This is a genomic window from Streptomyces sp. NPDC038200 (genome assembly GCF_055600785.1).
This window is the reverse complement of record NZ_JBVJYH010000014.1, coordinates 1-57,671: the sequence shown is the minus strand read 5'-3', so window position 1 is coordinate 57,671 and position 57,671 is coordinate 1. Positions and strand designations below refer to the sequence as shown.

Below are 57,671 nucleotides of genomic sequence, written 5' to 3'. Positions count from 1 at the left end.
CACCGGCACCGAGACGTACGCGTTCGCCGACGACCGGCTGCCCGCGGCGATCCGCGAGGGCGTCCTGGCGCTGCTCCCGGAGCGCTCGCGCGAGCGGGCCGCGGACGCCCTGGCGGAGTACTTCGAAACCGCCGGCCTCGCCGACGCCCTGCGCCAGGCCGTCGGCGACCGGGTCACGGTGGTGCTCGGGCTCCCCGGCGGCCCGGTGGCCGTCACCGTACGGCTGCGGCTGGGCGACTGGACCCAGCTCACCGACCCGCGCGGCGCACCGCTCGCCGAGGACGCCGGCACCACCCGCTGGGAGACCCGCGACCGGCGCGCCCCCCAGGTGCTGGACTGGCGGGAGACCGCGTCGGCCAACCGCACGGTCAACCACGGTCTCGACACGGCCGCCGCCCTGCCGTTCTCGCAGGCGCTCGCGCTCGTACCGCCCCTGGCCACCGCCGGCGCCGCGCTGCGGACGCTGCTCACCGGGTTCGGCAAGACCACCGACTTCACGTCCTCCACCACCCTCGGCACCACCCGGATCCTCCGGCCGTCCTCGGACCGGGCCGTGGACTTCCGCCACGACGTGGGCGTCGACCTCGTGGTGCAGCGCCGCGGACAGGCCCCGCGGCGGTGGCGGACGGTCGTCGAGAACTCCCTCGTCGCCCGCCACCCCCGCGAGACCGTACGTGAGCTGCCGCGCCCCGACGGCGTGCGGCACGCCACCGCGCCGCTGTGGCAGCAGTGGTCCGGCGCGCCCGAGGCCGGCACCGCCGGACTGCGCCGCGCCCTGGACGCCGCCCGGGACAGCGGCGCCCTGACCGCCGACGCGCACCACCTCGGGGTCCCGGCCGGCCGGGCGCCCCGCCCCGCCGTCGTCGGCGCACCGATTGCCCTTCCGGAGGTCTCGTGGCTGGAGTCGATCACCGGCGCGGCCGACTACCGGGCCGCCGTGTTCGCCGCCGTGAACCCGGCCCTGGCCGACCCGTTCTCCGCGGCCTTCGAAACGCTCGACGCCTTCGCCCGGGTGCGGACCCTGATGGCCGGTCTGCACCAGGCCGCCGCCGGCGGCTACCGGTCGACGGCGGTGCACTCCGCCACCGGCCGGTCCGAAGCGGTCCGGGTGCGCGCCTCCTTCCACAACCCGCGGGTCGTGGCCGGCCTCGACGAGCCCACCCGGGCGGACACCGAGGACGTCCGCGTCGGCGACGTCGGCGCGTCGGCCGCCCAGTGGGACGCCTCCACCACCGGAGTCTCCGACGCCGTCTCCCTGGCGGCGACCGCCGTCGGGCTCCCGATCCCGCTGCCCTCGCTGTCCTATGTGCACTCCGTGCGGTTCTCCCGGCCCGGCCAGCAGGCCGGCAGCGTGGAACTCAACCGGCTCCGGTACACCGACGAGCCCACCACCGTGGTCGAGTTCGACGTCCGGGTGGACACCCGGGGGCTCGGCGGGCGCGGCGGCCCGGAGACCTGGCTCACCGCCCGGGTGCGGATGCTCGCGTCCGACGCGGCCCGCCTCGCACCCCGGCGGCAGGACCCGGCGGCCCCGGCCGCGAACCGCACCGCCGCCTCGCCCGGCACCCCGGCCGGTAGCGCCACCGCCCCCGCCGCCCCGGCAGGTACCGCCGTCGCCCCCGCCGCCCGGGCCGGCACCGGCACCGCCCCCGACGCCGGGGCCGGCACCGTCGTCGACCCCGACATCGCGGCCAGGACCGCCCCGGGCCGCACCCTGCGCCTGCCCGCGCTGTTCCGCGACTGGCTGCCGCCCACCGGCCGCGTCGGCCACCTGGACGCGGCGGCCGCCGAGCGCGTGCGGCTGCGCACGCTGGAACTCGTCCACGACCGCTTCCCGGGCTTCCTGGCCGCCCGTGACCCATGGCGGGACGCGCCCGTGGCCGAGGCCACCGGGCTGCCGGCCCGGCCGGCCGGCGACCCGTCGCCGGAGCACGTCCGCAACCAGCTGACCCTGGACGAGGCCCTGAGCGAGACCGGCCTGTCCCGCCGTATGCACCTGATGACCGGCCAGGGCCACGCCGTGGTGCTGACCCGCACCGGTCCGGCCGGACCGGAACGGATCAGGGTCACCGTCCGCGCCGGCCTCGACCCGGACGACTTCGCCTACGTCCGCTCCCAGCGCGGGCGGATGGACGTCTACTACGGCTCGTACTACGACCTGACCAGCTCGGCGACCCGGCGGTGGAAGCTCGCCGCGGGCGTCGAACTGCCGCTCGCCGGGCTGCTCCCGGACACCGACCTGTCCACGGAGGCCGCCGGCGGCCGTCTCGCGCCCGGCCTCAGCTGGAGCGGCTCCGTCACGGAGGCCGGCGGGTTCTACGCGGGCGGGGCGTCCGGCGGTGGATCGCTGTGGGTGTCGGAGTTCAGCGGACCGGTCCGTCTGCACGTCACCGTCGAGCGCGTCACCGGCCCGGGGCAGGCCGCGGCCGACCCGGTCGCCGCCGGTCCGCTGCCGGTCCGGGCCGCCCTGCTCGTCTCCGAGGACCTGGTCATGGAGGACGACGGCGACGGCCGAACCGTCCGCACCCTGGACCTGGAGAGCGGGTTCGACGACACCGGTGCCGCCGTCCGGACACCGCGCCCCACCACGGACGGTCCGGCACCCACCTGGACCCCCGCGGACGGACGCCTGCCGCAGGACACCCTGCACATGGTGCGCACCGACCACCTGCTGCCGCACATCACCGACCTGCTGCGGCAGGCCGGCGTGCCCGCCCTGGACCCGCTCGACGAGGCGGCGCTGCGCACCGCCGTGACCGGACTGGCACCCCGGGTACGGGACTTCGCCGGAGCCCCGTACCCGCTGTGGACCCGGCCGGTCGGCCGCGGTTCCCTCGGCCTCCCGCAGTGGGCGGAGGTGTCGGTGCAGGCCACGGCCGGCCCACTGACCGCGATCGGGGAGAGCGAGCACGCCTACCACTACGACCACACCCTGGGCACCGCCCTGGTCCGGCACACGGAGACCGACGACAGCCTGTCCCTGTACGCGGGCGTCGGCACGTCCCTCACCTTCGCCCCGGGCGCGGCGGAGGAGAGCCCCGTCGAGGTGCAGCTGTCCGACCTCAACCGTTCCGGGCCCGAGTTCGGCTACACGCGCGGCGGTCAGGTGTCCGCGGACCGCGCGGCGAGCGGGCGGAGCGACCGGGTCGACATCACCACCGGCACGCACGTGTGGGCCGACGCGCCCGTCACGTTCCGTGTCACGGTGCGCCGCTGGACGGAGCGGCAGGCCGGCTTCCTCGGCCGATCCCGCTCCCGGCGCGCCTCCGAGCGGGAGATCACCGGCGAGCCGGTGACCGCGCCCGGACTGGCGCTGATGCAGCGGGAACCGGCCCTGGAGCGCGGGCTCGTGACCTCTTGGGCGGCGGAAAGGACGACACCGGCGCCGGAGCAGGTACCGGTCCAGGTTCCCGGACCCGTCCGGGAACCGGCATCGGCCCCCGACCAGGCGCTGGCCCCCGCCAACGTGCTGCGGGGCGACGGCTTCGACCACACCGCGCTGCTCTCGGTGCCCGACCTGCGGCCGTTCGTACGGGGCCTGCTGCCCGGACTCCGCGAGCTGCTCTCCCCGGAGCACGCCGACGCGGTGGAGGCCGAGCTGTGGAAGACGGCCTCCCACCAGGGCACCAAGGCCCTGCTGGAGACCATGCTGGCGGGCCTGCCGATCCTGGTGCCCCACCGGAGCGGGCTCTGGACGACGACGGCCCGGGTCACCCTCACCGCCCGGCTCACCAACGCGCGGGCGCTGGGCCAGGAGCCCGGCGGCCACATCCTGGAAGGCGGGAACCAGCGCGCCGTCGAGCGTGCGAGCACCCCGCTCCACGACGGTGCCGGACAGCCCGCCCTCGCCGAGCAGCTGGCCCTGATCGACTCCGACGCCCCGCAGCGCGCCCTGTCGGGCTTCGCCCCCACGGTCGGTCACACCACCACCCCGGCCGGCCAGGCGCGCACCGGTCACCGCGCGGGCACCGCCCTCCGGCACGCGGCCCGCCCGTGGACGACCGCGTTCGACGTGGAGGTCACCGCCGGCCTGGACCTGCACTGGGCGCTGAGCGCGTCCTCGCCGGGCGTCGGCATCGGTCTGCCGCTGATCGGACGGCACCAGCACCACCGGCTCGGCACCCGGCTGCTGCCCGGCTCCCTCCGCCTCGGCTACCGGGAAGAACTCACCCAGCCCCGGTCGCTTCCGGCCCCGCGCCCGCCGGCCCTGGTGGTGTCGAAGGCACCGGTCGAGTACGCACGGCAGGGGGTGCGCCCGACCCCGGAGCTGCTCCGGGAGGCGTTCCTGGGCACCGTCGGCGACCTGGCGGCGCTGCGGGCGGCGACGGAGGGCCTCTTCGCGACGCGCGGGCCCCGCACGGGCGTCTCCCCGGCCGCCAACTCCTGGCAGGGCGGTCTCTTCGTGCTGCGGTCCAAGATCGCCGCGATCTTCAGCCCGCCCTACCTGAGCCGGTGGTTCCTCGACCTCGCCGCGCAGGGCACCCTGCACGAGCCGGTGACGGTGCCGGGCACCAGTACCGACCTTCGCGGACGCCTGGAGATCAGCGCGGACATCCGGGGACTGCGGGTGTCGGCACCGCGCGGGAGCGGCGACGGCACGCTGCCCGGCACGACCGTCCAGGACGCCCAGGGTTCCCTCCGGGGCGCTTCGGGCACCGCCGGTTCCGGCGGCCGGATGGCGCACGCGGCCGGCGGGGCCTCGGTCCGGCACGACGACCGGACGTTCGCCCGGGTGGAGGCGACCTCGATCACCTGGCACATCGTCCACCGCCCGGTGACGGGCAAGCCGCGCGCGGTCGACGTGACCGTCAGCGACGAGGCGGCCGTCTTCTACGTGCCCGCCGAGAACCTGGAGGCACTGCTCGCCCTGGACGGCGACGAGGACCAGGCACGGCCCGCGACGGACAAGGGCAAGGCACGGCAGGCGCGGGAAGAGCGGGAAGGGCAGGAGGCACCGGAGGCGGAGCGGTCGCCGGGCACCGTCCGCGTCACGCCCGACGAGGAGATCGCGGCCCGGGAGGAGCACGCCGACGCGCTCACCGAGCTGTCCCGTGCGGAGTCGGCGCTCCGGTCCCTGGAGGAGCACAGCAGCACGGGTGCCCACCCGGCGGCCGTCGAGCGCGTGGCGGCCGCCCGCCGGCGCCTGGCGGACGCGGAGGCCGCCACGGCGGACCTGGAGCACGCGGCCACCATGGAGCCGCTCACCGAGGAGCAGCTGCGGACCGGGCTCCGCCTGCTGGGCGGCAGCCCCCTGGACCGCTTCCGCGAGCCGGCGGACGACCACGTCTCCCACCGGATTCTCTCCACCGCGGGCACCGTGGTCGGCCGCTCCTACTTCAGCACGGCCGACTGGGCCGGCCGCTCGGGCGACTGGTCGCAGTACGACCCGGCCGGCACCCCCGTCTACATGCGTCAGCGGCAACCGCACCGGCTCGACCAGGTCGCGGAGCCGGTGCCGTGGCGCGATCCCGGCCAGTACTTCCTCACCTCGCACTCCAACGAGGCCCAGTTCGCCGCGGAGGACACGGCGGGCAACCGGCGGCGTCTGTACGGCCCGGAGCTGGCCGCCGTGCTGCGGCGACGTCCGAGCCTGCGGCAGCTGCGGGCGCGGAACCCGCAGGCGGGCGTCGTCATGGTGGCCTGTGAGGCCGGAGCCCTCGACGAGGGTCTCGCCCAGCAGACCGCCGACCACCTCGGCGCCACCGTCTACGCGCCGACCACCGTGGCCGGGATGTACCGCCCCACCGTGCCGGCCGAGGCGCCGGGCCGTCCCGCTCCTGAGCTGTCCGCCCGTCCGTACGCGAGCGGTACGGACGGCCGGTACCGTGTGTTCCGGCCGCGCCCACAGGCTGCCGTGGCCGTCATGTTCGCGAGCGGCACCAAGCCGGCCGCCGCCGGCCTGCCGGCCATCGACCGCCTCGCCGCCGACACCGCGGTGGCCGCACTGGCGGCCGGGGACAATCCGCGGCGGAAGCCGGTGGTCACGGTCACCGGGTACGCGAAGGGACGCTTCCCGGACATCAAGGGCATCCACACCGGTCGGCAGCGTGCCGAGACGGTCGCCGAGCTGTTCCGGGAGAGCCTGGCACGCCACCTCGCCGCGCGGCAGCCCGGCCAGGCGCGGCCGGTCGGCACCGAAGCGGTCGTCGTCCTCGCGCTCTCCCGGGGCCAGGACCTCCCCGCCGAGGACACCGACGCAGGCCAGGACCCGTCCGCCCTGCTCAGCCGTGCGACCATCACCGTCCACGTGCCCCGGCCCCGGGTATCCGGGCAGGAACGGGACCGCGAGACCGCCGCAGCCCCGGCCCAGAGCGGCTTCTCCGCGCCCCGGCCGGAACTCCACAGCAGCGACGCCGCCCCGCCGGACCACGTCCCCGCCCCGCAGGACGACGTCATCAGCCGGCCGATCGTCTCCGACGCGGGCACCGTCGTCGGCCGCGCGTTCCACAACCAGCAGGACTGGGCCGACCGCGCGAGCCACTGGGCCGCCTACGACCCGGCCTCCGAGGCCACCTACTTCCAGACCGGCCGGTGGGACAGGACCGAACGTCCGGTCCCGTGGACGGGGGACAGGCAGTACTTCCTGTCGGCGCACGGGCACGGCGGGTTCCTCGCCGTCGAGGACGCCGCGGGCGGCCAGCGGTTCCTGCACGGCGCGCAGGCCGCGGAGATGCTGCGCCGGCGCCCCAGTCTGCGGGCACTGCGGGCGCGGAACCCGCAGGCGGGCGTCGTCATGGTCGCCTGCGAGGCCGGAGCCTTCGACGACGGCCTCGCCCAGCAGTTGGCGGACCACCTCGGCGTCACCGTCTACGGGCCGACCACGTCCGTCGCCGTCATGCGCGCCCCGGGGGAGGCCGCCCGCCCCTGGCTGGACAGCGACGAGGGCGACGCCGAGTACCGCACCTTCCGCCCCCGGCCCGACGCCGCGACCACCGTGTCCTTCGCCGACGGCTCCAGCGAGCTGACGCCCGGCCAGCTGGCGGTCGTCGACGACCTGGCCGTGGAGACCGTCCGGACCGTTCTGTCCGGCGTCGGCGTGTCCAAGCTCAAGCCCGTCGTCACGGTCACCGGCTACGCGCCCGGCACCGGCACGGACCTTCAGGGGCTCGCCACGGGCCAGGCACGGGCCGACCACGTCGCCGAGACCCTCCGCGGCGCTCTCGCCGGGCACTTCACCGCCTTCGGGGAGGACGGCGCCGAGCGCGCGGCGGGCGTCGTGGTGCTCGCGCTCTCCCGGGGGCGGGACGTGCCGGACGAGGACCTGGCGGGAGCCCAGGACCCGGCCGCCCTGCTACGCCGTGCCACCGTCACCGTCCACGTGCCCCGCACCCCCGCCCCGCCGCCCCGGCCGGCACAGGACGTGGAGGAGGACGAGGACGAGTTCGGGTACGACCGGGACCTGGAGTACGGGTACGGGTACCGCCGCCCCGACCCGCGACTGCTCAACGCCGCGTCCACGGACGGCGACGAGCCGCTGTCCCACCGGATCGTCTCGGACGCGGGCACCGTCGTAGGCCGGGCCTACTTCGGTGCGGCCGAATGGGCGGACCGCTCGCGGGGCTGGGCCCTGTACGACCCGGCCTCGACCGATGTCTTCATGCGGCAGCGGCAGTCGTACGACCCTTACGTCCAGCAGCCCGTGCCCTGGTCCGGGGCCGGCCACTACTTCGTGTCGTCGCACGCCGACGCCGCCTACCTCGCCGTCGAGGACGCGGCGGGCCGGCAGCGGCCCGTCTTCGGTCCCGAGGTGGCCGACATGCTGCGGCGGCGCCCCAGCCTGCGGGAGCTGAGGGCGCAGAACCCGCAGGCGGGCGTGGTGCTGGTCGCCTGCGAGACGGGCGCCCACGACGACGGCCTCGCCCAGCAGGTGGCCGACCACCTCGGCACGACGGTGTACGCACCCAACGGGGAGGTGGACCTCAGCGGAATCGCCGAGCACGGGACGCCCCGGCCCTACGTGACGGTCGCCCACGGCTCGGCCCCCGGCGAGTACCGCACGTTCCGGCCCCGGTCCGCCGTCGCCGCCACCGTGGTGTTCGCGGACGACTCCGGCGAGGTGCCGGCCGACCAACTGCCGGTCGTCGAGGGGCTGGCCGCTCGGGTCGCACCGGACGCCGTACCGGGATTCGCGGAGCCGCTGCTGCGTCCGGTGGTCACCGTGACCGGCTACGCGGCGGGCACGGACGCCGACGGGCTCGGCCTGGACACCGGGCTCCGCCGTGCCGAGACGGTCGCCGCGCTGCTGCGGACGTCCTTCGCCCGGCGCGCCGCCGAACTCGGGTACGAGAACACGGGGACGCGGGAACCCGTCGTGGTCGTCGCCGTCTCCCGCGGGCAGGAGCTGTCCGCGGACGACCTGGCCACCGGCCGGGACCGGGTGGCACTGCTGCGCCGCGCCACGGTCACCGTCCACGTCCCCCGGGTGCCGGAGTACGAGGAGGTCTTCGACGACGATGACCTGGGCGAGATGTCCTTCGGGGCGCCCGGCGGCGCCGGCACCGCCAGTGCCGGCACCGAAAGCTCCGACGAGGAGTTCTCCGGCGGCGCACCGCGCGGCTTCCGCCCGCTCGCCGCGCGGCCGGACGCCCTCCTCGCCGAGACAGCCGCCGTCCCGCCCACCGAGGTCGCGGAGGCCGCGGGGACCACCGGGGCCTCCGGGGCCACCGGAGTCGCGGAGGCCGCGGGGACCACCGGGGCCTCCGGGGCCACCGGAGTCGCGGAGGCCGCGGGGACCACCGAGGTCGCCGAGACCGTCGGGGCGGCCGACGCCGCCGCGATCCTCCAGCCCCGCCCCGAGTACCCCTGGTACCTGGATCACGGCCCGCTCGGGCACGCCTCCGTGAGCGGCACCGGCACCTTCGACGACGCGGGCGCCCGTGACTGGGCCCGGCAGGTCGCCGCCGGGCTGCCGGACCGGAACCTCGCCGGTGCCGTAGAGACCGCGCTGCACACCATGCTGGCCACCACCGACCGGCACGCCTGGGAGGACCTCCTGACCCACGGCGTGACCCTGGTCTCCCACGGCCGGCTGGTGTGGCTGCGTCCGCTCCTCGCCGATCTGCGTCCCGCCGACGAGCGGGAGTCGGCGGTACGCGAGTACAGCGTCCGGTTCGCGACGACCAGCGGCAGCGGGGAACGCCACCGCGAGCGCACGCTCGGCGCGGACTCGGCCCTGCTGCTCGGCTTCAGCACCGCCTCCGCGGTGGCCTCCGCGATGATCCTCGGCGTACCGCAGCTGCGGGCGGAGTCGGCCGCCCGGCGCTCCGAGACCCAGCGGCGCAACGCCATCTCGGGACGGACGCTGTTCATCGGCGGGAACAAGCCGTTCCTGGCCGGGCTGCGGGTGGAGGTCTACGTGGACGGTGTCCGGCACCGCCCCGGCGCCGTCCACGACCGCGGTCTGCGGGTGGAGTTCCCCGGCGAGTACACCGGCGCCGACGCGCCGCGTCCCCCCATGGGCCGGCCCGCCGCGGCGCTCCCGCCCGGCGAGGCCCGGCTGGGACCGGACCGGGTCGTGCTCAACGCCGTCGACATGGGGCCGCTGCTGGCGGCGCTGCACCGGGCGGTGCGCGGGGCCGGGATGGGCGCCACCGCGGCCGAACGGTTCATGACCGAGGCGCGGGAAACGCTCAACGAGCGGGCCGCCCGCACCCGCGGCCGGTGGTGGATGACCAACGGCGACATCTCCGGGGAGATCCATGTGCCCGGCGCCGCCGGACGGCGGTCGTTCCGCGGCCGGCTGCGGGTGCGGGCCGAGATCGCCGCCCTGGAGTTCGCCGGCACCACCGACAACGTCCAGATCCGGGAGGACCTCGGCGGCGGTACGGCCCGGGGGGTCGGCCGGTCGGGCAGCGGCAGCGCGGGCATCTCCTTCGGCTACAACGCGTACGGCTTCGCCATGCCGGTCACCGACGGTGCCGCCGACCCCGCCGCCAAGGGGCTGCTGCCGCTGTTCGGCGCCGGCTTCGACCGCGGCACCGGCGCCGGTCTGACGGTCACCTCGCAGACCCTCGGCCACACCGTCCTCAACTTCCGCGAGACCCAGGCCCGCTACCGGGCCCGGCTGCGGCTCACCGTCACCGTCGACTCCCCGACCCACCCGCGCATCGGGACGGTGTCCGAGACGGCCGAGGCGGAGATCGGGCTGCCCTGGCAGGAAGGGCGGGGCGCGGCCGGCTTCGAGCAGCGGGTGCTGGGCGGCGTCCGCACCCCCGGGCTGGAACCCGACGCGGTCACGGACCGGCCCGAACCGGTGCAGACCTCCGCCCCCGTACGGGAACTGCTGCGGCAGTCGGGCACCGCGCCCGTACGGTCCATGGAGCCCCCGCGAGAGCTGCACCCCGCCTACCGGCGGGCGCCGGAAGCGGTGGACGGGGCCCAGGCGGGGTCCGCCGAGCCGCCGGCGCTGGCCGCGCGGCGCGGCCTCGGCTTCGCCATGGCCGTGGACATGGCGGGCTCGGAGCTCGTCCTGGACCAGCTGAGCTGGGCCCTGAAGCAGATGGTCCCGCCCGCGGTGCGGCGCTCCGCCGACTGGACGGCGGTGGAGGCCCAGCTCGGCCTCCACTTCGGCCGGCCCGCGCTGGAGGGCAAGCTGCCGCTCGAAGAGACCGTGCACATGATCACCGTGGGCGGGGAACGCTACCGCGCGTCGGTCAAGGCGATCCTGCTCGACCGCACGCCCGGGCGCAGCTACTCGATGACCGTGAACGCGCGCGCCGCCCGTACCGAGACGGTGCTGGGCCGACGGGGCACCGAGTGGAGCGTCGAGGCCGGCGCGGGCGGCGGCGTGCTGGTGCCGCTCGGCGGCTCGACCCGGCTGCGGGTCGGCGGCATGACGGCCCGCGGCGGTTTCGAGCGGTCCCAGGAGGAGCAGTTCACCGCGGCCAACACCGTCTACCGCCGGACCGAGACCGAGGGCGAGGTCGGCGAGCAGGTCTACCGCACGATCCTGGAGCTGTCGCTGAGCCCGGAGCGCCCGGACCGGCGCCGGCGGGCCGAACGCTGGTGGATCGAACGGCCGTACCTCACCACCACGATCGTGGTGCCCCGGCAGAACGTCCCCGCCGAGCCGCGCGACCCGGCCCGGGTCGCCGAGCTGGGCCGCACCACCTACCTGCGTGCCTGGCCCACCGGGCAGCCGGAGGTCGACTTCGCGCGGGGCCACACCGGCGGCGTGTACCCCGCCTTCCTCGCCATGCCCCAGCTGACCCACTTGGCGGCCACCGGCTACGCCCGGCTCGCCGGACTGCCCGCGGGATGGCTGGCCGACTCCGCCAACTGGCCCGCGGAGCTGTCGGCACTGACCGATTCCACCGCGCTCGCCGCCCGCCTCGGCGCCCTGACCGGCCCCGACGGATACAGCACCGTGCTGCCCAAGCGCGACGGCTGGCGCTACGAGGTGCGGCTGCGGCTGCGCGCGTTCTCGGGCAAGGACCTGGGCAGGACCGCGGGCGACACGGAGATCGAGCAGTACGCGCAGTCGACCGACCGGTACGCCCGAGCGGAGAAGAGCGGGTGGCAGGCGGGTCTGAGCGCGAACGTCGGCCCGCAGTTCGGCGTGGGCGCCCTGGCGAGCGGCGGCTCGCACCACGAGGGCGGCTCGGTCCTGGCCCGGCAGGAGGGCGAGGAGACAGCCCCCGCCCACGGGAGCCACGGGCAGGGCGGAACAGGGCTGCGCGCCGTCGCGCTGGCCCAGGCCGGAATGCGCTGGGGAGGGGGCCGCGGCCGGGAACGGATGCGGGGCGTGGTGGAGATCAGCCGTGCCACGTACCGGGAGGAGACGCACGTCGTCGAGGCGACCCCCGTCATCCAGTTGCTGGTGCAACGCACCAAGGGCGGCAGACAGGAGGAGTTCGTCCGCTATCTGCGCGTCGAGCACGGTCTGGAGATGCTGGTGCCCGAGCGCCGCGTGCCCGACCTGCTCCCGCCCCGCCCCGAGCCGACGACCGCCGGGCCCGACGCCGCGGATGCGTCCGCGAACGCTGCCCGCACCGCGCCGACGATCACCGAGTCGAACACCCCCGACGCATCCCAGGACGCTGCCCGCACCGCGCCGGACGACGTGCCCCAGGCCGGCCCCTCGCGCAGCGCACGGACGGAGAGCGGCCCCGCTCCGGCCGAGTCACCGCAGTCCGCACCGGAGCCCGGACAGGTGCAGGCCACGCCGGGGGAGTCCGCGACCGCCACGCCCGGCGTACTGGCCCGCACCCACCTCCTCGGCCGCCCCCTGCCCGGCGCCGCCCACGTGGAACGGCTGCGCGCCGACGACGTGCTGAAGACGATCGTGGCGCGACTGGAAGGGCGCGGCGTGCTCGGCAAGAAGGGGTCGGCCCGTGAGCACCTGCTGCGGGCGCTGGGCGTCACCTTCTCCTCGGACGCGCTCCAGACCCAGTACACGGCCCTGACCGGTACCGGAGTCGCCCGCTGGTTCCCGGTCAGCGGCCCCTTCGGCAGCACCCGGTACGTGTGGGTGAAGGTGACCGCCGACCTGGCCGCGCCGCACGCCCACCGCTCCCGCCCGAAGGTCAAGCTCACCCTGCGCTCGGAAGGCGTCACCGAGGAGAAGAGCGGCACCGAGCGTTCCTTCCACGCGGGTGCCGGTCTCAGCACCCGCACGCGCATCGGCGACCACGACGGCCACGGCGGTACCGAGATCGAGGCGTCCTACGGCATGAGCCGGGAGCGGTCGCACGAGACCGCCCGGCAGGTCGTCGACATCGCGCGGGCCAACACCCGGGAGGGCTCGGAGGAGTTCGAGCACAACCTGACCTTCCGCATCCGGCTGGGCGCGACCACCGAGCCGCCCGCCGCGCTGGCCGTGCCGGCGCAGGCCGTGCGGGACGCGGCCCTGCGCGTGGCGGCGCTGCTGCGCGGCCGCGGCGCGGCCCGCCGGAGCGACCCGGTGCGGGTGTGGACCTGGCAGGACGACGGCCTCGGCGACCGGGCCCCGGTCACCGGCGACGTACGGCTGCTCGTCCCGACGCACCTGACGCTCCCCGTGGAGCAGCCGGTGCCGCCGGTCGTCGCACCGGTGCGGCCGCAGGGGACGCCGCGGTGGACGGCGCCGGTCGAGGACCGGTCCACTACGCCGCCCAAGGCGCTCACCGACTACATCCACGCGTGGGACGTGCCGGCCGCGCACGCGGTGCAGCGGTGGGCCAAGGCCGCCGCGCTCACGTCCGTACGCGAACCCGATCTGGACCGCCCGGAGACGTGGGGGCTGACCGGGTTGGACCCCTTGACCACGGCCGGCATGAACTACGACCACCACACCTCGTCCACGATGCTGCGGGCCAACATCGCCGAGCTGCTGCACCACCGCTACCGGGTGCCGGTCGGGGGACGCGCGGTCACGGTCGGCTTCGAGCTGACCTCGGCCAAGGTGATCGGCCCCGTCGAGGGCGTCGAGTTCAAGGCGCGCCGGTACCAGCAGGACCACACCAGCCCCAAGAGCGAGCAGAGCAGCTCCCGCGGCGGTGTGTTCTCCCTCGGCCCCGAAGCGGGCGGCAGCGCGGACGGGCACCGCGTCTTCGACCGGATGGGCTTCGACGTGTACGGCGTGCGCACCGGCCACAAGGAGGGCTTCGAGGCGGGCGGGACCCATGAGGTGAACCGGGAGGCCACCCGCCGGTACCGGCACCTGGAGCTGGGCGTGACGGCGGTCGTCCAGCTGGAGAAGGGTGCCCGCCGGGCGCTGCGCATCGAGGTGCCGGGCGGTCTGTACGCGATGCTCCCGCTGGACCGTGACGGCCGTCTGGCCGGCGGGCTGGAGCAGGCCCTGCCGCACCTCTTCCCGCCGCCCCGGCCCACCGGCGTCCCCCGGGGCCCGGTGCTCGGCCAGCCGCTCGACGTGCACCCCGCGGCCCGGACCATCGGCATCCCGCGCGCCGAACTTCCCTACGTCCCCGAGGTCGTCCGGACCCTGCGGACCCTGGTCGGACAGACGGGACGGAGCGTCGCGGAGTCCGTGTGGGCCCAGCTGCCGCAGCGCCTGCTCAGCAACTACCGCTACCTGGTGCCGGGCGAGGGAGAGTTCGCGAACGCGGGTCTGCTGGTGCCGCTGGGCGGCGCGGAGGCGCTGATCACGCTCGACCCGCGGGACCCGAGGACGGTCACCCGGCCGGCCGGGTCGTACGACGGTCCCTCGGCGCTGGAGACCATCCCGGAGGAGCCGGAGCCGGAGCCGGAGCCGCAGGCCGCCGTGTCCGGCGAGTCCGGGGCCGACGCGCCGACCGGCCCCCTGGGCCTGGTGCCGCCCCGCGACACCGCTCCCGAGCCGTTCCACGCCAACCAGGCGATCAACGCCTCGTACCTGACGGGCGCGCACGTGGAGACCCACTCGGGCCCGACCGGCGCCACACGCGCGGGCATCTCGATGTCGTACGGCATCGGCCTCGGCCCCGGCGTCCTCCAGGTCGCGCGGGTCGGCGCGGGCGTCTCCGGTACGGCCAACGCCTCCAGCCGGTCCACGAGCCGGGTGGGAGACGCCGAGGGCGGCCACGTGGAGCTGGCCGACGCCGACTCCACGATGGTCGCGTACCGGCCGCACTGGACGGTGCGCGTCCGTACGGAAGCCCAGCGCCCCTGGGCGGAGGTACCCCCGGTCGAGGTCGTGACCGAGGGGGACCGCAGGCTGCTGCTCTACGTGCCCGAGCACTACCTCCAACAGGCGCCGGAGCAGGTCGTCGCGACGGGCAGCGGAGTGCTGGAGCACCGGCTGCCGGCCGTCCACTACGCGTCCGGCCTCACCGGTCTGCCCGCGCTGTTCGACCGGATCGTCGCCGCCGCGCACCAGCAGGGGCTGGAACTGCCGGTCGGCAGCGTGCCCCGCGACGAGCTGCTGCAGAAGCTGTGGAACCTCGACTCCCACCTGGACGAGGCCGTCGGCGACGCCGCCGGTTACGCCTTCGCCCTGCACGACCGGCACGGCAAGCCGGTCGCGACCGTCCAGGTGCGCACGGTGCGGTACTCCCGCGGCACCCGGGTCGGCGTCACCAGCGAGAACGCCCCGATCGAGAACGTCAGGACCGCGATCGACGGCACCAGCGGCAGCCACACCGTCGGCAACTCCACCACGATCAGCCTGCCGTCGGCCGAACTCAACCTGCTTCCCCTGCCGTTCACCGACCCCGACTTCGGCCTGGGCGTCAGCGCGGCGCTGGCGATGACGTGGTCCAACTCCGACGGCAACAGCGCCGGCCGCACGGGTCTGTGGGTCGTGGTGCCGCGCTTCAAGAGGCACACGAACGCGTACCGGCTGGAGTTCGTCCACAGCGCCCTGGTGGCGGTGCGCGGCGACGCCGAGCCGGTCCTGACGCCGTCCGTGCTCGGCCAGGGCCTGGTGCGGGTACGGGAGAGCCAGGCCCTCCAGCACGGCATGCCGGTGGACCGGGAAGCGCTGACGACGGACGACGAAGCGGCGACGGCCGGTGAGGCTCCGGGAGCCCTGGAGCCGGCCGAGGACACGGTGGTCGCGGAACCGGCGGAGGCCGCACCGGTCGCGGCGTCCGATGAGACCGCACCAGTCGAGGAGACCTCCGACGCCACGGCGATCACCCCCGCGCCGACGCGGACCGTCCCGTACGATCCCGACCGGATCCGGGGCACCGTCCGCCCTCGCCCGGACGAGCACATGGACCTCCCGCCGCACGTCGCCGAGGGGCGCGGCATCGGCATGGGCATCGTCGAGTTCGACGAGAGCACGGTGCGGGAGCTGCGGGAGGGGCTGACCCGGGAACTCGTCAGCCTCGGCTTCCTGCCCGCCGACGCGGCGTACCCGCTGGCCGCCGACCGCTGGTGGACGCACGCCGGCGAGCTGGACGGCCTGCTGGAGAACCAGGAGAAGCTGAACAAGTGGGTCTCCCTGCGCGGACTGGAGTCGCACTACGACCAGCTGCACCAGTCCGGCCTGGTCATCACCATGTACCGGCGCCGGGGCATCCTCGGCACCGACTTCGACCTGGACGCCGTGAAGATCACCCTGCGCGCGTCCAAGTCCGCGGAGAGGGCGCCGGAGTACCTCGGCGCCACCGACGAGGTGGCCGTGGTGAACCTCGCGATGGGCATGGACACCGCCGGCCATTCCAGCGGCGGCAGCAGGTCGGTCGGGCTCAGCTTCCGGCTCAAGGGCCTGACCGGCCCGCTCAGGGGCGCGGTCACCGGCTTCGACGTACGGCGCTCGGTGGGCGCCACCGAGAGCGTCTCCTACCTCAACAACCGCCCCGAACTGCTGGAATACGCGGGCACCGTCCACAAGCACGCCCTGTACATCGACCTCACCGCCACCCTGGAGCTCCAGCACAGCGGCCTGCGGGGCCGTATCCGCCCGGGCGCGCGCGACCCGGAGCCGATCGTGGTCTCCGGGCAGCGGACCATCGCCTACCTGCCGCCGCTCGGCGGTCTCGACCACCCCGGCACCACCTCGCTGCGCCACACGCCCGCCTCGGTGCTCGACCGGGCGGTGGTCTACCACATCGACGTCACCGGCCTGCGCGAGGCGGCCACGACGGTGCTGGGCGAACTGACCGGCCCCCAGGGGCACGCCGACCAGGAACTGACCTCCTTCCTCAGCACCAACAATCTGCGGGCCCACCTGAAGGAGAGCCTCTACGGGCGCCTGACCAGCGACCAGTTCTTCGACACCGGCTTCCGCGACACCTTCGGCGCGATCGACGTACGGGGCCGCATGGGACGCTCCGTGTTCGCCGGTGCCACCCCGGACAAGTTCGTCCTGGGCGTGATCAGGCTGTGGATGACGCAGACCAACGGCACCGACACCTCGTCCGTGGGTGTGTCCTGGGCACAGGCCGGCATCACCGTGGGCGGGGCGGCGGGCGACGTGTCCGTCCAGGGCGAGGCCGGCGCCTCCCGGAACTGGCAGTGGAACTCCTCCACCAGCCAGGGACGCACCGGCGCCACGGAGCTGATCCAGCTCGACTTCAACCGCGCGTACGCCTACCGCACCGAGGTGGACTTCGAGATCCACAGCCGCCTGGAGAAGACCGCGAAACTGCTGCCGGACACGTACCGCTCGGACCGGCAGGAGGTCACCGGCCGCACGGCCCTGTACCTGCTGTCCGAGCCGGACGCGCTGGAGCAGTACGCCAAGGACGTCCTGCCGGTCTCCGACCAGCAGCTCGTCGACGTCATGAACCGCTGGCACGACGGAGAGGTCCGGCTCAGCGGCAACACGGTCGCGGGCGTGCTGACGCGCTGGGTGCTGGACGCGCCCGAGGGCCCCGACGCCCCCGACGCCCTCGACGCGCTCAAGGCGAACCGCGGGGACCTGGCCGCCCTGCTGGCCCGGCTGCACAAGAGCGGCGCCCTGACGGTGCTGGACGAGCGCACCAGGATCGCGTTCAACCGCCGCTTCAAGCACGACCTGGTGGAACCGGGGAGCCGCTTCCCCGACGTCGGGTTCCCCGAGTACCTGACGCGCCTGGACCGTGGCGGCCGGATCCTCGGCCACAGCGGGGTGCACGCGTTCGGCTACGACGACGGCCGGTCGACCTACGACATCGTGCGCGAGCAGGTGGACCGGGTCGCGCCCGGCCTGCTGACCTCCCGGCCGGAGCTGTGGACCGGCGACGGGCGCCAGGTCGGCCGGCTGCAAGCGAACTTCCTCCAGCTCCTCCTGGCGGAAGGCCGCGACTCCGCGATGCTGGGGGACCTGCTCTCGCCCAACGGCCACACGTTCTACCTGGTCGACCCCAGAGGCTGGCTGACGTCCAGGATCGTCGCGATCAACGTGACCGCCACCCTGAAGTCCGGGCCGGAGGTGCGCGACTTCCGGCCCGAGACCGGCCTGGAGAACTACGGGCACGGCTACACCAGCACCGCTGTCGGCAGGTCACGGGACGTGTCCCAGGCCCTGACCGCGGGCCGGCTCGGCGCCGGTGAGGCGTACACGTCCCACAGCGGCGGGATCGGCGTCGGCCAGGGAGCCCACCGGGGCGTCACCCGGGCCGAGACGGGCACCACGGAGCAGACCGGGTACGGGTGGAACGGCACCTACGTGGCCCGCTTCCCCTTCGACCTCACCGTCACCGTCAGCCTCCTCGACATGGCCGGCCGACCGCTGAACAACGCGCTGAACAGGCTCTCCCGCGTCCTGTCCACCGCCCGCCCCATCACCAGCGCCACCACCAGCGCCTCCGGCGTGCTGGACCTCCAGGTGCCGCGCGGACTCGCCGAGTTCCACCCGCTGCACGGACCCCAGGGCGACCGCGTCCTGCGGCCGCTGCCCCCGCTGCCCGGCGACGCGTACCTCACCGGTGTCCTGCTGGACGACGCGCTCCCGGCCGCCCTCAAGCTGATGACGAAGCTCTTCGGCCGCGACGCGGACGGCGCGCGGGTGCGCACCAGTCTCAGCGTCCGGCAGCTGATGAGCCGCGGCCACCTGACCAACCACCTGCTCCCGGCCTCGGCCGGCGGACGCCATCTGCTCACCGACACCCTCTTCGTGCCGGGCCACTCCTCGCGGCGGGCCAGGCTGTACCTCGAAGGCGACCTCTTCGACCTGGAGGTCCTCGGCCCGGTCCACGGCACCGGCACCGGCCGCTACACCAAGCACCAGAGCGGTACGACGGTCAGCGCCAGCAACGACCGCTGGCGCCCCTCCGCGAGCGTGGGCACGTCCGCGTCGGGGGTCCTGGCCCCGCACGACCCGGCACAGACCCCGGACGGCCACGCCTACCCGCCGTTCACCGGGTCGGGCGGCGCCTCGACGTCCCGGAACACCGGCAGCAACCTGGGCGGCGCCGGCACCGAGAACTACCGGCGCGAACAGCACATCAAGCAGCAGGGCCCGACGCTGCTGGTGCGCCTGCGCGGCCTCTACCGGCTGGTGGCCGAGCTGTACGCGCGCAACCTGCTGGGGCCGTCCACCACCGAGGGCGCCACCCATCACAGCGACCCGTTCACCGGTGACGTGTACGTCGAACTGTTCGAGTCCGAGGTCGAGGAACTGCTGGAGAGGCTCAGGCGGACGCCCGTACCGCCGGCCCTCGGCGCCGCGCGCTGGGCGGCCCTGGACCGCGCCCCCGCCGTCGACCTCGGTGCGCTGATGGAGCAGGCCGCGGGCGAGCCGGGCATGACCGCCGCCCGGCTGTACCAGACGGTGGCCCGCCGCGTCCGGGACGCGGCCGCCGACCCGCTCGAGGCGCTCGAGGCGGCGGTGCTCCGCCTGGACCGCACGGACCTGGACGCCCGCGCCCGGCGCACCGCCCTGCGCTGGGCGGTGGCCACCCTCCGCGCCGACCTGGCCGCCGCCCGCTCGGCGAACCCCGACATCGAGGCACCGGAGAGCCTGACACGGTACGAACGCCTGCTCGACGGCGGCCGGACGGAACCGCCGCGCACCGTCGACACCGTCGACGCCGATGGCACCGACACCTCCGTCGGCGCCGTGATCAGGGAGGTCAACCGGGTCCGCGACGTGCTCACCGCCCGGGAGGGCTTCCTCCCGGGGCCCGCCCGGCTGCCGCTGCTGCTGCCGTTCACCATGCTGTCCGTGGACCACCTGGTCCGCGACGTCGCCCACGAGCTTCACCTGCCCGTCCGCGTCGACGTCACCGGCTCGGACGGCCGTACCGTCAGCCGCTGGGCGGAACCCTTCGGCCGCGTGTACCCGTTCGACCCCCGGAACCAGGAAGCGGACGACACGCTGACCGCCGAGCGGGCCGAGGCCGCCGGACTCCTCACCCCGGTGTCCCGCCGAGCGGTGGCGGAGCTGAATCTCGACGCGGCCGCACTGGGCGCGCTCCACCGCGGGTCCTGGCAGCCCGGCAGCACCCTCGACCACGCGGTCCGCACCCGGATCGAACAGCGTCTGGAGCCCCTCCACCCCGGCCTGCCCGACCTGCTGTACCGGGCCTGGGAGGCGGCGGAACGGCCGGCCGCGGAAGCCGGCGCGGCCGGCGACGCCCGGCGGATCCTGGACGAGCTGCGCGGCATGGTCCGCGACGCCCGTGACCTCGACGACGGCACGGCCGACCGGCTGAGCGAGATCCTGACGCGCACCGAAGCGCTGCTCGCTCCGCACCTGGCAGCCGACGTCCAGGCCCCGCAGGACACCCCCACCGACACCGCCGCACAGCCCACGACCACCCCGCTCACCGACGACGACCGGGCCCGTACGACGTCCGGCCACGCCGCCAGCACCCACCACGACGAGCAGGCACGGAACACCGTGCTCCCGGCCTCGGGAAACCCGGACGTGGCACCGGCGGTGGACTACTCCGCCGTCCACCCCCAGGACGTCGCCTATGTCGTCGAGAGCGGACCGCACGAGATCCTGTGGCGCTTCTCGGACGCGGAGCCGGAACACGTCTTCACCCACGGCTTCGCCGCGGAGGACCCCCATGCCCTCGTCCCGCTGGAGGACTGGACCCTGCTGAGTTCGCCCTCCCCGTTCGTGTCGACGACACGCAACCACAACCTGTGGTTCCGGGAAGCGCGTTACCGCTACGAGATCTTCGCGGCGGCCAACCACGACCCCGTCGGCATCGACGTCAACGCCAGCCTGGAGCGGGAGAACTCGACGCCGGACTACGCGGAGGAGGAAGAGGTCGCCTTCACCCACGGCGTCAGCCCGGAGGCGATCACGATCGTCTACGACGGTGAGGAGGACCGCAGCGGAACGTGGGACGCAGAGACCCGGCAGGTCGTCTGGAGCCCCGGCATGCTGAGCGACGCGGCACCGCCCGTCACGCTCAGGGCCGTCAACGCGGACGCGGACGACTCCTCGGACGACGACGCCGCCGGGACGGCAGGCCGGGGGAACACGGACGGCGCTCCTGCGGTGGACTACTCCCTGGTCACTCCGGCCGACCGGACCGGGACCTGGGACGCCGAGAGCGGACGGATCGACTGGACGCCGGGGGACACCGCCGCCGCGACGACCTCCCAGACCCCCGCCGACACCACCCCGGCGCCGACCGCGGAGGCGGGCCGTGAGACGGAGCCGGCTCCGGCCCGTAGCGCCGACACCGTTCGGGCACCCTTCGGCCCGGTCCTGGGCCGGGGCGAGGTCCGCAGCGAGCGGTGGCTGCCCTTCCGGTCCCGGACGGGCCAGGACGGGCAGGAGGAAGCGGGAGCCTTCCACTTCACGAACCCCCGGACAGGCGAACGGCCCGTGGTGAGCCGGCCCGCCGGGTCGGGCGAACGGACAGAGGTCGGCTACGACTGGGTCTGGTACGGCGGTGAGACGGCAGGGGACGAGGTCCTGCTGCTGACACGGCGCGTGCACCTGGTTCCGGACGACGGGGTGGGCGGCCGGGAACTGGCCGGACTGCGGCAGGGCGTGACGGAAACCCTCGAACATCTGGTCAACGCCCCGGCGTACCGTCTGCCCGGACTGCAGCCGGACCAGGTGACCGGCCCCGGGCGCCCGGGGCCCCGGCTGCGGGTCGAGGTGGAGTTCACGGCCACCGCCGAGGACGCGCACGCCGTCGTCACCGTACGACGCGGGGTGCCCGGGAAACGGGCCATGGTGCAGAACCTGTGGTTCACCGGGGTGCATCCCGCGGCCTACGTCCACGAGATCGTCCACGGCCTCGGCCCCCTCGACGACTCCGCCGATCCCCGGGTGCTGCTCCCCCCCGGCGGACGCGCGGAACAGGAGGTGCCCGAGGGCCGGTCGAGCCTGATGGGGACGGTCGAGGGAGGCGCCTTCGCGTCCCGGCTGGTCCTCACACCGGATCACCTGCGGCAGATCGCGGAGGTGTTCGCGCCGTACGCGCACCGCGGCGACGGCCCCTCCCCGGCGGCCGTCGGACGGGGCGCGGCCGGGACCGGCGAGCTGCCGGCTCCCGCCGCGGAATCGGGGAAGACCACGGACGCGGCACCCGCGGCGGACCACTCGACCGGGACAGCGGCCGACCCCGACCCGACGCCGGCGGACGACGCCGCCGTTCTGTCCGACACGGCGCGCACCGGCGGGCCGGTGCCTCAGGAGCCGGCCCCGGGGCCGACGGCGGCGGAGGGGCAGGTCCGGACGCAGTGGCAGCGAAGCGTCCCGGTACCCGACCCGGTGCCGGTCGTGGCGAGCGCCGGCGACGCCCTGGGGCTGGACTTCCGGCCCGCCGGCTCCCGTCCCCTGGACACGGCCGCGCCGAGCGGTGAGGAGGGTGCCGCCACCGCCCGGGAGAGCCGGGCACCGTGGGACTCCGCGTCCGCGCCGGTGCCGTACTTCGTCCTCGCCGGCGGCACACACCGGTCCGTCCTGGTGCGGACGGCGACGGAGCCTCAGGCCATGCGCCCGGTGGAGTTCGCCGACCACCTGGCGGCACACGCCGAGGTGCGGGCGCTCTCCGCCGACGTGCCCCTCGTGCTGGTCATGTCCCATGGCGGCGCGGGCGGCCTGGAACTGCCGCGCCTCATCGCCGCCCGCACGGGCCGCGCCGTGTGGTCGTACACAGGGAAGGTGCTTCCTCAGCTCTCGACGGACAGCCGAGGCCGGCCGAGCGTGGTGCAGGGCGGCGACGGACCGCCCGGCGCGCGGTGGCTGCGCAGCCTGCCCGAAGACCTCGACACCCGCGTCGGAGAGGCACGCGCGAGCGTGCTCCCGCCGGAGGCCGCGCGGCTGACGACGCTGCACGGCCGGCCGGTCAACGACGCGGACATTGTCCAGCACACGATCCAGGACGAGCGGAACAGGCCCCTCGGCCGTGCCTGGATGACGTCGCAGGACTGGGCGGAGAACTTCGCGGCGCAGGCCGCCAAGCTGGACAGCAGGAAGTCCTCCCGGGTACGGGACCGCGTCGACGGCGGGCGCGTTCCCCGGCCCGACTCCATCCGGAAGCTGCCGTGGAAGCGTGATCTGCCGGGGGTCACTCCCTACTTCCTGATGGCGCACGGTGCCACCGGGCACATGGTGCTGCCCACCACGGCCGGGACCGTCAAGGTGGACGGGACGAATGTCGGCAGGTTCCTGAAGCGCCGGCCGAGTTTCAGCCGGCTGCCCTCGGAGGCTCCCGTCGTGCTGGTCTCCTGCCTCACCGGCGGCGACGCGGGACAGCCGGGCCGGAACGTGGCGCAGATGGTGGCCGACGAAACCGGCCGCGTCGTGTACGCACCCACCAGCAGAACGGTCGGTGGCCTGGAGCTGGTGGCCGTGAGCCACGACGAGGCTCCCGAGTGGCTGACCTTCCGGCCCGGGCGCTCGGACACCGACGGGCCGGCACGCGCGTCCGCGTCGGAGGCGCCGGGCACGACGGCGCCGGTGGCGCGGGCCGCGGTCGGCGGGCAGCACATCCCTCCGCCGCAGCCCGAGGCGCTGCCCGCCGGCACGGCATCGTCGTCGGCCCGTCCGTCGGCCGGTGTGTCACGGCACGTGGTGCGGTTCGCCGAGCAGGCGGAGGACCTGTCAGCGGAGCAGCGGGCGGAGATGCGCCGCTTCGCGTGGGAGGTCGCGCGCCAGGCTCTGGCTGATCACCGGGCCGGGCTGCCCTGGCCGCGGCTGCGCATCGAGGCCGGGGGCAACGGCAGTGTGCTGCCGCTGCCGGGCCGGGCCGACGCGGCGATGCGGACGAGCCTGCACCGGGGCGAGGCGGTGAGGGCCGAGCTGCGGCAGGCGGTGCGGGAGGCACTCCATGAGCTTCAGCCCGGGGCGGGCGCCGTGGCGGTCATGGACGACTCCCGTTTCTCCGTGGTGCCGCTGGGGAGGTCGGCGGGCCGCGACGTGCCGCAGGAGTCGGGCGGGAGCCGTGAGGAGCTGCGCCGGCAGGCCGTCGTGACGGTGGTCCGCTCCGCGCCGGAGGACGACACGCTCGGGCCCGTGCTCGGGGACGGACCCGGTGTTTCGGACTTCGCCTCCCCGGACTCCGGGGAGCGGCCCGGCCGGAGCGGGCGCGGTGCCGAGCCGGCCGGCCCGGCACCGGTGGCTTCCGAGCGGAGCGTCCCCGTACCGGACGCGCTGCCGATCGTCTCGCGGCGCAACACCCGCGCGGACATCGGCCTGGACTTCCGGCCCGACGGCGTCCGCCGCCTGGACGTGACCGCGCCGCCCGAGGTCTGGACGACGTACGTCCCGGGACCGGCGGGTCCCGACGGAGTCAGGACCCACCGGCCCGAACGGCCGCCGTGGTTCTCGCTCTCGGTGTCGGCGCCGGTGCCGTACTTCGTGGTGGCCGAGACCGCCTACGGAGCCGTCCTGGTGCGTACGGCGCAGGGCGGCGACGCGATGCGTCCGGCGGAGTTCGCCGACCATCTGGCGGCCCTCCCGCACCTCCGGGAGCTGCCCGCGGACGCGCCGGTCGTGCTGGTCGTCTCCCGTGGCGGCGCGGGCGGCCTGGAACTGCCGCGCCTGGTGGCGGCCCGCACGGGCCGCACCGTGTGGTCGCACACCGGGGAGCTGTCGCTGCTGCCCTCGCCCGACGGCACCGCCACCCGGATCACCGTGGAGGGCGAGGGTGAGGCGTCCGGGCACTGGCTGCGCAGCCTGCCCGACGACCTCGGCGCCGTCTCCGCCGAGGAGCGCGCCCGGGTGCTGCCGCCCCGCCCCGCCCGGCTGACCTCGCTGGACGGACGGCCGCTCACCGGCGCGGACGTCGTCACCCACACGATCCAGGACGAGCAGCACCGGCCGCTGGGACGCGCCTCGCTGGCGCCGGAGCAGTGGGCCAAGACGAAGTTCGGGGAGCGGGCGCGCAAGCTCGGGACCAGGAAGACATCCCAGGTGTGGGACAAGGCCGAGGACACGTACGTGGTGCGGCCCGGCTCGCGTCGACCGTTGCCGTGGCGGCAGCAGGCGCAGGATGTGACGCCTTACTTCTTCATGGCTCACGGCCTCACGCACCTTGCGATGCTGCACACCCCGTCCGGTGACATCCCGGTGGACGGGACGAACCTCGGCAGGTTTCTGAAGCGCCGTCCCAGTCTGAGCCGGCTGCCGGCACACGTGCCGATCGTGCTGGCCGCCTGTTACACCGGCGGTGACCCGGCGCAGCCGGGCCGGAGTGTGGCGCAGCAGGTGGCGGACGAGACCGGTCGTGTCGTCTACGCACCCACGGCCTCCATCGAGACCGGGCTGCAACTCGAACCCCCGAGTCCCCACGACGACGGCGCATGGCTGGCCTTCCACCCCGGACAGCCGGAGCCCGCCGACGCCGCACCGGAGCCTCCCCGGCAGCCGGAGCCCCCCACGCCCCGGCGGCCCCGCAGCGGCACCAGGCACCGTTCCCGAAGCCGTCACCACGACCGCGACGACCGACACCGAGGAGACCGATGACGAACGCCGACGCCCCATGGACGGCGGACACTCCGGGACCGCTGCCCGGCCCGGATCAGGCGTCTCGCCCGGAGCACGCGTCCGGCACGGCGACGCAGGACGGCCCCCCGGCGGCCGACGGCCCGCGCGACGCCCCCGAGATACCGCCCGACCTGCGCGCGGCGGCCAAGCGGGCGCCCGATCACTGGCTGGGCATGGTGGATCCGGCGTGGTCCGGTGACGGGCCGCCGCCGTCCTGGGCGGTGCGGGGGGAGTGGCGTTCGGACGCGGCGGGCGAGATCGTCGAGTGGCGGGAGAACGAGGAGTACCGGCCTTCCCCGTCGGCGCGTGGCTGGCCGCCGCCGACCGACGAGGTCGACGAGGCCGTCCAGCTCGCGGTCACCGGCTACGGACGGCCCGAGGAGGTGACGCGGCTGCTCGCGACGGCCGAGGTGGCCGTACCGGTCGATGCCGAGGGACGGCCGTTGCTGGCCGCCACCCCGGACGGCATTCCCGTCATCCCCGTCCACACCTCCGCCGCGCAGGTCGACGCCCTGGGGCGGCTGGCCTACGAGGCCGTGCCGGTCACCCTGTTGCTCGATGTCCTGGAGCCGGAGCAGCGCCTGCTGCTCAATCCCGGTGGCGCGGCCAGTCTGCTGCTGGAGACGGACGCGCTCCGACGGGCGGTGACGGGGGAGCAGCCGGCGGCCTGACTTTCCGGCCGGCCCGGTCCGGGCTCGTCCCGCCCACGGAAATCCCGGAGGATCAGCCACCGGCCGACGGCCGCCGAAACGTTCGTGAAGTGACCGGGTTTTCCGACCGGGTATTCCGTATCTGTCCGGCGCATGGCAACAGGCACTCAACCGCACGTCCGATCTCGTCGCCCGCCGTGCGGCACGAGGGGTGGAACGGCATGGTGAGCGGGAACGACCGGTGCCGCCGGGCCGGGGGTGTGTGAGCGGATCCTGCGGCGTCTCCGGTCTGCCCGAACAGGAGAAGACGTTGCCCTTCGGGGCCGGCCGTGTTCGGGTGGGTGCCCGTGTGTATTCTCGCTGCCTAGGATTCGCCACAATTTACCCGCGCGCGCACCCGAGCTTGCGTCCGAACGTCGAATCCGGAGAGCACCGAAGCAATGTCTGCACGATACAGCCATGACCAGAAAGTCAGCCACCTTCTTCGATGGGCTGCGGGATGGGACGGTGGCGCGGCGGGCGAGAGCATGTGGTCCTATTCCCTCGGGCTGGGTGGTTCCCATGCTCTTCTGAACGGCTGGTTCAAGAATTCGAGAATCAGACAGTCGCTCACCGCGGAGGAACGCCGGTTGCTGGAAGCGGCGTTGAGCAGATCGAGCCGTGCGCGGTAGGCGCCGACGCCCGAGGCGCCGCATACGGAGCGGTTGAGGCTCCACCCCCCTGACGGGTGGCCGCTGCGTACGGCGCCGCGACGGCCGGCCCTCCCCGTCAGAGGGGCGTCGGCGGCGTCGGCGCCACCACGCCTCACGTCGTCGCGTCCCAACTGGGCTCCTCATAGGCCCAGTTGAGCGGTTTGTGTGTCAGGTGGACCGATGCGTGAGGTGGTCCGAACGGGGGTCGCGTCGGCGGTCCGACACCTGTTGATCACCATCCGTCCCCTTCGGGTACGCCCCCTGTCCCATCGGACATCGCGGCGTGCGGGACCGGGCCGTCGGGAGCCGTCCGCCCCCAGACTGCTCCGAGCGGTGCGACCGGGGCTCTTCGCGCAGCCCACGGCGCGCCACTGGCGTCACGCCGTGGCGCCCGGCATCGCATGTCATGAACCGGATAATCCGGCGGTCGCGTGGCGTCCGCCGGTTCCGTCCTGCGCGGATTCCGGTTCCCGCTCAGTGCAGACACTCCGAAGGTGAGCCACCATCATGAACGATCCCCTCACGACCGCGACCGGTGCTCCGCCGGCCGCTGCCGCGCCGCCGGCGGCAGCCGCCACCGCCCACGTCGACGCGGGCGACGCCGGATATCACAAGGACCTGAAGTCACGGCACGTCAACATGATCGCGGTGGGCGGCGCCATCGGCACGGGCCTCTTCCTCGGCGCCGGCGGCCGGTTGCACAGCGCGGGTCCGTCCCTCTTCATCGCCTACGCCGTGTGCGGCGTCTTCGCCTTCCTCGTCGTGCGGGCGCTGGGCGAACTCGTGCTCCACCGGCCCTCCTCCGGCGCGTTCGTGTCGTACTCGCGCGAGTTCATGGGAGAGCGGGGCGCCTACACGGCCGGCTGGCTCTACTTCGTCAACTGGGCGACCACCGCCGTCGCCGACATCACGGCGGTCGCCACCTACGCCCACTTCTGGTCCCTGTTCTCCGACATCCCGCAGTGGGTGCTCGCCCTGATCGCCCTGGCCGTCGTGCTGACGGCCAACCTGATCTCGGTGAAGTACTTCGGCGAGATGGAGTTCTGGTTCGCCGTCATCAAGGTCTCGGCGCTCGTCGTGTTCCTGCTCGTCGGTCTCTACCTGGTGATCACCCAGCACGACGTCGGCGGCCACACCCCGGGGCTCGCGACCGTCACCGACCACGGCGGTCTGTTCCCGCACGGGTGGACGCCGATGCTGCTGCTGATCCAGGGGGTCGTGTTCGCCTACGCGGGCGTCGAGTTGTGCGGCATCGCGGCCGGCGAGACCGAGCACCCCGAGAAGATCATTCCGAGGGCCGTCAACTCGATCATGTGGCGCGTCGGGTTCTTCTACGTCGGTTCCGTCGTCCTGCTCTCGCTGCTGCTGCCGTCCTCGGTCTACGCCGCCGGGGAGAGCCCCTTCGTCACCGTCTTCACCAAGCTCGGCATCCCGGGCGCCGCCGACGTCATGAACCTCATCGTCCTGACCGCCGCCCTGTCCAGCCTCAACTCCGGCCTGTACTCGACCGGACGCATCCTGCGCTCCATGTCCCTGTCCGGCTCGGCGCCCCGGTTCACCGGCGTGATGAACCGGGGCGGAGTGCCGTACGGCGGCATCCTGCTGACGGCCGGCTTCGGTGTCCTCGGTGTCGTCCTCAACTACGCGATGCCCGGCAAGGCCTTCGAGATCGTGATCAACTTCGCCTCCTTCGGCATCATCGGCACCTGGGGCATGATCATGATCTGTTCGCTGCTGTTCTGGAAGCGGGCGCAGGACGGCGCCGTCACCCGTCCCGAGTACCGGCTGCCCTGGGCCCCGTACACCCAGGTGGTCACCCTGGTCTTCCTCGCCTCCATCGTGGTGCTGATGTGGCAGGACGGCGGTGTCTCCCGTACCACCGTCGAATGCCTCCCGCTTGTCGTGGGGGCTCTGGTCGGCGGCTGGTTCGTAGCTCGCAGGAACGTTTCCGTGCAGGCCGGGGCCGACTCGGCGGGGCAGTAGTGACGCCTCGCTGTCCGAAAGGGCAGAGGGGGCGGCGCGGAACGCCGCCGGTCCGGCGCGGTCGGATAGTTTCCTCACGCGTCCGTTCGTCCCGACCGAAAGCGGATGGGCCGGGACACGAATCCTCCCTCGTGAACCGACCCACGGAAGGGCCGGCGGACGTACCCGGGTGCCCGGCGCCCCACAAGGGCGCCGGGCACCCGGGCACACCCGCGTACAGGGCCCCTCGGGCCACCCGCGCCGGCTCCTGAGATCGGCGACTCCTCCATTTGAAAGAGACAGTGGGGGCGTGTCCATCGGGGGCATGGCCGGCTTCGTCCCACTCGCCATCGGCGGGGCTGCCCCATGGGGCCTCATCGCCGCCCGAGGGGGCACGTCCGGTCCTCCGGTCACCCGCAGGAACCCGGTGTGTACGCACACTTCGAGTGCCCGATCAGGGCGTCTCCCTACACGACGGAAGGAATGGACGATGCGTCGCAACCGACGGACGAGCCTGGGCGCTCTCCTGGGCGGTCTGATCGCCGCAGCGCTGGCGTTCGCTACCGTCGCCGCGATCACCGCGGCCGACACCCCCGGAACCACGCACAGCACGGCCGGGGTCAAGCCCCCGGACTGGTGACGGCCACCCCCGCACGACCAGGAGCACCGGGCACCTCCGGGCCCGCCTCCTCCGTGCAGGGGCGCTCCCCGGCCCGAGGGGCGCCGGCTCGGCGCCCCGCAGGCCGGTCTGCTACCTGTCTCAGTCACTTCCGCGTACTACTGAACGGAACGGAGAACGTCATGAAGTTCACCCTCAAGGCGGCCCGCCGGGCCTCCCTGGCCATCGGTGCGGTGTCCTGCCTGACCACAGCGGTGCTGGCGGGCACGGCGGGCTCGGCCTCGGCCGCCACCGCCCACACCTTCAAGGTCTGCGCGTACGGCAACTACACCGCCTACGCGACCCTCCCCCAGCAGGGCGACATCTCGACCACGCTCATCGCGCCCGGCACGTGCGGACAGCTCCCCCTCTCCTCCGGCAGCACCTACGGGAAGGTGTGGGGCGTCTACAACAACAACCCCGGCAAGAGCTTCTACGTCGGCACGGCCCACTTCACCGCGTCGAAGGGCTGGACGGGTGCCGCCAAGGGCACGACCACGAACCACTCCCTCGTGAACCTCGGCTGACGCACCGCCCCCGCACGTGCGCGAGGGCCCGGCGATCGTCCCCCGGCCGGGCACTCGCGCACACCCCTTCCTCTCCTCTTTCCTCATCTCCCAAGGAGTCAGATGACGACGGCCGGCCTCCTCGACCTCGGCGCGCTGGGCGAGGGGTTCGTCAACGACCCCTACCCGGTGTACGCGGCGCTGAGCGAGACCGGCCCGGTGCACCGGGTGCGGGTGCCCGAGGGCTACGAGGCGTGGCTCGTCGTCGGGTACGAGGCCGCGCGGGCCGCGCTCGCCGACCCCCGTCTCGCCAAGTCCTGGGAGCGGGCCGCGCCCACGCTCTCCGTGGTGCGGCCGGCCTCCGGACCCAACATGCTCAACTCCGACCCGCCGGACCACGGCCGGCTGCGCAAGCTGGTCGCCCACGAGTTCACCCCGCGCCGGGTCGAGCGGCTGGCCCCGCGCGTCGAGGAGATCACCGAGGCGCTGCTCGACGCGATGACGGCGCGGCCGGACGGGCGTGCCGACCTCGTCGAGGCCCTGTCGTTCCCGCTGTCCATGTCGGTCATCTGCGAGCTGCTCGGCGTGCCGGCGCTGGACCGCGCCGCGTTCCGCACCTGGAGCACCGACGTGTTCTCGCACCCCGATCCGCAGGCGCGCCGGACGGCGAGCCAGGAGATGGGCGCCTACCTCGCCCGGCTGCTGGACGACAAGCGCCGCGCGGGCGGCGACGACCTGATGAGCGCCCTGATCCGCACCAGCGACGACGACGGCGACCGGCTCGGCCCCGGCGAACTGGTCGGCACCGCGTGGCTGTTGCTGGTGGCGGGCCACGAGACCACGGCCAACCTGATCTCGAACGGTGTGCTGGCCCTGCTCACCCACCCCGGACAACTGGCGGCCCTGCGCGAGGACATGACTCTTGTCGACGCGGCGGTGGAGGAGATGCTGCGCTACGACGGACCGGTGGAGGCGGCGACGTTCCGCTTCACCACCGAACCCGTCGACATCGGGGGCGCGGTGATCCCCGGCGGCGGCGAGCCGGTCCTGGTCGTCGTCGCCGACGCCAACCGCGACCCGGCGCGCTTCCCCGACCCCGACCGCTTCGACATCCACCGCCCCGCGCGGGGCCACATCGCCTTCGGCCACGGCATCCACCACTGCCTCGGCGCCCCGCTCGCCCGGCTGGAGGCGCGCATCGCCGTCCGGGCGCTGCTGCGACGCTTCCCCGCTCTCGCCCTGGACACCGGCCCGGAGGCCGTCGCATGGCGGCCCGGCATGCTCGTCCACGGTCCCCGGCGGCTGCCGGTGCGGTGGGTGTGACCGGCACCCGGAAGCGGGTTCCCGTGCACAACCGCTGCCTCTTCGGACAGTGGGTCCGCGGACGCCGTTTCCGGTGATCCGGCGCACGTAGAGTGCTCTCGACCGGCCCTCCGATCGGCTGTCCCGGGCGCCTTCGACGCGCTCCCGTGGCGATCGGGCCACCCCCATCCCTGTGATCCGCCGCAGTCCCCGACGGCCCGGAACCCTTCCGGTCCGGGGACCCTCCCACGCGGGTCCGGACGAGCCCGGCCCCGAGTGCGACCGGTCCACGGACCAGTAAGAACCCAAGACGAGGCACATGCGGTGAACATGCACAACCAGTGGACGGCCCGGCTCGCCCCCGCCGGACTGGCCCTCGCTCTGCTGACCGGGTGCACCAGCCTCGGTGAGAGCCCCGGCCTGGTGGTCGGAATGTCCGACGGCGTGCTGGCCACGGACCCGGCCTCCGGCTACGACCCCGGCTCGTGGCTGTTGTTCAACAACGTCTTCCAGTCGCTGCTCACTTTTCCCGTCGGAGCCACCGAGCCCGAGCCGGACGCCGCCGAATCGTGCTATTTCACGGACGGCCACGCCAAGGTCTACAAATGCGTTCTCAAGGACGGTCTGCGATTCAGCAACGGAGACCCCCTGACGGCGCAGGACGTCAAATTCTCCTTCGACCGCACCCTGGCGATCAACGACGCGTCGGGCCCGGCGGTCATGTTCGGCATGCTGCAACGGATCGAGACGCCGGACGACAAGACCGTCATCTTCAAGCTGAAAGTCCCCGACGCCACGTTCCCCAGCAAGATAGCGTCCGGCGCGGGCTCCATCGTGGACCACCGGCAGTACGACCCGAGGGAACTGCGCACGGACGGCGAGGCGGTCGGTTCCGGACCCTACACACTGGACCACTTCGACAAGGGCGAGGCGGTCTTCTCGGTCAACGAGCAGTACAAGGGTGACGCCGAGGTGAAGAACTCCGGCGTCCGGCTGAGGTTCTTCCACGGCGACCAGGATGCCCTCCAGGAGGCCCTCGTCGACGGCCACGTCGACGTCGCCTACCGTGGCCTCACCGCCCTGGACATCTCCGACATCGACCTCCAGATCGGCCACAAGGACGTCGACGTCGTCGAGGGCAGCAGCGCCGAGGTCCAGCACCTGGTCTTCAACATGCGCGACCCCGTCGCCGGGAAGCTCTCCGTCCGCAGGGCCATCGCCCATGTGCTCGACCGCGACGCCCTCGTCAAGGAGGTCTACCGGGACACGGCGCTACCGCTGTACTCGATCGTCCCGGCCGGCATCGGCGGCCACACGACGGCCTTCTTCGACCGGTACGGCGGCCGTCCCTCCAAGGAGGCGGCCGCCGCCGTGCTGCGCGCCGACGGCATCACCGACAAGGTGAAGCTGACGCTCTGGTCCACCCCGAGCCGCTACGGCCCGGCCACGGACCAGGAGATGGAGGCGATCGCCGACCAGCTCAACGCCAGCGGGCTGTTCGACGCCGACGTGAAGTCGGTGCCGTTCGACCGGTACGAGAAGGACATCGCCGCGGGCCGGTACGGGGTCTACGTCAAGGGCTGGGTGCCGGACTACCCCGACGCCGACAACTTCACGGCCCCCTTCTTCGGCAAGGGCAACGTGCTGGGCAACCACTACGAGAACAGCACCATCACCGACGAGCTGATCCCGAGCACGGCGGCCGAGAGCCACCGCACGGACGCCGACGCGGCGTTCGGCGAGATCCAGGACATCGTGGCCCGGCAGATCCCCGTCCTGCCGGTGTGGCAGGCCAAGCAGTACGCGGTCGTCCGTGACGGTGTCCACGGCGTCGACTACTGCCTGGACCCCTCCACGGTGTTCCGGTTCTGGGAGATCAGCGAGGACTGAGCCGGACCGGCCACGGAGACACGTGTGCCGTCGCAGAGGAAGCCCCCACCGCCCACTGCCCGCGGCCGCCACCGCGCCCCGGCCGGGGTCCGCCGTCCTCGACGGCGGACCCCGGCCGGTCGGGTCAGCCCAGGGCGCGCAGGTCGGTGACCACCGAGGTCAGACCCTGGACCGTCGGCGCGTCGAAGAAGGCGTGCAGCGGCACCTCGACGCCCAGCCGTTCGCGGATCCGTGTCGTGATCCGGGCCACCGTGAGCGAGTGGCCGCCGAGGTCGAAGAGATCCTCGGTGTCACCCAGGTCCGTCACCCGCAGCACCTCGCGGAAGATCCGCCGGACCGCCTCCCGTACGTCCTCCGTACCGGTCCCGGCGGCCCCGGACTCCCCGGCCGTCCCGGCCGCCGGCATCGCCTCCCGCGGGGACGGGAGCGCCGAGCGGTCGAGTTTGCCGTTCGGAGTGGTCGGCAGAGCGCCCAGGGAGACGAAGGCCTCGGGCACCATGTACGCAGGCAGCGACGCCGCCAGCGCGCGCCGCAGGGCGCCTCCGTCCGCCCCGCCGACGACGTAGCCCACCAGCCTGCCCTCCCGCACCGCGGCGGCGGCCTGGTCCACCCCGGGCACGGCGAGCAGCCGGGACTCGATCTCGCCCAGCTCGATCCGGTAGCCCCTGAGCTTGACCTGGTCGTCGGCCCGGCCGAGGAACTCCAGCCGCCCGTCGTCGAGTCGCCGCGCCTGGTCCCCGGTCCGGTACATACGGCTGCCCGGCGGTCCGAAGGGGTCGGGCAGGAACCGCTCCCGGTCCAGCTCCGGCCGGCCGAGGTAGCCGCGGGCGAGTCCGGCGCCGGCGAGGTAGAGGTCGCCGGCGCTGCCCACGGGGACGGGGGACAGGCGTCCGTCGAGCACGTAGGCCCGGGTGTTCGCCAGCGGACGGCCGATCGTCACCCGCTCCGGCTCGGGACCGATCTCGTCCGCCGTGGACCAGACGGTCGCCTCGGTCGGTCCGTACAGGTTGACGAGTCTGCCGACCTTCGGGCGCAGCCGCCGGGCCAGCGGCAGGGGGAGTGCCTCGCCGCCGGTGACCGCCGTGATCCCGGGCGCGGTGAAGCCGGCGTCCAGGAGCATCGCCCAGCCGGTGGGGGTCGCCTGCATGTGCGTGACCCGCTCACGGTCGATCAGATCGCGCAGTGCCGAGCCGTCACGCGTGCGGGTCCCGCCCGCCATGACCACCGTGCCGCCCGTGACCAACGGCAGGAAGAACTCGGGAACGGACATGTCGAACGCGGCCGAGGCCGCGGCCAGCCAGCGGTCGCCCGGTCGGCAGTCCAGCAGGTCGCGCATCGACAGCAGCAGGTTGACCAGTGACCCGTGCGCGATCCGCACGCCCTTGGGGCGGCCGGTCGAGCCGGAGGTGTAGATGACGTAGGCCAGGTCGTCCGGGGACGCAGGCGAGGACGAGGAGGCGGAGGGGCCGGGGGGCGGGGCAGCCGCCGGGCCCGGCGGGAGGGGATCCTCGCCGGCCGCCGCCAGCTCGGTGTCGCCCAGTTCGCAGGCGGCACGGGAGTCCGCCACGATGAACTCCAGCCGCGCCGCCGGATACTCCGGGTCGAGGGGCAGATACGCCGCCCCGGCCTTCAGGACACCGAGCAGCCCGGCCGGCAGCAGCTCCGTCCGGCCGGCCCGTACCGCGACGAGATCGCCCGCACCGATGCCCTTGCCGCGCAGCCGGGCGGCGATCCCGGTCGCGGCGGCCTCCAGCTGTGCGTAGGTGAGTCGGCGGTCCTCGTGGACGACGGCGACCGCGTCGGGCCTGCGGGCGGCCTGTTCCGCGAACAGTTCCGGGACGGTCGCCGGAAGGCGGCCGGCGACCGTCCCGTCCTGCGCGGCGAGCGGCCGGTTCACCTCGGCACCCTCCTCTTCCTTGTCCGGGTCCGGTTCCTTCTCCGGATCCGGTTCCTGCTGCGGGGCCGGCAGGGGCAGTCCGGCCAGCGCGGTGTCCGGGGAGGTCACGACGTGGCTCAGCACCGACAGCCAGTGCCGGCCGATGCCCCGGACGTCCTCGTCCGTCAGCGGGGCCGACCGGTGGCGGAGGGTCGCCTCGATGCCGTCCGGCCCGTCCAGCACGGCGATGTCGAGGGTGTGGCGGACGGCGTCGGCGCCCGGCTCCCGGTCGACCGTGGCGACGACACCGGGGAAGCGCGGCGCCGGGGTGCACCGGCGGTAGGCCAGGCGGACGGGGGTCGACGCCGGCTCCGCTCCGGCGCGGGCCGGCGGGACGTCGCGGACCCGGTGCAGTGCGCGCAGCCCGGAGCCGACCTGGCGGGCGAACTCCGCGAACGCGGTGCCGCCCCGCGGGGAGGAGGAGAAGGGCAACTCGTTGGTGAGGGCACCGATGCGGGCGTGCTCGCACGGGGTGCGCGTGTCGAAGTCGAGGGCGGTGACCGGCGCCGTGTTGCCGTAACGGAACAGTACGGCGTGCACGGACGCCACCAGCAGCGCGAAGGGGGTGACACCGATGCGCTCGGCCACGTCGTGGAGTGCGTCCCGCAGCCGCCCCGCCGTCCGCAGCTCCACCGGCCCGTCGTCCCGGGCGCCCCGCACGGCTCCCGACGGCCCGGGCAGCCGCAGGCCGCCGTCGACCGGATGCTCCGCCCAGTACCGCCGCGCGAGCGGCAGCGCGGCGATGATCCGCTGCTCCTTGTTGCCGACGGGGGCGAGTTCCGGCAGACCGGGATCGACGCCCAGCACCTCCGCGCGGTAGAACGCGGCGAGATCGCTCACGAACACGTCCACCGACCGCGGGTCGAAGACCCGCCGGGGCGCGACGACCCGCAGCCGGTGCGCGCACGGGCCGACCGGTTCCAGCACCGAACGGCACAGTCCGCAACGGGCGAGGACCGGGTGCCTGCGCAGCACGGCTCCGCGGGCGCGGTCGAGTGCCGCGGTGTCGAGATCGCCGTGGAAGAGGACGGAGAACGACGGGTGGTGCTCGGCACCGTCCTCGTCGAGCAGCTCATCGGGCATGGAAATGGTCCTGTCACCGTCGGGGGAATTGAACTCGATCTGCCTGATCTTCACTGCCGCCCGGACTATTTCGAGGCTTCCTGCCGACCCTGCCCGAATGCGCGACCGGTGTGCCCTAAAAGTCATTGACCGGCACTCCGGGCGGACCAATGATCGGTGTGTCGATCGGGGCCGAAAATCGCTGCCCGAATTGTTTCCACCGTCCCTTGCGTGCCCCTCTGCACGAAGCGGACAAGCCCGAAGGGGAAAGCCGGCCTTGCCGCAGCACATCACCACCGAATTCCCGTGCTCGTTCGCGCAGCGGCGGCTCTGGTTCCTGGCGCAGCTGCCGGGTGCGGGCGAGGCGTACCACATGCCGCTGGCGTACGAGCTGCGGGGACCGCTGGACCGCGACGCGCTGATCCGGGCGCTCGACCGGCTGGCCGACCGGCACGAAGCGCTGCGGACCCGCCTGGTCGCCGTGGCCGGTGAGGTCCTCCAGCGGATCGACCCGCCCGGCAGGGGGTTCCCGCTGCGGACGCACGACCTGGCCGGCCGGCCGGACGCGGAGGACCGGCTCGCCGCCCTGCGCCGGGAGGAGGCCACCGCACCGTTCGACCTCGCCCGGGGCCCGCTGTTCCGCGGCCGGCTGGTGACGTTGGCCGCGGACCGGCACGTCCTGCTGGTGACCGCCCACCACATCGTGTCGGACGGCTGGTCGACCGGTGTGTTCACGCGGGAACTCGGCGAGCTGTACGCGGCGTTCCGCGACGGCGGGAACGATCCGCTGCCGGCACTGCCGCTGAGCTACGCCGAACACGCCGCCCGGCAGCGGCGCGAGACCGCCCCGGACACGGTGGCCCGGCAGGCCGCGTACTGGCGTGAGACCCTGGCGGACGCGCCCGCCCTGCTCGACCTGCCGACCGACCGCCCGCGCCCGGCCGAGCAGGACCATCGGGGTGCGCAGCTCCGCGTCGAGTTCGACACGGAACTCACCGCCGCCCTGCGGACGTTGAGCCGACGCACCGGCAGCACCCTGTTCATGACCCTGCTGACCGGATGGGCTCTGGTGCTCTCCCGGTGGTCCGGGCAGACCGACGTGGTGATCGGCACGCCCACCGCCCACCGCGGCCGGGCCGAACTCGAAGGGCTGATCGGCTTCTTCGTCAACAGCCTGGCACTGCGCGTCGACGTCTCCGGTGATCCGTCGGTGGCCCGGCTGCTGAAGCGCGTGCGCGAGGTGACCCTGTGGGCACTGACCCACCAGGACCTGCCGTTCGAGCAGGTGGTGGAGTTGGTCAAGCCACCCCGCAGCCCGGCCCACACACCGTTGTTCCAGGTGATGTTCGCCTGGCAGAACACCGAGGGCGGCGAGCCGGCCCTGCCGGACCTAGACGTGACGACGCTGGACGTGCCCCATGTCGGGGCCAAGTTCGACCTGGCCCTGTCACTGGCCGAGGAGGGCGACCGCATCGTCGGCACCCTGGACTACGCGGTCGCGCTGTTCGACCGGGAGACGGTGGAGCGGCACTGCCGACAGCTGCGCCGGGTGCTGACCCTGATGGCCGCCGACCCGGAAAGCCCGGTGTCCGCCCTGGAGTTGCTGTCCCCGCGCGAGCGCGCCGAACTGCTGGACGACTTCAACGACTCGGGGCCGGCGGTTCCCGCGCTGCCCTTCCCCGCGCTGTTCGAGGAGCGGGTGCGCCGATCTCCCGAAGCGGTGGCGGTGGAGTTCGGTGCGGACTCGCTGTCGTACGGAGAGCTGAACGCACGGGCCAACCGGCTGGCCCGCCACCTGGTCCGGCTGGGAGTGGGCCCGGAAAGCGTGGTGGCGGTGGCCCTGCCCCGGTCGGTGCGGTGGCTGGTGGCGGTCCTGTCGGTAGTGAAGGCCGGCGGCGCCTATCTGCCCGTCGACCCCGCCTACCCGGCCGACCGGATCGCGTACCTGCTCGCCGACGCCGCCCCGGTCTGCGTCCTCACCGACACGGCCACCGCGCCGACCCTGCCCGGCACGACCGCCCCGCTGCTCCTCCTGGACGACACCGACCCGGTCCCTGCCACGACTCCGGCCCCCTCGGCGAACGCCACGGCTCCGGCCCGCCCGGCGGACGCCGTCGCCTCCGGTCGTCCGGCGGACGCGGCCGACCTCACCGATGCAGAGCGCGCCGCCCCGCTGCTGCCGGAGTCCCCGGCGTACGTCATCTACACCTCCGGTTCGACAGGCCGGCCCAAGGGCGTGGTCGTCACCCACGCGGGCCTCGCCGCCCTCTCGGCGAGCCAGATCGAGCGCCTGGCCGTCACCCCGGACAGCCGGGTGCTCCAGTTCGCCTCACCGAGCTTCGACGCCGCCGTCTGGGAGGTGTGCATGGCGCTCCTGTCCGGCGGGCGGCTGGTGATGGCCCCGGCGGACGAACTGCTGCCGGGCGAGGGCCTGGCCGGGGTGCTGCGCCGGCACGCCGTCACCCACGCCACCCTGCCCCCCACTGCGCTGGCGGTGCTGCCCCACGACGCCCTGCCGGACGGCATGACCCTCGTCGTGGCGGGCGAGGCGTGTCCGCCGGCCCTGGTGGAGCAGTGGGCGCCCGGCCGCCGCATGGTCAACGCGTACGGCCCGACCGAGACGACGGTCTGCGCCACGATGAGCGCCCCCCTGGCCGGGACCGGGACCCCGCCCCTCGGCACGCCCGTGGCCGGCACCCGGGTGTACGTCCTCGACGCGCACCTGCGGCCCGTCCCGCAGGGATTCCGCGGGGAGCTGTACATCGCCGGCGCGGGCCTGGCCCGCGGCTACCTCGGCCGCCCCGAGCTGACGGCGGAGCGTTTCGTCACCGACCCCTACGGCCCGCCCGGTACGCGGATGTACCGCACCGGCGATCTGGCCCGGTGGCGGGCCGACGGCCGGCTGGAGTTCGCCGGACGCGTCGACCACCAGGTGAAGGTGCGTGGTTTCCGCGTCGAGCCCGGCGAGGTGGAGGCCGTGCTGCTGGAGCAGCCGGGCGTTCTCGAGGCCGCGGTCCTGGCCGAGACCGACGGGACCGGCGGCACCCGCCTGGTGGCCGGGATCGGCCGGGGCGAGGCCGTGCCCCGGCCGGCGGGCGAGTGGCGTGCCGCGCTCGCCCGCCGCCTCCCCGCCCACATGCTCCCCGAACGCTTCGTGGAGGTGCCGCGGCTGCCGCAGACCCCCAACGGCAAACTCGACCGCGAGGCACTGCTGGAACGGGCACGGACGGCCGGGCCCGCCCAGGTCAACACCTCCACCCCGCGCGACCACGTCGAGCTGGCGCTCTACGGGATCTGGAAGCGGCTGCTGCTCCACCCCGACATCGGCATCCGGGACGACTTCTTCGACCTGGGCGGGACCTCGATCTCCGCCGTCAAACTCGCCCACGCCGTCCGCGAGACGTTCGGCGAGCCGCTGCCCGTCCGCGACATCATGCTGCACCCGACCATCGAGGCGCTCGGCGGACGGCTGCGGCAGGGCGCCGCGGCCCAGCCCCCCGGCAGCCTCATCGCCTTCCGCGAGGGTGACGGGCACCGCCGCGTCGTGTGTATCCACCCCGGCGGTGGCACGGCCTTCTGCTACCTGCCGCTGGCCAGGGCCCTCCCGGAGGACTACGGCGTCTACGGCGTCCAGTCCCCGGGACTGAACCCCGGCGAGAGCTTCCTGCCCACGGTCGAGGCCATGGCGGACGACTACCTCCGGCTCATCGAACCACTGCTCGACGGGCCGCTGGTGCTCACCGGCCTCTCCTTCGGCGGCCTGGTCGCCCACGAGATGGGACGCCGGCTGGCCGAGGCCGGGCACACCGAGCTGAGCGTGGTCCTCCTCGACACGTACGGCAGCGAGGACGACGCCGTACGCGAGGCGATCGAGCCGGTGGAGATGGCCGAGTTCCGCGAGAAGCTGGTCCGGTTCAACGGCATGTACCCCGGTATCGAGGACGAGCAGATCGAGCGGTACTTCGGGGTCTACAACCACAACCGGGCGGCCGCGAGCGCCTACCGGGCACCGTCCACCCCGGCCCGGCTGGTCCTGTTGCAGGCCACGCGGGGACTCGACGACCTGGCGGTGCGCACGGCCGCGGACCACTGGCGCCGTCGAGCCGGCACCGGCCGCCTGCGGGTGGAGCAACTGGACTGCGACCACTGGGAGATCCTGGAACCCGCCGGGGTCCCGCGCGTGGCCGCGCTGCTCGCATCCGAGCTGGCCGGCCGGCCGGCGCCCCGACCCGTACCGAACGAGGCCCGACCCGGCCTGGCGCGGAGAGCATGATGGAAACCACACCCGTACCCACCGCGCACACCCCGGAGAACGCGGCGACCCCGCAGACCCCGGTGCCCGCACAGAACGCGGCGACCGCGCGAAACCCGGTGACCGAGCAGGCCCCGACGACCCCGGAGAACGCGGCGGCCCCGCAGACCCCGGTGACCGCAGAGAACGCGGCGAGTCCGCAGAGCCCGGCGTCCGCGGGGGCCCTCCCTGTCGTGCCCCGAGCGGCCGGCCTGGCCGCGCGGGTGCTGGCCCAGGCCCGCCGTACCCCGGACGCCCCCGCCGTCGTCGACGGCGAACGGCGCCTCGACTACGCCGCGCTCGACTCCGCCGGCGCCGCCGTCGCCGACGCCCTGCGCCGCGCCGGCATCCGGCCCGGCCAGGCCGTGGCGGTCTGCCTGCCGCGGTCCTGGCAGCTGGTCTGCGCGATGCTCGGCATCCTGCGCCTGGGCGCGGTGGTGGTACCGCTCGACGCGCAGAGCCCACCCGAGCGGCGCGGCCACATCCTCACCGACTCGGCCTCCGTGGCGCTGATCCACGGCGAGGAGACCCCCGACGGCCTGCCGGACGGCGTGACCCCCCTGGCGGTCGCATCCTTGCTCGCCACCAGCCCGGCAACCACCGACACCCTGCCGCTGGAAGCCGAAGCCGAAGCCGAAGCCGAAGCCGAAGCCGAAGCCGAAGCCGAAGCCGAAGCCGAAGCCGAAGCCGAAGCCGAAGCCGAAGCCGAAGCCGGAGCCGGAGCCGGAGCCGGAGCGGAAGTCGTAGCCGCCCGCATAGCCAAGCCCACGCCCAAGCCCACGCCCGCTGCTGCCGCTGCCGTCGCCCCCGCGGGGACCGCCGACGCGGCCCCGGTCAGCTTCGTCTTCTACACGTCCGGCACGACCGGCCGCCCCAAGGGCGTCGAAGTACGTGACGCCGGCATCCTGCGTCTGGCCCGGCCCGGCTATCTCCGGCTGCCCGAGGGCGCGCGCTACGCCTGTCTGTCCAACCCCGCCTTCGACGCCCTGAGCTTCGAGGTGTGGGTACCGCTGCTGACCGGCGGCTGCTGTGTCGTCCTCGGCGACGAGGTGGTGCAGACCCCCGACCTGCTCGCGGCCGAGCTGCTGCGCCTGCGCATCGACACGCTCTTCATGACGGTGGCGCTGTTCAACGCGGTGGTCGACAGGGCGCCCCACTGCTTCGCCGGAGTCGGCCAGGTACTGGTCGGAGGGGAGCAGCTCAACGCCCCGCTGATCCGGCGCTGGTACCGGGACAACGGCGCGAGCCGCACCCAGCTGCACAACGTGTACGGCCCCACCGAGGCCACCACCTTCGCCCTGTGCCACCCCATTCCCCGCGACTTCGACCGGGACGTGGTGCCCATCGGCCGGACACTGCCGGGCACCGAGGCGCTCGTGGCGGTCGACGGCGCCCGGCCGGCCGAGACCGGCGAGGTGGGCGAACTCCTCCTCGCCGGGGAGGCGCTGGCGGCCGGCTACCGCAACCTGCCGGACGAGACCGCACGCCGCTTCGTCCGGCTCGACTGGCACGACGGCGGGCGCACCCGCCACTACCGCACCGGCGACCTGGTACGACGCGGCGCCGACGGTCTGATCGAGTACGTGGGGCGCACCGACCGCCAGGTGAAGGTCCGCGGCTTCCGGATCGAACCCGGGGAGCTGGAACGCCACCTCCTGGCCCACCCGGCGGTCCGGCAGGCGTACGTCTGCACGCGCCGGGACGACCGGCAGGGCGTCAACGAACTGCTGGCCTACCTGGTCCCCGGCGAGGGCCTCGACTTCGACGACTTCGACCGTCACCTGGCGGCCGGCCTGCCGTCGTACATGCGCCCGCACCGGATCCACCTGGTCGACGAACTCCCGCTGAACGCCAACGGCAAGACCGACCGGGCCGCCCTGCTGCGACGCGACGACGGCCGGCCCTGGCGACGCGCCGAGAGCACGGCCGCCACGACCGGCGCCACGACCGGCGCCACGACCGGCGCCACGACGGTGCAGCGTGAGGTGCTCGACCTGGCGAGCCGGGTCCTGGGCGTACCGGGGCTGCGCCCGGACGACCGCTGGATACCCAGCGGCGGCGACTCGCTGAAGGCCCTGCGCCTGCGCTCCGAGGTACGCGGGCGCTGGGGCTGCGAACTGCCCCAGAGTCTGGTCCTGCGGGCGGACCTCGCGGAACTGGCCGCCGCCGTCGAGGCCGGACGCGGCACGGACCGCTCTCCGTACCCGGCGCCCCCCGTCCCGGCGGGCGCCCGGTCCGCGCCGGCCACCTCCGAGCAGCAGCGGCTCTGGCTGCTGCACCAGCGCGACCCCCGGTCCCGCGCCTACGACGTCGGGCTCGCCTTCCGCATCCGCGGCACCGTCGACCGCACGGCGCTGCGCCGCGCGCTGCGCCGGCTGGTGGTACGCCATCCCGCGCTGCGCACCGCGTTCGAGGCCACCACCGAGGGACTGCGCCAGGTGGTGGGCGAGCCGTACGACCCGTGGACGGAACCGCCCGCGGACCCGGGCGGCGGCGAGCGGAGCCACGACGACCACGCCCGCCGTTTCTTCGCCACTCCGTTCGACCTGGCCCGGCCGCGCCTGCTGCGGGCGAGCTGGCTCCCCGACGGCCGGGGCGGCGTACTGCTGCTGCACCTGCACCACATCGCGGTCGACGGCTGGTCGCTCAACGTACTCTTCCGGGAACTCTCGCAGGAGTACGCGGCCGCGCCGGACGAGGACGAGGGCGCCCCGGCCGCGGCGCCCACCCCGCTCGACTTCGCCGCCTGGCAGACCGACTGGTACACCCGGCCGGACTACCGGACCCAGCGGGCCGAACTGCGGGCCCACTACGCCCGGACGGAGGAGGAGCAGGAGGAGCAGGCGGCGTCCGCGGTCCTCTGGGAGCCGGTCGGTCAACCGGTCCGCGCCGAGGGCCGCCTGCTGCGCACGTCCCTCGACCCGGAGCGCCGGGCCGCCCTGGACCGGCTCTGCTCCGAACTGGGACTGACCCGATTCCAGCTGCTGCTGGGCGTGTTCGCCTGGAGCCTGTACGGCGTCACGGGCCGTTCGCGGCTGCGGCTGGCGAGCCCCGTCGCCAACCGCCCGGTGCGGGAGTTCGAGGACAGCGTCGGCATGTTCGCCAACACGGTGCTGCTGCCCCTGCGGGTCGCGCCCCGCGAGACGCTGCGCGCCGAACTGCTGCGGCACGCCGCCGCCGCACAGGCCGTACTGGACCGGCAGGACGTGACCCTGGCCGACGTACTGGCCGACCGGGACGCGCACGACGACGGCACACCGTTCGACTTCCTGTTCGTCCTGGAGAACACCGACTTCTCCGCGCTGGCCCTGCCGGGCTGCGACGCCCGCCCCGAATGGCCGGCACCGGCCCATGCCAAGTGCCCCCTGACCCTGTCGGTGGTCGAGCACGCGGACGGCCTCGACTGCCTGTGGGAGTACGCCGACGGTCCCCTCGACGCCGCGGAGGTGCGGGCGATGGCCGACCTCTTCCGGGACGGGCTGGACCGGCTGGCGGGGGAGCGGGAAGGCACCGTCGCCGACCTGGTGACGCCGTACCGGCACAGCCTGCCCGACCCCGGCCGCGGCGCCCACGCGCGGCCGGCCCGCACCACGGTCGCCGAGGCGTTCGCCGACCAGGTCCGCCGGACACCCACCGCCCCCGCCCTGGCCGACGGCGAGCGCACCCTCAGTTACGCCCTGCTCGACCTCCACGTCGCGGCGCTGGCCGCCGAACTCCTGGAGCGGTTCCCCGCACCGCCCGAGGACGACGACCGGCCGCGTGGCATCGCGCTCCACCTCGAACCCTCCGTCGAACACGTGGTGGCGCTGCTCGCCCTGGCCCGCCTGAACATCACCGCCGTCCCGCTCGACCCCGGCTATCCGCCCGCGCTGCTGCGGCAGATCCTGGACCAGGCACGACCGCTGTGCGTCCTGGTCCCGCCCGGCGACGAGGCCGCGCTCGACGCGCTCGCCCCGCCGCACCTGCCCCGCCACCCCGTCCGCCTGTCGACCGCGCCCGCCCCCGCGCTGCCGCCGCACGCGGGCCGACGGCCGCTGTACACCCTGTTCACCTCCGGCTCCACCGGCACCCCCAAGGGCGTGCAGGTGTCCGACCGCACCCTGTGCAACCTCCTCCAGTGGCAGAGCGAATCCGGTGGCCTGGCGGCGCCCGCCGTCACCCAGCAGTTCTCCATGCTCTCCTTCGACGTGTCCTTCCAGGAGATCTTCGGGACCCTGTGCGGCGGCGGCTTCCTGCACCTGGTCCGGCCAGGCTGGCGGCAGGACCCGCCCGCGCTGCTGGCCCAGCTGGAGTCGGCCGGCGTGGAACGCGTCTTCATGCCCTACGTCGCGCTGCAACTCCTCGCGGAGCACGCCGTCCACCTCGGCCGCTATCCCTCGCGGCTGCGCGAGGTGATCACCGCGGGCGAGCAGCTGCTGTGCACGGACGCCATCCGCCGCTGGTTCGCCGGGATGCCCGGCGCACGCCTGTTCAACCACTACGGCCCGACCGAGACACACGTCGTCAGCGCCCTGTGCCTGGACGGCGACCCGGCGCACTGGCCGGAACGCCCGGCGATCGGCCGGCCCGTGGCCAACACCCTGCTCCGCGTCGTCGACGAGGCCGACCAGGCCGTACCACCGGGACGCCCCGGCCGGCTGCTGATCGGCGGTCCGCTGGTCTCGCCCTGCTACCTGGGCGACGCCGGACTCAACCGCACCCGCTTCGTGGAACTGCCCGGCCTCGGGCAGTTCTACCGCACCGGCGACCTGGCCCGGTTCGACCACGACGGGCTCCTGCACTACCTGGGGCGCGACGACCAGCAGATCAAGCTGAGCGGCCACCGGCTGGAACTCGGCCAGGTCGAGGCCGCGTTGCTGCGCCACCCCGCGATCGTCAACGCCGTGGTGGCGCTGGACGGCGAGCAGCTGACGGCCTGCCTCCAGTTCCGCGACCAGTCCCCGGCACCGGAGGAACTGGCGTCCCATCTGGCGCCGTTGCTGCCGCCCCACGTACGCGTCCAGCGCTTCCGCCGGCTGGCCGCGCTGCCGCGCACTCCCAGCGGCAAACTGGACCGCCGCCGGGCGCTCACCGCGCCCGGCGAGGAGCTGACCCCGCGCGCCGCCGCCGCGCCCCGCCCGTCCTCGCTGGAGGGGCGCCTCACCGGCCTGTTCGAGGCGGTGACCGGTGCACCGGTCCAGCCCGACCAGCGCTTCTTCGACGCGGGAGCCTCCAGCCTCGACCTGATGCGCTTCCACCTGCGCTGCACCACGGAACTGGGACTGGCGCTGACCGTCGCCGACCTGTTCGAGCACGTCACCGTCCGCCGCCTGGCCCGCTTCCTGGAAGGACACCCGCCCACGGCCCATCGTCCCTCGGCCGGCACCACGGCCTCCCGGCCCCCGGCCGGCACCACGGCACCCCGTTCCCCCGTCGGCGGCACGGTGGACCGGCCGTCGGCCGGTGCCGTGGCCGTCGACCCGTCGTCGGCCGACGAGCCGGTCGCCGTCATCGGCATGGCGGTACGGCTGCCCGGCGCCGACGACCTGTCCTCCTTCTGGCGGATGGTGCGCGGCGGCGGCAGCGGCATCGCGTACTTCGACGCGGCGGACGGCCTGGTCGGCGCCCGCAGCCAGATGTCCGGACCGCTGGCGTTCGACCCGGAGCACTTCGGCATCAGCCGGCGGGACGCGCGCCTCATGGACCCCCAGCAGCGCCATCTGCTGATGACCTGCGTCCAGGCGCTCGCCCACGCCGGGGTCGCCGACCCGTCCGCCCGGCCCGTCGGCCTGGTCGCGGCCTGCGGAGAGAACACCTACTTCCAGTCCCTGCTGCGCGAGGCGGATCCGGCGCACCTGCCCGACGGCTTCCAGCTGGCCCTGCACCACGAGAAGGACTTCCTCGCCACCAAGGCGGCTTACCACCTGGGCCTGACCGGACCGGCGTTCACCGTGCAGGCCGCCTGCGCCAGTTCGCTGGTGGCCGTCCACCTCGCGGCCGGCCTGCTCCGCCAGGGCGACGCCGAGGTGATGCTGGCCGGGGGAGTGCTCGTCGACACCTCGCTCACCGACGGCTACGCCTACCAGCCCCAGCACATCTTCTCCGCGGACGGACACTGCCGGCCCTTCAGCGACGACGCCGACGGCACCATAGGCGCCAGCGGTGCCGGTGTGGTGGTGCTCAAACCCCTGCGGCTCGCGCTGCGCGACGGCGACACCGTCTACGCCGTGGTCACCGGCTCGGCCCTCAACAACGACGGCGCCGGCAAGCTCGGCTACAGCGCCCCGTCACTGGCCGGCCAGCGCGAGGTGATCCGGACCGCCCTGCGCCGCGGCGGCCGTACCGGCGCCGACATCGGCTACGTCGAAGCGCACGGCACCGGCACCCAGCTCGGCGACCCGGTCGAGGTGGGCGCGCTGCGCCAGGCCCTGGACCCCGGTCCGTCGGACAGGTGCGCGCTGTCGTCGGTGAAGAGCCAGATCGGGCATCTGGGCGCCGCGGCCGGGGTGGTGGGACTCGTGCGGGCCGCCCTGGCGGTCCACCACGGAGTGATCCCGCCCACCATCGGCTTCCACCGGGTCAACCCGCGGATCGGCGACCTCGCGCCGTTTTACGTGCCCACCGAGGCCCGGCCGTGGCCGGCGGACCGGCCGCGGGTGGCGGCGGTGAGCAGCTTCGGCATCGGCGGCACCAACGCCCACCTGCTGCTGGAGGCGGCGCCGGCACCGGCCGCGCCCCCCGCGCCCGTGCCCTGTCTGATGCTGTCCGGCAGCAGCGCGGAGGCCCTGCGTGCCGACGCCGCCCGGATCGCCGACTACCTGCGGGACCACCCCGAGAGCTACGCCCGGGTGCTGCGGCACCTCCAGGCCGGACGCCCCGCGCGCCGCTGGCGGCTGGCGGCGCACTGCCCGGACGCCGCCGCCGCGGTGGCCTGGCTGCGCACGGCGACCGGCAGCGAGGTGGCACCGGGCGAGGAGAGCCTCCCCGCCGCGGGCCGTACGCCTCAGGAGCTGGCCGACGCCTGGCTGGCGGGGCGGACGATCCACTGGCCGGCCGGCCCGGCGCAGGCCCCCTGGGACTTCCCGCCGCCCGCCTTCCGGCTCGCCGACTACGACTTCCCGCGCGCCACCACCCGTGTGCCTACCTCCGCAGCCGCCTCCGCAGCCACCTCCACCTCCGCCTTCACCTCCGCGTCCGCGCCCGCAGTCACTTCCGCCTCCGCCTCCGCACCCGCTGCCCCCGAGGGGCCGCAGCGGTTGCCCGAAGCCGAGTGGCTGCACCAGCCGCACTGGGTCCGGCTGCGCCGGGCCCTGCCCGCCGGTCCCGCGGCGCCCGCCCGCGGACTGCTGGTGGTGATGGCGGCCGAGCCGCTGCCCGAGGCCGCGGTGCGTCCCCTGCGGGCGGCCTACACCCGGGTGGTCCGGGTCGCCGCGGCGGACGCCTTCGCCCGGCTGGCCGACGACCGCTACCAGGTCGACCCGGCCGACCCCGACTCGCTGGACCTGCTCCTGGACGCGTTGGCCGACGACGCCCGGACGGGCGTCGACTGGCTGCACGCGCTGCCGCTGGCGGTCGACGGGGCGGTGGACGAGGAGTCGCTCGCCCGGGCCCACTGGGCCTGCGTCGACACGCCGGCCGCGCTGATCCGGGCGATGGCCGGCCGGACGGAGGCGGGCCCGCTGCGCGCCTTCTGGCTCTCCCACCGGGCCCAGCCCGTGGAGGGCGGAACGGACCGGCCGGAACTCGGCCTGCTGGCCGGCATCTGCGACGTCGCACGCCAGGAGCGCGGCGTCGCCGGGCGCTGGCTGGACCTGCCGGGAGCCGACCTCGCCGACTGGGCGCCGCTGCTGGCACCGGTCCTGGCGGAGGCGGACGCCTCCGCCCCGGATCAGCGCCGGCTGGCGCTGCGGCAGGGCTACTGGTGGCGGCAGACCCTGCTGCCGGTCACCGCACCCCCCGAAACCGCCGAGGTGCCGGTGGCGGCGCACGGCGTCCACCTGATCCTGGGCGGCACGGGCGGCATCGGCGGCACCCTCGCGGCCGCGCTGCTGGAGCGGACCGACTGCCGGGTGATCCTGGTGGCCCGGCGGCCGATCCTGCCGGCCGGGCTGGCGCCCTGGGCGGACCGCGTCCGGGTGGTCGGGGCCGACCTGGCCGAGCAGCCGCCCGCGGCGGTGCTCGACCTGATCGAACGGCACACCGACCGGATCGACGGCGTGATCCACGCCGTCGGCGTGGCGGCCGGCAACCTCATCGTCCGTCGGGACGGCGCCGCCATGCGACGGGCCACCGCCGCGAAGCTGAACGGTGCCCTGCTGGTCGAGGCGGTGATCGAGCGCCACCGGCCGGAGTTCGCCGTGTACTGCTCCTCGATGGCGGCCCTGTTCGGCGGCGTGGGGCAGCTCGACTACGCCGCGGCGAGCGGTCTGCTGGACGGCTTCGCCCGCCACCGGGCCACCCCGGCGGAGACCACGCTGCGGCTCTGCGTCGGCTGGGACGTCTGGCACGAGGCCGGGATGGCCCGGCAGGCCCTCCGGTCGGACGCCCGCCATCAGGCGCACCTGGCGGTCGGCCTCGGCGTCGCGGAGGGCCGCCGGGTGTTCGAACGGGCCCTGCGGCTGCAACTGCCGCATCTGCTGGTGTCCACGACCCCTCCGGAGCAGGCCCGCGGCTTCTACGAGGCCCCTGCCGAGGCCCCCGCCGCGGCACAGCCCTCCGCCGGAGTACCGCACCCCACCGGGGCACGACCCCCCGCACCGGAGGCGTCCGCGCCCCGCCCCGAGGAGACCGACCGGCCCGCCGGACTGCTCGCGGAGCACCTGTGCCGCTGGCTGGGCGTGGAGGAACTGGACCCGGACGCGTCCCTGTACGACCTGGGCGCGGACTCGCTCACCCTGCTCGACCTGATCAGCGAGGTGAAACGGCACTTCGGCGTCGACCTCGAACTCTCCCGGATGAGCCACCGGGTCAGCCTGCGGGAGGTGCTGACGCTGCTCGGCGAGCCCGTACACGCCGAAGCGGACACCGACGACCGGATCCCCCTGGAGGTGTGGCAGCAGGGCACCGGACGCGACCTGCTGTGCCTGGTCCACCCCGTCGGCGGCGACATCCAGGCGTACCGGGCCCTGGTGTCCTCGCTCGACCCGCGCCTCACCGTCGCCCTGATCGCAGACCCCGCCCTGCACCGGCCCGCGCCCGCGTGGTCCCTGACGGAACGGGCCCGGCGCTACGACGCCGCCCTGCGCCGGCGCTTCCCGCACGGCGAGTGGCGCCTGCACCTGGCCGGCTGGTCCTTCGGTGCCTGGGTGGCCCTGGAGATGGCCGCACAGGCGGAGGCGGCCGGCCGGGCGGCGGCCGGGCTCTTCCTCCTCGACCCGCCGCCGCCCGGTGCCGGCCCGCGTTTCGCGGACTACGACGAAGCCCATATCGACGCGGTCTTCGCCCACGAACTGGGCACGAGGGGCACGGACACGGACCAGGGAGAGGCGACGGAGGCGGAGTCGGAGCGGAGGGCGGACGCGGAGCCGGGGCAGACGGCGGACGCGGCGTCGGGGCAGGCCGCGCGCGAGTACGCCGAGCGGCTGGCACGCTGCTGCCGGGCCAACCTCGCGAGCATGGCGGGGTACGAGCCGCCGCGCCCGTCCGGCACGCCCGCCCGGCTCTGGCTGGCCGGCCGCCCGGTGCCCGGCCTGCCCGCGCTCGGCTCCCCCGCCGAGCAGCTGGACCTGTGGCGGGCACATCTGCCCCGGCCGGCGCACTGCCGCGTCCTGGACACCGACCACTACGGCGTCGTCCGGCCGCCACAGGCCCGGACGGTGGCCGAGGAGATCAACGCGGCGGCGACGGCCGCCGACGAGCCCCGCTGACGCGCCCCCGGAAGGAACCTGAGACCCCCGCCGTGCACCCGCACCAGAATCCGTACCAGTCGCTGCCGCCCCGCTCGTTCTGGCGTTCCGCCGTGGCCGAGCCCGACCCCTCCGCCATCGCGGACCTGTGGACCCCGGGCTTCTCCCTCGGGCAGGACGCCCCCGTCCTCACCGTCGGCTCCTGCTTCGCCCGGCACATCGGGCCCGCCCTGCTCGACCGCGGCATGAACTGGCGTGACACCGAGCCCGCGCCGCCGGGACTCACCCCGGCCGAGCGGCAGAGCCGCCAGTACGGCGCGTTCTCGTTCCGCACCGGCAACGTCTACACCGCCGCGGTGTTCCGGCAGTGGCTGTCCTGGGCGAGCGGCGAGACCACCCCGCCCGACGAGGTCTGGTGCGAGGACGGCCGCTTCTTCGACCCGTACCGCCCCTCGGTCGAACCCGACGGGTACGACTCGGCGGAGGCGATGCTGGCCGCCCGCCGCACGACCCTGGACGCCATCGCGGGTGCCCTCGCCACGGCCGGCTGCCTGATCTTCACCCTGGGCCTGACCGAGGCCTGGGAGAACCGCGCCACCGGCGCCGTCCATCCGGTCTGCCCCGGCACCGTGCGCGGCACCTTCGACGCCGCACGGCACGCCTTCCGCAACTTCACCTTCGCCGAGGTGCACCGGGACCTGTCGGCCGCCCTCGCGCTCGCCCGCGCCGCCAACCCGGCGCTGCGCGTCGTGCTCACCGTCTCGCCCGTACCGCTGACCGCCACCGCCACCGGCGGCCACGCGCTCACCGCCACCACGTACTCCAAGTCCGTGCTGCGGGCCGTCGCGGGGCAACTGGCCCAGGAACACGACCACATCGACTACTTCCCGGCGTACGAGATCATCACCGGCGCGCCCTTCAAGGCGGCGTTCTTCGAACCGAACCTGCGCACGGTCACCCCGGAAGGCGTCGCCTTCGTCATGGACCGGTTCCTCGGCGCACTCGCCCAGCCCCCGGCCGCCTCCCGGCCCGAACGCGGAGAGGACGTCTGGTGCGATGACGCCGTACTCGACTACTACAGCCCCTTCTAGTACCGCGGCCCCCGCCCGGTTCCTGCTGCTGGGCGACTCGCACGCCGGCCCGATCGGCCGGGCGGCGAAGGCGGCGGGCATCCCCTTCCACGGGGGCCCGATCGGCGCCGGACGGGAGTTCACCGCCGAGTTCTTCGACGTCCGCGGGGACGACATCGTGTTCCGCAAGCCCGAGGCCGACCGGTACTACCGCCGCTTCCTGGCCGAGCTGGACACCCCGGCCCTCGGCGCGCTGACGGTGCCGCTGGTGTCGACCCTCGGATTCAGTACCCACTTCGTCGCCACCGCCGAGAACTGGAAGGTCTACCGGGTGCGCGGCGCGTTCCCGCCCGGCTTCCTGGCGAGCCGGCAGTTCGACGGCATCGTGTCGTCGATGTCCCGCGGAGCGCTGGCCTTCTACCGCCGGGCACGGCGACTCGGGCTGCGCACGCTCGCGGTGATGCCGCCGCAACGGGTGCCGGGCCACGCCGACGCCGAGGTCTTCCGGGCCGCGCAGGACACCCTCCGCCGAGCCCTGCTCCCGCTCGGCGTGGAGATCGTCGACCTGCGCGAGCGGGCCACCGACGCCACCGGCCGGCAGCGCCCCGAGCTGTGCGAGCCCGACGACACCATCCACGGGAATCTGGCCTTCGGCCGGATGATCCTGGCCGACCTGCTGGCGCGCGGCCTGTGACCCGGACCGACCCCCGCACGAGGAAGACGCAGAGGACATCATGGAGAAGTTCGTACTGGACGCCGTCGAGCGCCTCACCACCAGGCCCAGGACGGTCTACGAGACGATCACCGCGGACCCGCTGACCCCGGTCGTCGGCGCCGAGGTGACCGGCGTCGACCTGTCCGGCGAACTGCCGGACCGGCAGCTCGCCGAGATCCGGCACGCCTTCCTCGAACACCACGTGCTCGTCTTCCGCGACCAGGTGCTGTCGGCCGAGGACCACAAGCGGTTCGCCGCCCGCTTCGGTGAACTCCGCCCGCTGCCGGTGGCCGTCCCCGAGGGCCGCGACCCGGTGATCCTGGAGATCAGCGCCGACAAGGACTCCACCGACGTCGACGGCCACGGCTGGCACGCCGACGGGACCTCCAACCCCGAACTGGCACTCGGCTCGATGCTCCACATCACCCGCACCCCGGACATCGGCAGCGGCGGCGACACCCTGTTCGCCAACATGCACCTCGCCTACGAGATGCTGTCCCCGGCGATGCGGGCCTTCCTGGACGGCCTGACGGCGGTCCACGACGACGCCGTCGCCTGGCAGGGCCACACCCCTCCGCAGGGCTACGTCCTGCCCAGGAACGAACACCCGGTGGTGGTGCGGCATCCCGAGACCGGCCGCAAGCTGCTGTTCGTCAACCCCGCCTACACCTCGCACATCGTGCAGCTGTCCGGGGCGGAGAGCACGGCACTGCTCACCCTGCTGTTCGACCTGGTCGCCCGCACGCCGATGCTGAGCTGCCGGGTCCGCTGGACCCCCGACACCCTGGTGTTCTGGGACAACCGCAGCGTCCAGCACCACGCCGTCTGGGACTACTACCCGCACGCACGCCACGGCCGGCGGGTCGCCATCAAGGGACAGCGACCGGAGGCGTGAGGTCCCGCGGTAGGCGGGGCCGCCGACCCCGCCCACCGGCCCGAGCGCGTCAGGACACCACCCGGGCCAGGCCGTCGGCGAGTCCGTCGGCCAACCGCCGGTGGACGGACCGCAGCCGCTCCGCCCGCTTCCCGCCCACCTCAGGGGCTGCCGTCCGCTCTCCGCCCACCTCCGGCGCCGTCGGCCGCTCCCCGTCGGCGGCCCACGCGAGGGCGCAGACCTGTACATGGGCGTAGGGCCAGGTCTCCGCGTAGGCGCGCGCGTCGGCCGCCGCCCAGGCCGCCGCCGTCGCGCCGGCGTGCGCCAGAGCGTTGCCGTCGGCGAAGGAGGCGGCGTTGGCGCCGGTGTTCGACTCGGCGTAGCTGCCCGCGAACTCGGCGGCCCGCTCGGCGCCGTAGTCGTTCGCGACGGCGTAGGCGTGGGCCCCGGCGTACGCGTCCGCGAAGGCGTCGGCCCAGGCGTAGGCGAGGCGGTAGGCGGCCCGCAACGCCGGTTCCAGCACCGCCTCCCACTCGGCCTCCGTGACGCGCTCGCCCGCCAGCGCCCGCAGGTGCAGGTCCCGTACCGCTTCCTGCGGCTCCCGCGGCCGGCCATGCCGGGCGCTCGCCTCCGCCAGCACCGGCGCGACGGAGTGCGCGTGCCAGTCGTGCACCACGCTGAACGGCACCCGGCCGGCCAGCCGTGCCAGTTCGCCGTGCACACGCAGCGCCCAGTCCTTCGCGACGGCCGCGTCCTGGCCGTCGTACAGCACGGCGAGCACCTGCCACAGCCAGTCCGGTGGCCCGGGGGCGGTCACCGAACCACCTTCGGTCCCGGGGGCGGTGGGGGCGGTGGCGGCCAGGCCGGCTTCGAGGCGGGCGAGAAATCCGTCGGACGACGTGGCGGCGGCCGGGGTACGGCTCATACGGTTCTCCAGTCCGGGGAGGTCGGCGCGCGTGATCGGACGCGGCGGCCGGGTCTGTCGGCAGGCCGCGCAGCCTAGGAAGCGCGCCGGACGGACTCCACCGATCGCGCGGAAGCTGCCCGAAGGGGCACGGTCCGTGCCCGTCCGGCGTGAAGTGCCAGGTCGCGCACGGGAGACGGCACGGCCGCGGTGGACCGGTGGCCGGCCCGCTCTACAGTTGATCAACGGTCCCCGGGTGCACCGGCCGGTCGCACACCGCCCACCGCGGGGAGACCGCCCTCTCAGGGAGACACCAGCGCATGAACGGCAACCAGACAGGAGCGGAAGCCGGCCCGCGGCCGACGGCCACCACCCGCGCGGGCACGGCCGGGGGCACCGCCACCGCCGGGCGGCTCGCCGACGGTCCGGGCAGGAGGGTGACAGCGGCGGGCGGGCCGTCCGGCGCCGCGGACCGGTACTCCGGACGGATCGCTCCGGACCGTGACTCCGGACGGGGCGCCGCGGAGCGGGACGCCGGACGGGTCCGTGGCACACCCGGCGCCCCGATGGCGCCGGACTCCGGACGCTTCCCGAGGCCCTCGTGGGACTCCGTCCTCCCCGACCGGCCCTGGTCGCTGGGCTCGGCGGTGGCCGAACCCCTTCCCGCCGGTGTCTGGCTGCGTCCGGCGGGCGCGGGCGACACCCGGTACGACCACCGGACGCGGCTTTCCGGCCTGCGCGTCCGTGCCGACCTGCTCACCGTGGTGGTCGGCGTCCCGGGAGCGGAGCCGGTGCCACTGGCCGACGTCGCCCGTCTCCGGCAGAGCCTGCCCCCGCACCTGCGACCGGCGGTGCGGTTCGTCTGTTACGGGCCCACCCGCCTCAGCGGCGGAAGGCACTTCGGGGACGTCCTCGCCCAGGTGGTCGGCGAACCCGTGCGCCTGTACAACGGGATACCCGGCGGCGCCGACGGATCCGGCGAGGTGCTGCTCGTGCGGCAGGACGGCTCCCCGGGCCGCCCCGTGCGGGGACGGGAGTTCGTCCACCTGCCGCCGACCGACTCCGCCGCACCCCCGCCGACGCCCTTCGCGGTGGCGCACGGCTGGCCGCTCGACGGCCTTGCCGAGATCAGCCCCGGCACCCACCTCCTCGCCGAGGACGCGGTCGTCGAGGTGGTGCGCAGCGGCCTGTGGGTGCGGCTGCCGCAGGACCCGCCGTACGCGGCCGAGGTGCGAGCCGCCGACCCGGACCCCGGCCGGGAACGGATCCTGTGCGACGCCGACTCCGCGGCGGCGCTGCCCCGGCTCAGACAACTCGCGGCGGACCTGCTGGAGTCCTTCCCGCCCGAACTGCGCGGTGCGGTCCGCCTCGGGGTCTGCCGTCCCACCGCCGACCGCGGCCGGACCACCCCGGCGGGGCCGGCCGCGCGCACCGGCGCCTCCCCGGACCCCGCCGGCTCCCGCACCGGGCCCAGCGGCGGGCGGACCGGCGGACACACCGGTGGGGCCCGGCCGACGACCGCCCCCGGCACCGAGCACGAGGGCTCCCTGTCCGTCGCGGCCGAGGTCCTGCACCGACATCCCGAACTCACCGCGGACCGGCCGGAGCCGGACGCCGTCGCCGGTCTCGCGGCGGTGCTCCGCCGGCTGGCGGAGACCGCGGACCCGGACGGCAGCGGAGCGGAAGCGGCGGCCGGTCGGCCGACGCCCGCCGACGGCGCACTGCTGCGCACGGGGCTGCGGATGCTCCCCGTGCACCACGGGGCGACGGGCCTGCGGGCGACGCTCGACGAGGCGATGCGCCAGTGGTACGCGGGGCAGTCGCTGGTGGTCGACCCGCACGCCTGCGAGGCATCGGCCCTGGGCCCCGGCGACGCCCCGGGCAACACCGACTTCCTCATCTGGTCGGTGGACGGCCGCCGCACGGACCTGCTCGACCCGCTGTCCCCGGACCGGGTGCTGTTCCTGCCCGGCACCCGGTTCCGCGTCCTCGCGGCGGAACCCGGCGTCGTCATGATGCGCGAGGTCGAACCCGGCAAGACCCCCCAGGACCCGGAACTCGACCGGGCGGCGGTACGCGAACTCACCCGGGCCCGGCGCGGCTGGCGCGGCACCGGCGGAGCCTGACACGGCGGCCCGCCGGTACGAGGTCACCCGCCGGTACGCTGCGGCCCCGCCGAACGCGGGGTCCCCGCGGGGTGTTCGGACAGTTCCCCTGACCTAAGGGGCACGGTGACGCCCTCGCGCTGGCGGGCTGCGGTCGGCCGCCAGAAGGATGACGCGCGGAGGCGGCTCCCTTCGACGACGGCCGGGGTGACCCCGGCACCCCGGGGAGCGGCTCTCCCCGTTCCCAGCCGGGCGGACCGCCCCTCCGTGCGACATGCCGGGACGCCCCGCGTCACCGGCCGAGGGCGCGCCACGCAGGCTGCCGAACCCCGATGGAACTGGCCACCGGCTCCTGGAAGGCGTGCCCCATGTTCAACGCACTTCTCCGCCGCTCACCCGGGCGGTACACGGAGAAGCAGAAACGAGTCGCCCTCGGCGCCCTGATCGCGACGCTGATGACGGCGGTCGTGGCGGTCCCCGCGCTCGCGGGACAGGACGGCGATCCCTCCCCGACGGCGTTCGCCCACCCGGGGGTGATGGAGAGCAGACCGCAACTGGACTTCGTACGGGAGAAGGTGCAGGCGGGGAGCCAGCCCTGGAAGGGCGCCTTCGACCAGATGATGGCGAGCCCCTACGCCTCCCTGTCCCGGAACCCGAGCCCCCGGCAGACGGTGGAGTGCGGCTCGTACTCCCAGCCCGACAACGGGTGCACCGCCGAGCGGCAGGACGCGATAGCCGCGTACACCGACGCGCTCGCCTGGTACCTCACCCAGGACGAGAAGTACGCCCAGAAGGCCATCGAGATCATGGACGCGTGGTCGTCGACGATCACCTCCCACACCGACAGCAACGCACCGCTGCAGACCGGCTGGGCCGGGTCCGTGTGGCCGCGCGCCGCGGAGATCATCCGCTCCACCCACACCGGCTGGCCCCAGGAGGACCGCTTCGCGAAAATGCTGCGCGAGGTCTACCTGCCCGAGGTCATCAAGGGCTCGGACAGCAACGGCAACTGGGAACTGAGCATGATGGAGGCCGCGGTCGGCATCTCCGTCTTCCTCGACGACCGGGCGAGCTACGACCAGGCGGTGGCCCGCTATCTGAAGCGGGTCGCCGCCTACGTCTACCTGGACTCCGACGGCTCCCTGCCCAAGACGGCGTCGGGAGTCGCGGGCGAGAGGTCGGCGACGGTCGGCTTGTGGCAGGGACAGTCGACCTTCACCTCCGGCCTCACCCAGGAGACGTGCCGGGACCTCACGCACACGGGCTACGGCATCTCCGCGATCTCCCACGTCGCCGAGACCGCCTGGAACCAGGGGCAGGACCTGTACTCCCAGGTGGGCGAGCGCCTGCGGCAGGCACTGGAGTTCCAGTCGAAGTACTCGCTCGGCGCCGCCGTGCCGTCCTCCGTCTGCGGCGGCAGCCTGAAGCAGGACCTGGGACCCGTCACCGAGGTCGGATACAACGCCCTGCACACCAGGCTGGGCCAGGACCTGCCCGAGACGGCCAAGCTCACCGAGCGCAACCGTCCCGCGGGGACGAACGACCTGTTCGTCGCGTGGGAGACCCTCACCCACGCCGACAACCCGGCCGGCCCCGCGACCGCGCCAACGCCGTCGGCCACTTCGTCCGCGTCCCCCGTCACGGGTGCGGTGGTTCCCCCCGGGAAGGGGTCCATGGGCTTCCCGTCGCGGTACGCGGCCCCGTACGTGGAGACGTGGGGGTCGCCCGACGAGCTGGAGAAGGCCCGTCAGGCGGGGCTGAAGTACGCCACGCTGGCGTTCGTGCTGGACGGCGGCGGCTGCAAGGCCACCTTCAACGGCAACACCCCGGTCACGGACGAGAAGTGGCTCTCCGCGGTGCAAGGGCTGCGTGGTTCCGGCGGTGAGGTGATCGCGTCGTTCGGCGGGGCCTCGGGCAAGGAACTGGCCCAGGGCTGTGATGCGGTGCCGGCGTTGCAGGAGCAGTACGGGGCCGTGGTCGA

The 57,671-nt window shown here is 74.5% G+C and carries 15 protein-coding genes and 1 pseudogene (1 of these 16 running past the window's edge); 14 read left to right on the top strand and 2 right to left on the bottom strand.

The window, feature by feature from the left end; translation table 11 throughout:
* The 7 genes from ACZ7KF_RS26250 to ACZ7KF_RS26220 all read left to right on the top strand — a co-directional run.
* A protein-coding gene (locus tag ACZ7KF_RS26250) for a scabin-related ADP-ribosyltransferase (RefSeq protein ID WP_471079703.1) crosses the window boundary here: on the top strand, positions 1-25,228 show its final stretch. It extends 25,634 nt beyond the left edge of the window; only the last 25,228 of its 50,862 coding nucleotides appear in the window; its start codon lies off the left edge, out of view; the stop codon is at positions 25,226-25,228.
* Positions 25,225-25,920, top strand: a complete 696-nt coding sequence (locus ACZ7KF_RS26245; protein WP_471079700.1) for a type VII secretion system-associated protein — start codon at positions 25,225-25,227, stop codon at positions 25,918-25,920. Before ACZ7KF_RS26250 ends, ACZ7KF_RS26245 begins: the two co-directional genes overlap by 4 nt.
* Positions 25,921-27,098: 1,178 nt before the next feature.
* Positions 27,099-28,574, top strand: a complete 1,476-nt coding sequence (locus tag ACZ7KF_RS26240) for an amino acid permease (protein WP_471079697.1) — start codon at positions 27,099-27,101, stop codon at positions 28,572-28,574.
* 469 nt (positions 28,575-29,043) lie between these two features.
* A complete protein-coding gene (locus tag ACZ7KF_RS26235) occupies positions 29,044-29,193 on the top strand; it encodes a hypothetical protein (protein WP_471079694.1) in 150 nt (49 codons plus the stop codon).
* A 161-nt stretch (positions 29,194-29,354) separates the two neighbouring features.
* Positions 29,355-29,738, top strand: a complete 384-nt coding sequence (locus tag ACZ7KF_RS26230) for a hypothetical protein (RefSeq protein WP_471079691.1) — start codon at positions 29,355-29,357, stop codon at positions 29,736-29,738.
* A gap of 102 nt (positions 29,739-29,840) precedes the next feature.
* Positions 29,841-31,040, top strand: a complete 1,200-nt coding sequence (locus ACZ7KF_RS26225) for a cytochrome P450 family protein (RefSeq protein ID WP_471079688.1) — start codon at positions 29,841-29,843, stop codon at positions 31,038-31,040.
* Between the two features lie 303 nt (positions 31,041-31,343).
* On the top strand, positions 31,344-32,909 hold the full coding sequence (locus ACZ7KF_RS26220) for an ABC transporter substrate-binding protein (RefSeq protein WP_471079685.1): 1,566 nt from the start codon (positions 31,344-31,346) through the stop codon (positions 32,907-32,909).
* Positions 32,910-33,033: 124 nt separating this feature from the next.
* Here the strand turns inward: ACZ7KF_RS26220 and ACZ7KF_RS26215 are convergent, their stop codons facing one another.
* Positions 33,034-35,928, bottom strand: coding sequence for a non-ribosomal peptide synthetase (locus ACZ7KF_RS26215; protein WP_471079682.1), 2,895 nt, complete (start codon positions 35,926-35,928; stop codon positions 33,034-33,036).
* Between the two features lie 256 nt (positions 35,929-36,184).
* On the opposite strand from ACZ7KF_RS26215, the gene ACZ7KF_RS26210 reads away from it, so the two are divergent.
* From ACZ7KF_RS26210 to ACZ7KF_RS26190, 5 genes are read left to right on the top strand one after another with little or no spacing between them, the layout of a single operon-like run.
* Entirely contained in the window at positions 36,185-40,180 is a 3,996-nt protein-coding gene (locus ACZ7KF_RS26210; protein WP_471079680.1) for a non-ribosomal peptide synthetase, read from the top strand.
* Positions 40,177-50,043, top strand: coding sequence for an amino acid adenylation domain-containing protein (locus ACZ7KF_RS26205; protein ID WP_471079677.1), 9,867 nt, complete (start codon positions 40,177-40,179; stop codon positions 50,041-50,043). Before ACZ7KF_RS26210 ends, ACZ7KF_RS26205 begins: the two co-directional genes overlap by 4 nt.
* A 32-nt stretch (positions 50,044-50,075) precedes the next feature.
* Positions 50,076-51,113: a GSCFA domain-containing protein gene (locus ACZ7KF_RS26200; RefSeq protein ID WP_471079674.1), complete on the top strand. Its 1,038-nt coding sequence runs from the start codon at positions 50,076-50,078 to the stop codon at positions 51,111-51,113.
* Entirely contained in the window at positions 51,079-51,786 is a 708-nt protein-coding gene (locus ACZ7KF_RS26195; protein WP_471079671.1) for a hypothetical protein, read from the top strand. Before ACZ7KF_RS26200 ends, ACZ7KF_RS26195 begins: the two co-directional genes overlap by 35 nt.
* A 40-nt stretch (positions 51,787-51,826) precedes the next feature.
* Positions 51,827-52,702, top strand: a complete 876-nt coding sequence (locus ACZ7KF_RS26190; RefSeq protein ID WP_471079668.1) for a TauD/TfdA dioxygenase family protein — start codon at positions 51,827-51,829, stop codon at positions 52,700-52,702.
* A 49-nt stretch (positions 52,703-52,751) separates the two neighbouring features.
* On the opposite strand, the gene ACZ7KF_RS26185 is transcribed toward ACZ7KF_RS26190, so the two are convergent.
* Positions 52,752-53,606: a SpcZ gene (locus ACZ7KF_RS26185; protein WP_471079665.1), complete on the bottom strand. Its 855-nt coding sequence runs from the start codon at positions 53,604-53,606 to the stop codon at positions 52,752-52,754.
* Positions 53,607-53,905: 299 nt separating this feature from the next.
* Between ACZ7KF_RS26185 and ACZ7KF_RS26180 the strand changes: the two genes are divergently transcribed.
* Positions 53,906-55,711 (top strand): hypothetical protein, encoded by a 1,806-nt coding sequence (locus tag ACZ7KF_RS26180; protein ID WP_471079662.1) that lies wholly within the window; start codon positions 53,906-53,908, stop codon positions 55,709-55,711.
* A gap of 434 nt (positions 55,712-56,145) precedes the next feature.
* Positions 56,146-57,279, top strand: a pseudogene (locus ACZ7KF_RS26175) (alginate lyase family protein); the annotation flags it as partial.
* Between the last annotated feature and the right edge of the window lie 392 nt (positions 57,280-57,671).

Excerpts from the sequence above, each read along its gene's own strand:
- ACZ7KF_RS26230 (WP_471079691.1), top strand. The coding sequence starts at position 29,355 with ATGAAGTTCACCCTCAAGGCGGCCCGCCGGGCCTCCCTGGCCATCGGT.
- ACZ7KF_RS26180 (WP_471079662.1), top strand. The coding sequence starts at position 53,906 with ATGAACGGCAACCAGACAGGAGCGGAAGCCGGCCCGCGGCCGACGGCC.
- ACZ7KF_RS26185 (WP_471079665.1), bottom strand. The coding sequence starts at position 53,606 with ATGAGCCGTACCCCGGCCGCCGCCACGTCGTCCGACGGATTTCTCGCC.
- ACZ7KF_RS26240 (WP_471079697.1), top strand. The coding sequence starts at position 27,099 with ATGAACGATCCCCTCACGACCGCGACCGGTGCTCCGCCGGCCGCTGCC.
- ACZ7KF_RS26245 (WP_471079700.1), top strand. The coding sequence starts at position 25,225 with ATGACGAACGCCGACGCCCCATGGACGGCGGACACTCCGGGACCGCTG.
- ACZ7KF_RS26195 (WP_471079671.1), top strand. The coding sequence starts at position 51,079 with ATGACGCCGTACTCGACTACTACAGCCCCTTCTAGTACCGCGGCCCCC.
- ACZ7KF_RS26225 (WP_471079688.1), top strand. The coding sequence starts at position 29,841 with ATGACGACGGCCGGCCTCCTCGACCTCGGCGCGCTGGGCGAGGGGTTC.
- ACZ7KF_RS26215 (WP_471079682.1), bottom strand. The coding sequence starts at position 35,928 with ATGCCCGATGAGCTGCTCGACGAGGACGGTGCCGAGCACCACCCGTCG.
- ACZ7KF_RS26205 (WP_471079677.1), top strand. The coding sequence starts at position 40,177 with ATGATGGAAACCACACCCGTACCCACCGCGCACACCCCGGAGAACGCG.
- ACZ7KF_RS26235 (WP_471079694.1), top strand. The coding sequence starts at position 29,044 with ATGCGTCGCAACCGACGGACGAGCCTGGGCGCTCTCCTGGGCGGTCTG.
- ACZ7KF_RS26190 (WP_471079668.1), top strand. The coding sequence starts at position 51,827 with ATGGAGAAGTTCGTACTGGACGCCGTCGAGCGCCTCACCACCAGGCCC.